The organism is Nonomuraea sp. NPDC003804, from assembly GCF_040610675.1.
Classification (GTDB): Bacteria; Actinomycetota; Actinomycetes; order Streptosporangiales; family Streptosporangiaceae; genus Nonomuraea.
On the sequence record NZ_JBEXMT010000043.1, the window covers coordinates 1 to 56853 of the forward strand.

Sequence of the window (56853 nt, forward strand, 5' to 3'; positions counted from 1 at the left end):
GAGGCGGTGCTGGGGCTGCTCTCCTCGCTCGACCTGCCCAACCCGCTGGTGCTGGGCGACCTCAACGCCTACGGCGAGGAGGACCCGATCGACACGCTGGAAGCCGGCGGGCTGACGAGCGTGACCAAGCGGTTCGTGCCGGCGCCGTTCCGCTACAGCTACCTGTTCAACGGGCTGGCCGGCGAGCTCGACCACGCGCTGGTCGGCAAACAGCTGCTCAAGCGGGTGACGGGCGCGACGATCTGGCACGTCAACTCCGACGAGCCGCGGATCCTCGACTACAACACCGAGTTCAACCCGCCGGGCCTCTACCAGCCCGACGCCTTCCGCTCCTCCGACCACGACCCGCTGGTCATCGGCCTGTCGCTGCCCGGCGGCGGCAGCTAACCGGACATCGTCGAACCGAGCGGCCTCTCCCTCCGGGGAGGGCCGCTCCTTCGTTCACGGGACCGCCCCACCCTCCCGAGGTGAGGGCCACGCTACCGTTTGTGGCGCAATCAGGTTTATGCTGCAAACCAGTTGATGGTTTCGACTGGTTTGGAATGATGTGGACGACGAGGACCTGAGCCCCGCCGAGATGATGCGGCTCATCGAGGAGCAGAGCGCGGCGGCCACGCGCAGGCTGCAGCCCGACCCGCTCCTCCTCTACGCCCCCTGGGGCGTGGCCTGGATGGCCGGCTTCGGCACCTTCTTCCTGGCCCACGGTCTCGACGGCCGCCCGCTCGCCCCGATCTCCTGGCAGCTCGCACTGGCGGTGCTGATGGGCGGGCAACTGCTGGCCGGAGCGTTCCTGTTCTGGTGTGCCCGCGCCTCCGGCCTGAAGACCCGCGGCGTAACCACCCAGCGCGGGATGATGTACGGCTACGCGTGGTTCGTCGCGATGATGGCGATGGGCCTGATCCTCAGCCGTTTCGCCCCGATGATCCCGCGCGACGAGGTCAGCCTGCTCTACGCCGCGGTCTCGATGCTGGTGGTCGCCACCCTCTACATGGCCGGCGGCGCCGTCTGGCGCGAGTGGCCGATGTTCTTCCTGGGCGTCTGGACCGCGGTCGTCGACGCGGCCGGCGCCGCCCTCGGGCCCGGCTGGCACGCCCTGCTGATCTCGCTGCTGGTCGGCGGCGCGTTCCTGGTCACCGGGATCGTGCTCAGGCGGCGCCGGTGACGCTGCCCGAACTCGATCCCGTCATCCACGCGCAGGCCCGGCTACGCGTGGTGGCCACGCTCAACGCCCTTCCCGAAGGCGACCAGATCGCCTTCCCGAGCCTGAAGGACCTGCTCGCGATGACGGCGGGCAACCTGTCGGTGCATCTGACCAAGCTCGAGGACGCGGGCTACGTCGAGATCACCAAGACGCACAAGGGCCGCACGCCCGTCACCTACGTCGCGCTCACCAGACGCGGACGGCTGGCCTTCGAGGAGTACACCGTCGCCATCCGCGCCCTGATCGGAGGAGAAGCATGACCGTCCTGGCCAGAACCATCGGGGTCACCAGACGCTACGGCGAGGTGACCGCGCTCGACGACGTGTCCCTGGAGATCCCCGCGGGCCGGCTCGTCGGCCTGCTCGGCCCGAACGGGGCCGGCAAGTCCACGCTCGTCAACCTCTTCGTCGGCCTGCGCAGACCCACCAAGGGCGTGGTCGAACTGCTCGGCGGCGCCCCTTCCGACCCCCGGGTACGGCAGCGCATGGGCGTGACGCCGCAGGAGACGGGGCTGCCCGAGGCGCTGCGGGTCGGCGAGATCGTCGACTTCGTCTCGGCGCACTTCCCCGAGCGGGCGGGCACGCCGGAGTTATTGGCCAGGTTCGGCCTCGACGACCTCGCCCGGCGGCAGGTCGGCGGCCTGTCCGGCGGCCAGAAGCGCCGCCTCGCGGTGGCGCTCGCCTTCGCCGGCAACCCCCGCATCGTCTTCCTCGACGAGCCCACCACGGGCCTCGACGTCGAGGCCCGCAGGTCGCTGTGGGAGGGGATCAGGGCCTTCCACGCGGAGGGCGGCACCGTCGTGCTCACCAGCCACTACCTGGAGGAGGTGGAGGCACTGGCCGAGCGCGTCGTGGTGATCGGCAAGGGCAGGGTGCTGGCCGACGACACGATGCAGGCCGTGCGCGGCATGGTGGGGGTGCGCAGGGTGTCGCTGTCGGCCCCCGAGCTGCCCGCGCTGCCCGGCGTGGTCGACGCCCAGCGGGTGGGCGACCGGCACGAGCTGCTCACCTCGGACTCCGACCGGCTGGTGCTCGACCTGGTCGCCAGCGGCGTCCCCTTCTCCGGGCTCGAGATCAGCCCGGCCACGCTCGAGGACGCCTTCCTCGCCATCACCTCGAAGGAGGCCGCCGGTGTCTAGCCTGGTCTGGACGCACACCCGCTACCAGTTCCTGGAGCAGCTGAGAGTCCCGATCGCGATCGTGGCGAGCGTCTTCTTCCCCACCATCTCGATGCTGGCCTTCGTCGTGCCGTTCACCGGGGACGACCCGCTGATGGCCACCGTCGGCACGGCGTCGATGACGCTGTTCGCCGTCATGTCGAGCTCGCTGATGGGGCTGGCCATCGGCGTGGCCGACGACCGCGGCAAGCCCTGGGACCCCTACGTGCGCACGCTGCCCGCGGGCCCCTTCCCCCGGTTCGCGGGACGGATGCTGACCTCGCTGGCCATCATGCTGATCGCGGTCGTGCCCGTGGTGCTGGTCGCCGCCTTCCTCACCGCGGCCACGGCCACCCCGCTCCAGCTGCTGTCCGGCCTGGGCGCGTTGATCGTGGGCGCGCTGCCGTTCATGATGCTGGGGCTGCTCGTCGGCTACGCGCTGCCGTCGAAGGCGGCCATCGCGGTCTCGCAGGTGCTGTTCTTCCCGATCGCGATCGGCGGCGGGATGTTCGGCAACCCGCTCGACCCGCCCGCCTTCATCGGGGCGGTCGCGCCGTACCTGCCCAGCAGGGGCGCGATGGAGCTGGTGTGGGCCGCCACGGCGGGTGTGCCGCCCCGGCCGCTGCCGCTGGTCATGCTGGCGGTCTGGACGGTGGCGGGCGCGGCGGCCGCCGTGTGGGCCTACCGCAGGGACGAGGGCCGCAGGTTCCGCTGAACCGCATGGGGGGAGGTGCCGCCGAGTCCGCAGCGATCTCGACGGCACCTCCGTTTCACGAGGGGGGTTCTACTCGCCCGTCTTCTCCGCGAGGGTGACGGTGACCTCCTGGGTCTTTCCGTCCCTCATGTAGCTGATCTTGACCTGCTGGCCCACTTTGAAACCTCTGACCTGTCCCACTACGGTATCTCCCCCGTCAACCGGCGTCTCGCCGATCTTGGTGATCAGGTCGCCCGTCTTCAGCCCGGCCTTGGCGGCGGGGCTTCCCTCCTGCACCTGCCGAATCAGAGCGCCCGGCACGTCACCCGAGGCGTCGGTGACGCTGACGCCGAGGTAGGCGTGGCTCACCTTGCCGTTGTCGATGAGCTGCTGGGCCACCTGCTTGGCGGTGTTGATCGGGATGGCGAAGCCCACGCCGATGTTGCCGGTGCCACCGCCCGTGGCGATCGCCGTGTTGATGCCGATCAGCTGGCCCGACGCGTTGACCAGCGCGCCGCCGGAGTTGCCGGGGTTGATGGCGGCGTCGGTCTGGATGGCGCCGCCGATCGTGGTGGTCGAGGACTGCGACTGCTGGCGCTGGTTTCCCCAGCCGGGCGGCAGCTGCTGCCGGTCCTGGTCGCCGACCGTGAGCGTGCGGTCCAGCGCGCTGACGATGCCCGCGGTGACCGAGCCGTCCAGGCCGAGCGGGCTGCCGATGGCCAGCACCGCGTCGCCGACCCTGAGCGCGTCGCTGTCGCCGAGGGTGGCCTTGGTCAGGCCCGACACGCCCGTGGCCCTGATGACGGCCAGGTCGGTGGCCGGGTCGGTGCCCACGACCGACGCCTTGGCGGTCCTGCCGTCGCTGAACTTCACCGTCATGGACCCGCCGCCCTGGCCGGCGCCGACCACCACGTGGTTGTTGGTGAGGATCAGGCCGTCCTCCGACAGCACCACGCCGGATCCCTCGCCGGTCTGACCCTGGATCATCACGACCGACGGCTGCACGTTCTGGGCGACGTCCGCCACGGTCATGGCGTTCGACGCCGGCTTGAAGGCCGGGCTGGGCGCGGCCGCCACGCTCGTGGTTCCCCCGCCGCCCAGGGCGCTGACGGTCGCGGCCCCCACCACGCCACCGACAAGCGCCGTCGCCGCCAGGGCGAGTCCGGCGACGGCCTTCTGCCCGGCCGTGAACATCGACTGCCGCTTCGGTACCGAAGGCACCGGCATGATCGTGGTGTCGCCACCCGGCGACGGCGCGCCGTGCTGGAACTCGCCGGCGACCGGAGGCTTGGAACCGAACTGGGTCCAACCCCCACCCACAGTGCCTTCGCCGTGCTCACGAGGCTCGTTCGTGTTCATGTCCATCCCCAAGAAGCCGCTCTGGCGCGCCACTGTGGCGTGCCGTCGTACTTCCAGGGTGCCAATGAGGGTGTAAGCACTGCTTAAGCCGTCGAACAGGGCGTGGCGCACCCCCTGACGCACGCCTTATCAGGCGAGGTCGCGACGGGGGTACCGGGCCCGGCTCTCATGGAACTTTAAGGTATTCCGCGCGCAGCAGCCGCTTGTGGAGCTTGCCGGTGGGATGGCGCGGCAACTCGTCGCGGAAGTCGACCGACCTGGGGCACTTGTAGTGCGCCAGCCGTGCCCTGCAGTACTCGATCAGCTCGGCCTCCAGCGCCGGGCCGGCCGCGACGTCGTCGGCGGGCTGGACGACGGCCTTGACCTGCTCGCCCATCTCCTCGTCCGGGATCCCGAACACGGCCACGTCGGCGACCTTGGGGTGGAGGGCCAGTACGTTCTCGGCCTCCTGGGGGTAGATGTTCACCCCACCCGAGATGATCATGTAGGAGCGGCGGTCGGTCAGGTAGAGGAAGCCGTCCGCGTCCAGGTAGCCGATGTCGCCGAGGGTGGTCCAGCCCCTGCCCTGGGGATCCTGCGCGGAGCGGGTCTTGTCGGGGTCGCCGTGGTACTCGAAGCGGGGGCCGTCGGAGAAGTAGACGGTGCCGTGCTCGCCGGGCCCCAGCTCGTTGCCCTCCTCGTCGCAGACGTGCACCACGCCGAGCAGGGCGCGGCCGACCGTGCCCGGGTGGGCCAGCCAGTCGGCGGGTCCGGCGTAGAGGAAGCCGTTGCCCTCGGTGCCCGCGTAGTACTCGTGGATGACCGGCCCCCACCACTCGAGCATCCGCTCCTTGACCGGCACCGGGCACGGCGCCGACGCGTGGATCGCGCACCGGAGCGACGACAGGTCGTACCCGGCCCTGACCTCGTCGGGCAGCTTGAGCATCTTGATGAACATCGTCGGCACGAGCTGGGTGTGCGTGACCCGGTGGCCTTCGACGAGGGCGAGGTACTCGGCGGGGTCGAAGCGCTCCATGACGACCACCGTCGCGCCCAGGCGCTGGAACTGCAGGCAGTAGCGCAGTGGCGCGGCGTGGTAGAGCGGGGCGGGCGACAGGTACACGCTGTCGGCCGACGGTGCGAAGAGGAACTGGATGAGCTGCAGCAGCGGCCCCGGCCTGTCGAGCGGCGCCTGCGAGAGCGTCGGCTTGACGCCCTTGGGCCGGCCCGTGGTGCCCGAGGAGTAGAGCATGTCGGCGCCCTGACACTCGTCGGCGATGGGCGTCGTCGGATGGACCGCGACGGCCTCCTCGTAGGAGACGAAGCCGTCGGCCACTCCGTCGATCATGAGCCTGAGCTCCACGCCGGGAGCCTCGATCGCGCCCGCCACGCCGGCGAGCCGCGCCGAGGAGATGAAGATTCTGGCCCCGCAGTTGTCGACGATGTAGGACAGTTCCTCGCTCTGCAGGCGGGAGCTGACGGCGGTGTAGTAGAGCCCTGAGCGGTGCGCGGCCCAGGCGATGACCAGGGAAAGAGGATGGTTCTCGAGCATGAACGCGATGTGGTCGCCCGGCTTGAGCCCGGCGGAGCGGAACAGGTGCGCGAGCCTGTTCGACTCCTCCTCGAGCCGGCGGTAGGTGACGACCTCCCCGGAGCCCGCCATGATCACAGCGGGCTTGTCGGGGGTGACTGCTGCGATGGCTCCCGGATACATGACCAGAACAGTATTCGGTCACCACTTCCCTCGGAAGGCCCCCGCAAGGCCCCGCGGGCGAGGCCCGGTCTGCCGCTCACGTCCGTTCCGGAAACGCCGAGACCGTGATCCCGCGTGCGGGATCACGGTCTCGCGGTGGAGGTCACGCCGACCGGGGTCGAAGCCGTCCGGAGTCGAAGCCGGCCGGCCCGCCGTGGCGACCGGGGCGCCGGTCAGGACGGTTCAGGCGGGAATGACCGCGCCCTTGTAGGTGTCCTGGATGTACTTCTTGACCTCGGGGCTCTGCAGCAGCTTGGCCAGCTTCTGCACCCGCGGGTCGCTCTGCTTGCCCTCCTGCACGACCAGACCGTTGGCGTACGGGTTGCCCTCGGCCTTCTCCGCGACGAGCGCGTCGGTGGCCGGGTTGAGCTTGGCCTCCAGGGCGTAGTTGCCGTTGATGACCGCGGCGTCGACGTCGGCGAGCGAGCGGGGCAGCTGGGCGGCGTCGAGCGCCTTGAAGGTGATGTTCTTCGGGTTGGCGGTGACGTCGCGCTCGGTGGCCGCGGTGCCGACGCCGTCCTTCAGCGTGATGACGCCGTTGTCGGCCAGCAGCTTCAGCGCGCGGCCGAGGTTGGTGGCGTCGTTGGGCACCGCCACGGTGGCGCCGGAGGGAAGGGCGGCCACGTCCTTCACCTTGCTGGAGTAGAGGCCGAGCGGCTCCAGGTGCACGTTCTGCACCCAGGTGAGCTTGGCGCCCTTCTCCTTGTTGTAGTCGGCGAGGTACGGCTGGTGCTGGAAGTAGTTGGCGTCCAGCTGGCCCTCCTGGAGCTGCGGGTTCAGCGGCACGTAGTCGCTGAACTCGACGATCTCCAGCTTGAGGCCCTCCTTGGCGGCCAGGTTGTCCGAGATGTACTTGAGGATCTCGGCGTGCGGCGTGGGGGTGGCGCCGACCTTGAGGGTGTCGCTGGGCGCGCCGGAGGCCGACGAGCCGGCCGCGGACGACCCGCAGGCGGCCAGCGTCACGGCCAGGACGGCGGCGGTCACGAGACCGAACAACTTGCGCACGGCTGTGCTCCTTGTCTGGGTATGAGGAAGCGTCTGGGTACGAGGAAGCAGGACCCGCTCGTGGCGGACCCGGGCAGAAAAGGGTGGGAGTGTCTAGCGCTTGGCCAGACGGTCGGCGAGCGCGTCGCCGAGGGTCTGGGCCAGCTGGACGAGGACGATGATGACCACACAGGTGGCGATCATGAGCGGCGTCTCGAACCGCTGGTAGCCGTACCTGATGGCCAGGTCACCCAGGCCGCCCGCGCCGATGACGCCCGCCATCGCGGAGTAGGACACGAGCGTGATGACGGTGACCGTGATGCCCGCCACCAGCGCCGACCTGGCCTCCGGCAGCAGCACCTTGGCCACGATCGACGTACGGCTGACGCCCATGGCGTGCGCGGCCTGCACGACGTCGGGGCTGACGCCGCGCAGCGCGATCTCCACCAGCCGGGCGAAGAACGGCACGGCGCCGATGGTCAGCGGCACGATGGCCGCGTACAGGCCGATCGTGGTGCCGACCAGCAGCCGGGTGAAGGGGATCACCGCGATCATCAGGATGATGAACGGCAGCGACCTGCCGATGTTGACGATCAGGCTGAGCAGCTGGTTGGCCACCCGCGAGGGGAACAGGCCGGCACGCGAGGTGCCGACGAGGGCGACGCCGAGCGGCAGCCCGAACACGACGGTGAAGAGCGTGGACCAGAACACCATCTGGACCGTCTCCCACGTCGCCTGCCCGAGGAGCGGGACCATCTCTTCCCAGGTCACGCGGCCACCTCCACGATCAGGCCGCGCTCACGCAGGTACGTGAGGGCGGCCGAGGTGTCGGCCCCGTCCAGCGAGACGCGCAGGCGGCCGACCGAGCCGCCGGCGACCTCCTCCAGCGCGCCGCCGAGAATGCTGACGTCCACGTCGAACTTGCGCACGACCGTCGAGATGACCGGCTCGTCCGCCGCTCCGGTGAACGTGATCGTGACGTTGCCCGCCTCGGGAGCGGGCAGCGGGAACAGCTCGGCCGCCAGCCTGGACCCGGGCGTGGTCAGCAGTTGCCTGATCGGCCCCGACTCCAGGATCGCCCCGCCGGCCATGATGGCCACCGAGTCGCAGATGCTCTTGACGACGTTCATCTCGTGCGTGATGAGCAGGATCGTCAGCCCGAGCTCGGCGTTGAGCCGCTTGAGCAGGGCCAGGATGGAGGAGGTCGTGGCGGGGTCGAGCGCCGAGGTGGCCTCGTCGGCCAGCAGCACCTTGGGGTTGCCGGCCAGCGCCCTGGCGATGCCCACCCGCTGCTTCTGCCCGCCGGACAGCTGCGAGGGGCGCGCGTCGGCCTTGTCGGCGATGCCGACGAGCTCCAGCAGTTCGGCGACCCTGGCCGACCGCTCGGCCCGGCCCACGCCCATGACCTCGAGGGGGAAGGCGACGTTGCCCGCGACCGTGCGCGAGGACAGCAGCGCGAAATGCTGGTGGATCATGCCGATGTGCTGCCGGGCGGCGCGCAGGTCGCGCTCGCCCAGCGTGGTCAGCTCCTGCCCGGCGACCGCGACGGTGCCCCGGTCCGGGCGCTCGAGGAGGTTGACGCAGCGCAGCAGCGTGCTCTTGCCCGCGCCGCTCTGGCCGAGCACGCCGAAGATCTCACCCTGGCGCACGTGCAGGTCGACACCGTCCAGCGCGACGGTGTCACCGTACGTCTTGCGCAGGCCTGAAGCCTGGATCACGAAATTTCCCCACAACGGATTCGGTAACGGAAGGTCAGCGTCGGGGGAGACGTCAGCGGCTGCCGGGGTGGAACGGCAGGTGACTCAGGCGGCGCAGCACGAAGCTGGGTCGGATCATCGGGGCATACCTTTGAACGAGAGGGGGCGGAAGGGTGCGCTCTAGCGGGCCGGACAGCCCATACACATGCGCATTCGCATCTCGTTCACGCTCTGGCCAACGATCGCCCGGTACGGGCCTATTCCCTGCCGCCGATGTGAAGTGGCTCACGGTCGCGCCGCCCGGCCTGGCCCAGCAGTCCCGCGACGAACGCGCTGAGCACGAGATAGCCGGCCGCCACGAGCATCGGGGCGTCGAACCCGCCGGTGCGCTGCAGCAGCCACCCCGTCAGCACCGGGCCGAAGACGGCCGCGACGTGCGCGACCGAGTTGACCATCGCGATGCCCGCGGCGGCCGCCCTGCCCGACAGGAACTCCGTGGGCAGCGCGTAGACCACGGGCACCGAGGCGAACTTGCCGGCCGCCGCCACCGTCAGCGCGGCAAGCACCAGCAGCGGCGGCCCGGCCACCGCCGCCGCCGCGAACCCGGTTGCCGACACCAGGTACGCGATGACCGTGTGCCAGGTCCGCTCCCCCGTCAGGTCCGAGCTGCGGCTCCAGGCGAGCATCGCGATGACGGCCACGCCGTACGGGACGGCGGAGATCAGCCCGATGCCGGTCTCCCCCGCGCCCGTCCACAACCGCTCGATCATCTGCGGGAGGAAGAGGCTCAGCAGGTAGGCGGCGAAGATGCCACCGCTGGACACCAGCGCGATCAGCAGCACCCGCGGATCGGTCAGCGTCGCGCGGACCGACCGTTCGGGCCGCGCCTCCGCCTCGACCTCGGCCTGGACGATCGCCTTCTCCTCACCGGTCAGCCACCTGGCCTGCGCGGGGCCGTCCGGCAGGAACAGCCACACCACGACGCCGAGCAGCACCGCGGGCAGCGCCTCGGCGACGAACATGACACGCCAGCCCGCGTGCTCCACCAGCCAGCCGGACAGCGGGTTGGCGATGAGGAACGACACGGGGATGCCCGCCAGGTAGATCGCGACCATCCTGGCCCGCTCCCGCTGCGGGAACCAGAACGTGAAGTAGAGCATGATCCCCGGGGCGAACCCCGCCTCCGCCACGCCCAGCAGGAACCGCACCAGGAGAAGCGTCTCCGGGCTGGTCACCAGCCCGGTCGCGGCCGACAGCAGGCCCCAGGTGACCATGATGCGGGCGATCCAGAGCCGGGCGCCGACCCGGTGCAGCATGAGGTTGCTCGGCACCTCGAACAGCGCGTAGCCGACGAAGAAGATCCCCGCCGCGAGCCCGAACCCCGCCGCGCCCAGGCCGATCTCCTCGCCCATCCGCAACTGGGCCATGCCGATGTTGGTGCGGTCGACGTAGCAGACGACGTAGGCGGCGACGATCAACGGCAGGATCCTGCGGCGCACCTTGCCCAGCGCCACGTCCAGGGGCGGCCTCACTGTCGGTATCACGGGCAGTGACCGTATCCTGTCAGGCGCCCCCGACACGCCGGTAAGGGTCTTTGAGGGGAGTCATCCGGTCGGCGAAGTCCGCCTTGATACGCGCCATGCGCGGCCCAGGGGCGTAGAACCGTCCCTTCGTCGCCCCGTACGGCTTGAGCCACCCCTTCGCGGCGAGATCGCGCAGGTCACGGGCGGCCTGCCCCTGGCTGAGCTCCTCGTCGAGCTGGTAGCGGGTACGGCGCAGGCGCCGGTTCACGAACACCTCGTAGAGCGCGGAGACGCACCTGGTGTTGAGGCCGTCGGCGTCGACCTGCTCCTCCAGCAGCACCCAGATCTCCCCGGCCTCCGCCAGCCGCCTGCCGACCTGCTGTGCCTGCAGGTGGTGCGCGCGAAGGCAGAACCGCACCCACGGCAGGGTCCCGTCGTGCGGACTCCATCTCTTCCGCCCCACCTCGCCCAGCACGTCGTAGTACTCGATGGTGCTTCTCTGCTTGCCCAGCCACTCTTCGATGGAGCAGAACTCGGGTGTGGTGATCCGGTCACGACCCAGGACCAGCGTCTGCAGGGCGCGCGACATGCGGCCGTTCCCGTCGCGCCAGGGGTGGATCTTGACGAGGTTGAGGTGCGCCATGGCGGCCCGGACATAGCTCGGCGCGTCGAGGTCTCCATGGTCGAGCCAGTCCACGAGGCTGTGCAGCAGGCCAGGCACATGCTCGGCATCGGGGCCTTCGTAGACCACCTCACCGGTGTCCGCGTTGCGAACGTAGATGCCGCCCGGCCGGATGACACCCGCTGTCTTGCCGTGGTGGTGGCCGATCATCATGAAGTTGAGCGCGTTGAGGACACCGACGTCGAAGCGGAAGGCGGGCGCGTTCGACAACAGCTGGATGTAGGTGAGCGCCTGCTGGTAACCGGCGATCTCGCGAGCCACCGAACCCGGCGTCTCCAGCGGCTCCTCCCCCGCCATGATGGACTCGATGTCCTCGACGCTGGCCCGGTATCCCTCGATCGAGTTGGATCCCTGGATCGCGCGAGCCCGGAGCTGCCTGCGCAGCTGGCCGTCCCACCGATGTGAGACGGCGAGGCGGTATTTCAGGTCACGCCGCATGTCCTCGATCTCGGCCAGGACCTTTTCGTCCTGCGCCTCCAGGGCGGGAAGTCCGTAGAGCATGACCTCATGACATCATGCACGAATCATCCGTTCAACCGCTTGAATGATTTGTCCATTAAGTCCCTCGGGAACGGCGAAGCCGCCCCGCCGTACGGACGGTGGGGCGGCTTCGGGTGGGAGGTCAGGCCGCGGCGGTCTGGGCCACCTTGGCCGGGGTGAGGGCGATGTCGAGCACCTCACGCACGTCGCCGACCGCGTGGATGGTCAGCTCGTCGCGCACCTCCTTGGGCAGGTCGTCCAGGTCGGGCTCGTTGCGGGCCGGGATGAGGACGGTGGTGATGCCCGCCCGGTGCGCCGCCAGCAGCTTCTGCTTGACGCCGCCGATGGGCAGCACCCGCCCGGTGAGCGAGATCTCCCCTGTCATCGCCACGTCGTTGCGGACCAGCCGTCCCGACAGCAGCGAGGCCAGCGCGGTGGTGAGCGTGACGCCCGCCGACGGCCCGTCCTTGGGGACCGCGCCCGCGGGGAAGTGCACGTGCACCGAGCGGTCCTTCAGCGCGGTGACCGGCAGCTCCAGCTCCGCGCCGTGCGAGCGCAGGTAGGACAGCGCGATCCGCGCCGACTCCTTCATCACGTCGCCGAGCTGGCCGGTGAGGGTCAGCCCCGTGTCGCCGGTCTCGGGGTCGGCCAGCGACGCCTCGACGTAGAGGACGTCGCCGCCCGCACCGGTGACGGCCAGGCCGGTGGCCACGCCGGGCACCGAGGTGCGCTGCTTGGACTCGGGCAGCGACGCCTCGGGGACGAAGCGCGGCCTGCCCAGGTACTCGACCAGGTCGTCCGCGGTCACCGTGGCGGGCAGCTCGTCCTTGGCCGTGACCTTGCGCAGGATCCTGGCGATCGAGCGCTCGAGGGAGCGGACGCCGGCCTCGCGGGTGTACTCGGCGGCCAGCCTGCGCAGCGCCGCCTCCTCCACCGTGACCTCCTCGGCGGTCAGCCCCGCCAGCTCCAGCTGCTTGGGCAGCAGGTGGTCGCGGGCGATGGCCACCTTCTCGTCCTCGGTGTAGCCGTCGAGGGTGACGACCTCCATCCGGTCGAGCAGCGGCCCGGGGATGGCCTCCAGGACGTTGGCCGTGGCCAGGAAGAGCACGTCCGACAGGTCGAGCTCGACCTCCAGGTAGTGGTCGCGGAAGGTGTGGTTCTGCGCCGGGTCGAGCACCTCGAGCAGGGCGGCGGTCGGGTCGCCCCGGTAGTCGGCGCCGACCTTGTCGATCTCGTCGAGCAGGACGACGGGGTTCATCGAGCCCGCCTCGCGGATGGCGCGGACGATGCGGCCGGGCAGCGCGCCGACGTAGGTGCGCCGGTGGCCGCGGATCTCGGCCTCGTCACGAACGCCGCCGAGGGCGACGCGGACGAACTTCCTGCCCATGGCGCGCGCCACGGACTCGCCCAGCGACGTCTTGCCGACCCCGGGAGGACCGGCGAGGGCGAGAACGGCGCCGCTGCGGCGGCCGCCCACCACGCCGAGGCCCTTGTCCTGGCGGCGCTTGCGCACGGCCAGGTACTCGATGATGCGGTCCTTGACGTCGTCGAGGCCGGTGTGGTCGGCGTCGAGCACGGCTCGGGCACCGGCGATGTCGTAGGTGTCGTCGCTCGTGGTGTTCCACGGGATGTCGAGGACGGTGTCCAGCCAGGTGCGGATCCAGCCGGTCTCGGGCGACTGGTCGGAGGTGCGCTCCAGCTTGTCGACCTCCTTGAGCGCCGCCTCGCGCACCTTCTCGGGCAGGTCTGCCGCCTCCACGCGGGCGCGGTAGTCCTCCTCCTCGGTCTCGGCGGTGTCGCCGTTGAGCTCCTTCAGCTCCTTGCGGACCGCGGCGAGCTGCTGGCGGAGCAGGAACTCGCGCTGCTGCTTCTCCATGCCCTCCTGGACGTCCTTGCGGATCGTCTCGGCCACGTCGAGCTCGGCCAGGTGCTCGCGCGACCACTCGACCAGCTTGGCCAGGCGGTCGGCAGGGTCGGGCGCCTCCAGCAGCTCGACCTTCTGGGCCGTGCTCAGCCAGGGGGTGTAGCCGGAGCTGTCGGCCAGGACGGAGGGGTCGTCGATCTGGTTGACCTGGTCGACCACCTGCCACGCGCCGCGCTTCTGCAGGATGGTCGTGGCCAGCGCCTTGTACTCCTTGGCCAGCTCCTGCGCCCGCTCGCCCGCCGGCACCCGGTCGACGGTGTGGACCTCCACCCACAGGGCCGCGCCGGGGCCGGTCGTGCCCTTGCCGACGCGTGCCCGGTTGACGCCGCGCACGACGGCGGCCGGCTCGCCGCCGGGAAGCCGGCCGACCTGCTCGACCACGGCCTGCACGCCGACGGCCCCGTAACGGCCGTCGATCCTGGGAACGAGGAGGACGCGCGGCTTGTTGAGACCAGAAGCCTGAGCCGCGTCGATCGCAGCCCGGACCTCCGCGGAGGACAGGTCCAGAGGGACCACCATGCCCGGCAGGACCACCTCGTCGTCGAGCGGCAGGACCGGGAGGATCAAGCTCTCACTCATCTGAACTCCAATGGGGTTGAGTTATACACACTCAATTCATCGGAGCCCGCCGATGTTCCCTTCCTTGATGATGTTCGCTCACGGCGATCGTAATTGTGTAAGTAGCTCTTGAGGGCCATCACTCCCAGGGGTGATGCGTGCCTGGTCAGGCCGCACCTAGGCTGGGGCGGTGATCTCGGCCGTCCTCCAGCCGTTCGTGCTCGCGTTCTTCAGCGGCGAGGCCGATCCCCCGCCCGCCCGCTCGCCCCGCCTGCGCCGCCGGGTGCCGCAGGCACTGCGGCCACTGGTGCCCTTCGACCACTACGACCTGGTGCAGCTGGCCGACCTCGTCGTGGCGGGACTGCTGTTCTGGATCACGCTCACGGAGCTCGTCCCGTCCGGACGGCAGCCGATGGCGCAGGTCTACCTGACGGCCGTCGCCTTCTCGCTGCCGGTCGCGATGCGGGCGCGCTGGCCCCTGGCCGCGTGGCGGCTGGCACTGGTGCTGATCCTTCCGTCCCTGCACGTCGTCAGGCAGATCACCGACATGCATCCGCCGTACCTCCAGCCGGCCATCGTGATGTACCTGCTGGTGCTCTACTCCCTGGCCGCCAGGTCGGACCGGCGCGTCACGGCGGTGGGCTGGCTGACCTCGGTGCTGACCGTCTGGATCATCGACTCGAAGTCGATGGCGCTGGCCTCGGTCGCCATGACGGTGATCCTGCTGTTCGGCTACAACGTCCGGGTACGGCGCCGCGCCACCGCGAGCAGGGACGAGGCGATCGGGGAACGGTACGTCATGGCCGAGCGGGCGCGGATCGCCAGGGAACTGCACGACGTCGTCGCCCACCATCTGTCGGTCATCGCGATCCAGGCGGAGGCCGTACCCATGGAGGCCCGAGGGGACGTGGCGCGCCTGGAGGCGGGCCTCGCCGAGATCCGCGGGCTGTCGCTGGAGGCGATCAAGGAGTTGCGGCAGGTCCTCGGCGTGCTGCGCGACCACGAGGGCCGCGCCGACACCACGCCGCCGCCCGCCCTCGACAGGCTCGACGACCTGGTCGGCAACGCCCGTACGGCGGGGCTGACCGTGCGGGTGAAGCGTTCAGGCGAGCTGGAGGAGGTGCCCACGGCCATGGCCGTCTCGGCCTACAGGATCGTGCAAGAATCGCTCAGCAACGCCATGCGGCACGCGCCGGGCTCGGCCGTCGCCGTCGAGGTCGTCTGGAGCGGCGGCCTGCGGGTCCGTGTCGCCAACGGCCCCGGGCGCGGGCCGGGCGACGCGCCCGGCGCCGGTCACGGGCTGATCGGCATGCGCGAGCGGGCCACCCTGCTCGGCGGGTCGCTGGAGGCGGGTCCCACGGAAGGGGGCGGGTTCGAGGTGGAGGCCGTGCTGCCGGTGGAGTCAGGCTCATGATCAGGGTGCTGATCGCCGACGACCAGGGCATGGTCCGCACGGGTTTCACTGTCTTCCTCAGCAGCCAGCCCGACATCGAGGTGGTGGGCGAGGCGGCCAACGGCCAGGAGGCGGTCGAGCGGGTGGCCGAGCTGAAGCCCGACGTCGTGCTGATGGACGTCCGGATGCCGGTCATGGACGGCCTGGAGGCCACGCGCAGGCTCATGGCCGCCGGAGAGGCCAAGGTGCTGATCCTGACCACCTTCGACCTCGACGACTACGTCTACGAGGCGTTACGGGCGGGCGCCAGCGGCTTCCTGCTGAAGGACGCCTCCGCCGCCCAGCTGGCCGAGGCCGTGCGCGTCGTGGCGGCCGGGGAGGCGCTGATCGCGCCCGCGGTCACCAAGCGGCTGATCCACGAGTTCGCGCGGCTGGGCGGGCCGCGGGCGCCGTCGGTGAAGCGGCTGGCGGAGCTGACCGAACGGGAGACCGAGGTGCTGACGCTGATCGCGCAGGGGCTGTCCAACCTCGAGATCGCCGAACGGCTCGTGGTCGCCGAGCAGACGGTGAAGACGCACGTCGGCAGGGTGCTGACCAAGCTCGACCTGCGCGACAGGGCCCAGGCGATCGTCTACGCCTACGAGACGGGGCTGGTCCGTCCTGGTGAATGACCCGAAGTGGCACCTGTCGCCTCGGTGCCCGTCGCGCTGCGCAGGCCGGCGCCCATCCCCGCGTGGGCACTGGCGACCACCACGCTGCTGGTCAACCCCTACCCCGGCATCGGGGTCGTCTCGGTCGGCGGGCTCGCGCTGGTGCTGTGCGCCTACACGATCGCGACGCGGGTCAGGGTGGCGGGCGCCGTCGCGGTGTGGATCGGCACGACGCTGGCCGAGGTCCTGTTCCGGCCGCAGCCGTTCGGCCTGGAACTGCTGCTCCTGCCGGTGGTGCTGGTGCTCGGCCAGGTGGTCGGGGCGCGGCGCCGTACGCAGGTGGAGCTGGCGGCGCAGACCGAGCAGACCATGGCCGCGCAGGCGGTGGCCGAGGAGCGGCTGCGGATCGCGCGCGAGCTGCACGACGTGGTCGCGCACCACATGTCGGCCATCGCCATCCAGTCGGAGGCGGTACGGCTGCGCGCCGGCGGCGACCCCGCCGTCCTCGACACCGGTCTCGCCGAGGTGCGGGAGATGTCGCTGGAGGCGATGTCGCAGATGCGGCAGATCGTCGGCACCCTGCGCCAGGCGCCAGCGCCCGGCCTCGACCGTCTCGACGAGCTGGTCGCGACGGTCCGCGAGGCGGGGCACCCGGTGACTGTGACCGGCGCCGCCGACGCCGCCGTCCCCGCGCCGGTCAGCGAGGCGGCCTACCGGATCCTCCAGGAGTCGCTGTCCAACGCGATGCGGCACGCGCCCGGCGCGGCCGTGCGCGTCGACGTCGACCGGACCGGCGACGAGCTCGTGGTCGCCGTCGCCAACGAGGCGCCGCGCCGTTCCGCGCCCATGAGCGAGGGAGGGCACGGGATCACCGGCATGCGGGAGCGGGCCGACCTGCTCGGCGGGACGCTGGAGGCGCGGCCGGCCCCCGACGGCGGCTTCGAGGTGCGGGCCAGGCTGCCGCTGCGCCGTACCATCGGCTGATGGACCCGGTGGATCTCTTCCGGCGGACGGCGGCGACGGTCCCCGCCTACCGCGCCTTCCTCGCCGCGCACGACATCGATCCGGCGCGCGTCACGAGCCTGCGTGACTTCGCCAGGCTGCCCATGACCACCAAGCAGACCTACACCCGCCGCTACCCGCTGCCCGACCTGTGCCGCGGCGGCACGATCGGCGACATGATCGCCGTTTCCTCCGGATCGACCGGCACGCCGTCCTTCTGGCCCCGGTCGGCCGAGGACGAGCGGGTCATCGCCGCCAGGTTCGAGGAGATCTTCAGGGACGCGTTCGGCGCCCGCGACAAGCGCACGCTCGCCGTCGTGTGCTTCGCGCTCGGCACCTGGGTCGGCGGCCTGTTCACCCTCGCCTGCCTGCGCCACCTGGCCGGACGCGGTTACCCGATCACCTCGATCGCGCCCGGCAGCGACAAGCGCGAGATCGTCCGGGTGATCCCCGAGCTGGCCCCCCACTTCGACCAGGTCGTCCTGCTCGGCTACCCGCCCTTCCTCAAGGACGTCATCGACACCGGCGGCCTGCCGTGGCGCGACTACGCGATCAAGATGGTCACCGCGGGCGAGGTCTTCAGCGAGGAATGGCGGTCGCTGGTGGCCGAGCGCGCGGGCATGACCGACCCGACCCGCGACACCGCCTCCCTGTACGGCACCGCCGACGCGGGCGTCCTCGGCAACGAGACACCGCTGTCGATCGAGATCCGCCGCTTCCTGGCCGCCCACCCCGGCACCGCCAGGGAGATCTTCGGCGAGTCGCGGCTGCCGACGCTCGTGCAGTACGACCCGGAGGTGCGCTTCTTCGAGGAGCACGAGGGCACGCTGCTGTTCTCCGGCGACAACGGGATCCCGCTCGTCCGCTACCACATCGCCGACGAGGGCGGGCTGCTGCCGTACGAGAGGATGCTGGGCCTGCTCGCCGGGCACGGCTTCACCCCGTCGGCCCCCGGCCCCGAGCGGCCGTTCGTCTACGTCTTCGGGCGCAGCCACTTCACCGTGTCCTACTACGGCGCGAACGTCTACCCCGAGAACATCGCCGTCGGGTTGGAGCAGCCGGAGGTGAGCGGGATGGTCAGCGGCAAGTTCGTGCTGGAGGTGGTCGAGGACGAACAGCGCGACCGGCGGCTGACGGTCACGGTCGAGCTGATGCCGGGGCTGCGGCCCGACGAGCGGATCGCGCGGGCCGTCGGAAGCTCGATCCTGGCGCAGCTGCGCAGGCTCAACAGCGAGTTCGCCGCCTACGTCCCCGGGGAGCGGCAGGCGCCGGAGATCAGGCTCCGCGAGACCGGCGACCCCGAGTACTTCCCGCCCGGCGCCAAGCACCGCTACACGCGGGCGCCATCCCGGGGCGATGACCTCTGACCGGTTGATCATGTACACGGGCCTGAACGCCGAGGCTGGAGGCGATAACATCAATTCGATTGTGAGCAGGAGGGGAAATCAATGGCCTATCGCCCCATGTCACTTTCCGATCTTGCCGCACGCCTCATAGCGAACGCGAGTGACACGATCCGTTGGAAGCTCGTATGGGAGTTCCTTGAGGAGTACCGCTGGGAGCCGCCGGACCTGCAGCCGTCGTTGCTGCAGGCCGAGCCGGAGTCTGTCGGCGACGAGCGGTGGGACGCGCTTCTGGCCGCCCTCGCCGAGCACCTCGCCGCCAAGCACGATCTCGCTCCCCCTCCATGGACGGCTCCGCGCGTGCTCCGACGGCCCTGGTTCCCGGCAGAACTGGCCAGCCAGCGGACTGACGCGCTTGTGTGGGCACCGGCGGCCTTTCGCAAGCACGGCGTCTACCTTTCGAACAAGGATCTCGAGGCGGCATGAGCGGCGATGGGCTGCTCGGGCGAGCCGAACTCGAGCACGCGTTCACAGCGCTGGGAGAGCGCTTGATCCGTCGCGGTGTTGTAGCCGATCTCTTCGTGGTGGGCGGGGCCGCGATGGCACTCGCTTACGACGCCGTCAGAGTCACCCGCGACGTCGACGCGCTCTTCGTCCCCCACGGGGTGGTCCTGGAAGAGGCACGCGCGGTCGCCGAGGACCTCGACTTGCCACCCTGGTGGCTGAACGAGCAGGCCAGTGTCTACATCTCCGGTAAGGACGACCCGGGAAAGCGGCGTGTCTTCGATCACCCGGGGCTGCGTGTGATGGCGGCTTCGCCTGAGCACATCTTCGCGATGAAGGCCATGGCCGCACGAACCCGAGATGTGGATGATCTCCGTCATCTGGCGGGTCTCGCTGGTGTCACGACACCGGATGACGCGTTCCTTCTATGTGAACAGTTCTTCCCCGGCGAGGAGATCTCCCCGCGGGCGCGGGCGGTGCTGATCGACCTGTTCGGCTGACATCGGTTCCGCCCGGCGCCAAGCACCGCTACACGCGGGCGTGATCTCAGCGCGGTGGTTCGAAGGGGTTGACTACGGACACGCCCGTCCCCTCGAAGTCCTTGACGTTCCCGCTCACCAGGGTCCACCCGTTCGCTCTGGCCGTCGCGGCGATCAGGCCGTCCGTGGTCGGGGCGGACGGATGGCGTTCAGGCGTCCCCATTCTTCGGCGACCTCCGAGGTGATGGGAATGATGCGGTCGCCGAATACAAGATCACATACAGCCACAGCGCCCGCCACTCCGGGCGGGCGCGGCGGGGACGGCGGCTGTCTAGGCGATGGGGCCGGCCCAGAAATTGGCGGCCTCCCGGTAGACCGCCTTCACCTCACCGTCGAAGTACGGTGAGACGCCGGTGTCGTACCGATTGTCGCCATCGGTGTCGGACACGCTGATCGTGATGCCGTTGAGATAGCCGAGACGGCTGTCGCTCCTGTAATGGGTCAGCCAGGAGGACCCGAGAGCGCCTTCACCGGTGAGCGGGGAGTCCACGCCGATGAGCCGGTCCGCGGGCAGGCCCGTGACCTTCATCGTGAACGTCGAGCCGGTCGACCATTCGAGGGTCTCGCCCGTGTAGGGCCGCCTGCCGTCGGGGTGGGGGCCGGCGGGGTAGCCGAAGACGTCGACCGTGGGCGCGAGCGGCTGGTTGAACGCGAACCCCTGGCCGCCGACGTTGTCGACCAGCCTCCCGACATTGGTCAGCACGTCCGGGGAAGGGGAGACGACGCCGTTGTACACGTTGACGAAGGCGAAGTCCCGGTCGTAGTCCCGGTAGACGTCGAAGTCGTAGTGAGCGCTTGCCTGCTTCCCGACGTACAGGCCGAACGGGGTCGTGCCCTCGGCGTAGCCGGGGACGAAGACCCACTTGGCCAGCGGGCCGTCCGGGGCCTCGGTGTCGAACAGGCAGTGACCTGCCGTGGCGACGAGGTTCTTGAAGTTCGACTGCACAGCCGTGCCGGTGCACCAGTGCGGCTGGAGGTCGCTGCCGATGAAGAACACCTTGCCCGAGGTCGTGGGCGTCTTCCCCTTCGACGAGGGCGGCCCCTCCACCGGTGCGACGGCCCCAGGGAGGCCGTCCGGGACGACGTCCGTGGACAGGCGCTCCCCGCCGACCTCGGTCCGCACGGTGTACGGCGTGGCGTTCTTCAGGTTGGCGGCTCCGTCGGCGAGCCAGAATCTCGCGATCTGCTGAGCCGCTGTCACGTCGGCGGCCAGCGGGACCACCACCCCGCTCGCGGCCTGGGCCGGCTCGGTGACGACAGCGGAACCCAGCACGCTCAAGCCGACGCCTAACGCGATCAGCGCACGCCTCAAGGTCGATCTCCCATCGGGTCGTGGGGCGTCTTCACGCCCCTTCAGCATGGAGAGCCGGCCGATCGGCACGGCCGGCCATCACCAAGATCGTAACCTCGACTTCGAGAGTTTTAGATCACATGTTCGACACAAGCGACGTGGCCGGGCGACCGTCGACCCCGGGTGGCTGAGGTGGGAGCTGACGCGGCCCGTCCGATCGCGAAGTCCCGCCGGACGGTGTCTTGGCGCGCCCGCTGGGACGCCAGGAGCGGCGCGGCCAGGTCGACCTGGATCGACGCGCTGTACCGGAGGGGCCGCCGGCCCATGCGTCAGATGTCGCGGCGCAGGCGCTTGACGTCGGAGCGGTGCTTCTTGGTGGCCAGGCGGCGCTCGATGGAGCCCTTGCTGGGCTTGGTCGGACGGCGTCGCTTGGGCGGCGGCGCGATCGCCTCGCGGACGCGCTGAGCCAGCCGGTGGGCGGCGGCCTCGCGGTTGCGCAACTGGGAGCGGTACTCCGACGCCACCACCGTGATCACCGGCGACGGCAGCCGTTCCAGCGCGCGGGCCTTGAGCGTGGGCGGGAGCGCCGTGCTCGCGGCCACGTCGAACAGCAGCTCCACCCTGCTGTCGGTGGTGTTGACCCCCTGACCGCCCGGGCCCGAGGAACGGGAGAAACGCCAGACGAGCTCGTCGCCGGGAATGGCGATCGAGTCGTTGACGATCAACAGGCCGGCCATCGGGACACCTCCCCTCGTGAAAGCCCCAGCAATTCGTGAGAACCCCTGCAAACCGTATCCGGATGGCCTATGCCCCGAGCAACAAGGTTTTTCCGGTCATCCATCCGCAAGCCCGCCATGGCACCATGTCCCGCACAACGTGGGGAGTGATCATGGCGGTGATCGTCGGTGTGCACGGCATCGGCAAGTACAACTACTACCTCCAGGCCGGCCGGTCGGTGGAAGGCGCGGCCGAGGCGATGCGGGCGAAGTGGAACCGCTATCTCGGCGCCGGACCGGCCGGTTTCGCGGAGGTGGCCTACTACGCCCACCATCTCAACGACCAGGGCAAGGCCAAGCGGGTCGAGACGATGGGCGCCCGGGAGCAGCAGGTCTTCGTCGACTGGGCCAAGCAGTTGGGTGTGGGCGAGACCTTCACGGGCGCGCTGAAGGCGTTCACGGGATGGTTGCTGAACCGGCTGGACACCAGGGCCGCGGCCTTCGCCGCCCTGTTCTGCCCCGAGGTGGCCGCCTATCTCACCGATGAGATACGGCGCGAGCGATGCCAGGACGCGGTGGCCGAGGCACTCAGGCGGCACGCGCCCCGGGTCGTGGTCGCCCACTCGCTCGGCAGCGTCGTCGCCTACGAGACCCTGCACGCCCATCCGGACATCGAGGTGGACCTGCTGGTCACCCTGGGCAGCCCGCTCGGCATGCGCAACGTGGTGTTCGAGCGGCTGCTGCCGGCTCCGGTGGCCGGCCTGGGCGAGCGGCCGAAGGGGGTGCGGCGCTGGGTCAACATCGCCGACAAGGACGACATCGCGGCCATCCCGCCCGCCCTGCGTGACTGCTTCACCGGGGTGGACGTCGAGGCGCTGGTGAATCTGGACTGGCTGGACTTCCACACCGCGGAGAAATACCTCGGCTGTGCCGCGTTACATGAGCATCTGCGGCCATACCTGGCATAGTGTCGGGCGTGGAAAATGCCTTTCAGGTGGATTTGCGGGGTGTCGTCGACCTACTGAGCCGTCACCTGTACTCCAGTCCGCGGGTCTACGTGCGCGAACTGCTGCAGAACGCGGCCGACGCCATCACCGCCCGCGGGGAAGGCGGCGGCCGGGTCGCGATCGAGGTCGCCGAGGGACAGGTGCGCGTCCACGACGACGGCGTCGGCCTGACCGAGGACGAGGTGCACACCCTGCTGGCCACCATCGGCCGCTCGTCCAAGCGCGACGAGCTGGGGTTCGCCAGGCACGAGTTCCTCGGGCAGTTCGGCATCGGGCTGCTGTCGGGCTTCCTGGTGGCCGACGAGATCCACGTCGAGACCAGGTCGGTGACCGGGACGCCCACCGTGAGCTGGACCGGCAGGTCCGACGGCACCTATCGGGTGGCGCCGGCGACCGCCGAGCGGGCCGCGCCCGGCACCACGGTCACCCTGCGGGCCCGCAGGGACGCCGCCGAATGGGTCGACGCCCGCACCGTCACCGAGCTTGCCGCCCTGTACGGCTCGCTGCTGCCGATCACCGTCACGGTCGACGGCGTCGTGACGACCACCGACCCGCCGTGGCTGGCCCGGTACGACAGCCCTGACGCGCGCCGGGCCGCGCTGCTGGAGTACGGCAGGCAGCTGTTCGGTTTCACCCCCTTCGACGTCGTCGACCTGGACGTCCCCGAGGCGGCGCTGACCGGTGTCGCGTTCGTGCTGCCCAGCCCCGCCAACCCGACCGCCCGCGCCGGCCATCGGGTCTACCTCAAACGCATGCTGCTCACCGAGCGCGCCGAGGGTGTGCTGCCCGACTGGGCGTTCTTCGCCCGCTGCGTCGTGGACGCGGGAGAGCTGCGCCCCACCGCCAGCCGCGAGGCCCTCTACGAGGACGACCTCCTGGAGCACACCCGCGAGCAGCTCGGCCGCCAGCTGCGCGAATGGCTCGTCCGGCTGGCCGAGACCGACCCGGCCCGGCTGCGCGCCTTCCTGCGCCTGCACCACCTGGGCGTCAAGGCCCTGGCCCTGCACGACGACGACATGCTGCGCCTGGTCGACAGGTGGCTGGAGTTCGAGACCAGCGACGGCCCGATGACGCTCGCCCAGTTCAGGACCCGCCATCCGCAGGGCCGTTTCACCGCGAGCGTCGACGAGTTCCGCCAGCTGTCGGCCGTGTCGGGCGCCCAGGGCGTCGGCCTGATCAACGGCGGTTACGTCTACGACAGCGACATCCTGCGGCGCCTGCCGAGGATCGACCCGGACGCCCGTCTCGACCGCCTCGACCCGGGCGAGCTGGCCACCCACCTCGGCCCCGTCGACCCCAGCGCGGACCTGGCCGCCAGGCCGTTCGTCGCCGCGGCCGCCCGGGTCCTCGACCCTCTCGGCTGCGAGCTGGTGCTGCGCGACTTCGACCCGGCCTCGCTGCCCGCCCTCTACCTGACCAGCCGCGCCGCCGAGCACCAGGCCGAGCTGCGCGAGGCACGGCAGGCCGCCGACGACCTGTGGGCCGACGTGCTCGGCGCCATGGAGCGGACCGTCGCCGCCGACCGCCCCCGCCTGGTGCTCAACCACCGCAACCCGCTCGTGCGCCGCGTGGTGCTGCTCAAGGACCTGTCGCTGGCCGCCACCGCGGTGGAGGCGCTGTACGGCATGGCGCTGCTGCACGGACACCACCCGCTGCGCGCGGCCGACACCGCCGCGCTGAACCGCTCGTTCCTCGGCCTGCTCGACTGGGCCGTGCTGGGCAAGGAGTGAGGACCGATGGCCGACGTTGAGGAGATGCTGGACCAGGCCAGGCAGATGCCGTACGGCGAGGCCAGGTCCATGCTGCTCGAACAGGCGCTCAAGGCTTGCGCGCACGACCCGGAGCTGGCCTTCGAGGTGCGGCTGGAGCTGACCGAGGCCTACCAGTACGGCGCCGAGCCGGCCAAGTCGTTCGCCACCTTCTCCCGATCCGTCGCCGAGTACGACGCCGATCCCGGGCGCTGGTCGGCCTGGCACACCTACAGCCTGCTGTGGCAGTACAAGTGGATCGTCAGCGACATGCGCCGCTTCCCGGAGATCCCGCTGCAGCGCGCCTACGACGCGCTGGCGGAGATGGAGCGGCGCTACGCCGCGGCGGGCTACGGCCCGCACGCCGTCCACACCCAGCGCACCTATGTCGCCGAGCACATCGGCGACAGGGCCGCGGCCGAGGAGTGGTTCCACCGGTGGCAGACCACGCCGCGCGACGACATGTCCGACTGCGAGGGCTGCGACCCCAGCGGCAAGGTGTGGTACCTGGCCTGGATGGGACGCGACGAGGAGGCCATCGAGCTGGCCGCGCCCGTCGTCGCGGGGCACCTGACCTGCCACGTCCAGCCGCAGGGCATTCTCGGCAACCTGCTGCTTCCGTACGTGCGGACCGGGCGGCTGGAGCAGGCCGCCGCCGCGCACCTGCGCGCCTACCGGATCGTCCAGGGCGACGCCAACTACGTCGACGACTTCGGCGACCACCTGGAGTTCTGCGCCCTCACCGGCAACGAGACCCGCGGCCTGGAGATCCTGCAGCGCGAGCTGCCGCTGCTGGACCGCTCCCCCACGCCGAGCGACCACATGTACTTCGCCGGGTGCGCCGCGCTGCTGCTGCGCCGCCTGGAGGAGCTGGGCCACGGCGGGCTGACCGTACGCAGGAGCGGCGCGGACGTGCCCGTCGGCCGCCTGCGTGAGGAGCTGGAGACGACCGCCAGGGACCTGGCCGCCCGCTTCGACGCCCGCAACGGCACCGGCGAGCAGACCCGCAGGCTGGAGGCGAGACTGGCGGCCGAGCCGCTGGTCGAGCACCTGCCGCTGACGCCGCACGCGCGCAGGGTCACGATCCCGTCCGCCGCGCCCGCCCGGCCGCCCGCCGGCGCGGGTCCCGACGAGCTGCTCGACCTGGCCGAGGACGCGTGGCGGCGCAGCGACCACGACGCGGCCCTGGCCGCGTGGGAGCGTTACGACGAGGTCGGCGGCCCGGCCGGCGGGCGGCGCACCGACGGGCTCGGCTTGACCGCGCTCATGGCCGGCGACGTGGAGCGGGCGCGGGAGCTGTGGGTCCGCGCCGCCGAGCTCCATGCCCAGGCGGGCGACGAGGCGCGCAGGCAGGTCGCGTTCGGCAGGCTCGGGCTGCTCGCGCAGGACGGGCTGCCGCTGGTGGAGGAGTCGTACCGGTGGCTGTCGGCCCACGGCGACGAGCGGCAGCGGGTGGGCGCGCGGTCACGGCTGGCCCAGGCGTACGCGGGCGCCGGCCGGGCCGGCGAGGCGATCACGCTGCTGGAAGGGGCACGGGAGGGCGGGCTGCTGGCGCTGCTGGCCCACCTCCACGCCGACGACGGCGACCCCGGGCGTGCGGCCGAGGCGGCCCGAACGGCACGCCAGGCGCTGCGGGCCGAGGGCGACGTGCTCACCCTGGCCAGGACGGCGCTGTTCCACGGCCGGCTCATCCGGCGGCACGGCGGCGACCTGGAGGAGCTTCTCGGCGCCTTCGGCGAGGCGCTGGCCGTGGCGCCGCGCACGGAGGCGGGGCTGCGCGCGTTCGCGCACGCCTCCAGGGGCGAGGTGCTGGTCATGGTGGACCGCGCCGCGGAGGCGGTCGAGGACCTGATCGAGGCCGTGGCCCTGTTCACCGCGCTCGGCGACGCCCACGCCGCCGCCCTCGCCAGGGTCGACCTGGCCGCCGCCTACCTGGCGACCGACCGGCCCATGGAGGCGGCGATCGCGGCCGAGGAGGCCCTGGCCGTACTCGACGCCGGCGACCCGGCCCCCAGCCGCACGGACGGCAGCGGCACGGACGGCAGCGGCACGGACGACGGGGACGCTCACGATCTCGACAACATCACCGGTCTCAGGTGGACGCGGGCCAACGCCCTGCGCCTGATGGGCGAGCAGGAGGCGGCGCTGGCCGACTTCACCGCCCTCGTCGCGATGTACCCGCATCCGCTGCAGTCGGCCAGGGCGGCGGAGTCCGCGGCGGGCATCCTCGACGAGCTGGACCGCGACGAGGAGGCCGCCGAGAGCTTCGCCGTCGCGGCGGACCATTACCGGGCCGCGGGCGAGAGCGACGACCAGGCCAGGACGACCCGCCGCCACGCCATGTCGCTGCACTGGTCGGGCCGGAGCGCGGACGCCGCCGAGGCGCTGACCGAGGCGCGGTCCCTGACCGGGGACCCGTTCCAGCTGGCCGCCCTCGCCTACGACGAGGCCCGCGTCCTGAACGCCCTCGGCAGGCGGGAGGAGGCGCTGCGGCTCGCCCGCGAGGCGGTCGGCCGCTTCACCGAACTCGGCGACGAGCGCGCGACCGACATGGCGAACGAGCTGCTCACCTGGCTGGAGGAGTGATGTTCACCTCCGCTTGACTCGGCTGTCACGACCGGGTCAGCGGAGGAGGACATACCTGGGGCGTGGAACGCAGAACCTTCCTCGCCGCCACGGCCGCCTCCTTCCTCCTTCCGCCCTCCCAGCCTTTCCTGCCGCCCTCGCGGGCCCTCGCGGGTGACCCGTTCACGCTCGGCGTCGCCTCGGGAGACCCCACCACCGACGGTTTCGTGCTGTGGACCAGGCTCGCGCTCGACCCCCTGAGCGGGGACGGGCGCGGCGGCATGCCCTCGCGCTCCTTCGACGTCGACTGGCAGATCTCCGCCGACGAGCGCTTCTCCAGGATCGTCCGGTCCGGTACGGCGAGCGCCACGCCCGACACCGCGCACAGCGTCCACGTCGAGGCGCAGGGGCTGGAGCCGGGACGGGAGTACTTCTACCGGTTCAGGACCGAGGGCAGGCTGTCGCGGGCCGGCCGTACCAGGACGACGCCGCAGGGCGCCCAGCCGCTCGACTTCGTGGTGGCCGCCTGCGCCCACTACGAGCACGGCTACTACACCGCCTACCGCCGTCTGGCCGAGCAGGAGCCCGACCTGGTCGTGCACCTGGGCGACTACATGTACGAGTACGGCCCGAGCGGCTACACCGCGCTGGCCGGAAGGGTCCGCACCCACACCCCCGGCAAGTGTGAGACCCTGGCCGACTACCGGCTGCGCCACGCGCAGTACAAGAGCGACCGTGACCTGCAGAAGGCGCACGCCGTCGCGCCGTGGCTGGTGGCCTTCGACGACCACGAGGTGGAGAACAACTGGGCGGGGCCCGTCTCCAGCACCGGCGCCCCCGACTTCGCCCGGCGCAGGATGATGGCCTTCCGCGCCTACTACGAGAACATGCCGCTGCGCCGCGCCAGCGTCCAGGGCGCGGTCCTGCGGGTCAACCGGCGGGTCTCGTGGGGCACGCTGGCCCGCTTCCACCTGCTCGACACCCGCCAGTTCAGGGACGATCAGGCCTGCCTCGACGGGGTGCGCGCCTCCTGCGACGAGCGCCTGTCGGCGGGCCGTACCCTCCTGGGCGACGCGCAGCGGCGCTGGCTGGCGGAGGGCCTGCGCACGTCGCCCACCCGGTGGAACCTGCTCGGCCAGCAGATCATCATGGCGCAGCGCGACTACAAGGTCGGGCCGGGCCGCGAGGTCAACCTGGACTCCTGGGACGGCTACGCGCCCGAGCGCGACCGCCTGCTCGGGTGGATGCGGGAGAGCGCCAACCCGGTGGTGCTGACCGGCGACGCCCACATGCACCACGCGGCCGAGCTCAAGCTCGACTTCGACGACCCCTCCTCGCCCGTGGTCGCCCGCGAGCTGGTGACCTCCTCCATCGCCAGCGACGGCGACGGCTACCGCGACAAGGCGTGGATCGCCGAGGCGCTGGCAGAGAACCCGCACATCTCCTACATCGACCAGCGGCGCGGCTACATCGCCGCCAGGCTCACCGCGTCGGAGCTGTCGGTCGACTTCAGGACCCTCGACCACATCTCCCGCAAGGGCGCCCCCGCCAGGACCGCCAGGTCGCTCACCATCCCCGCCACCCCGCCCGGCCGCTGACCCGCCCCGGCGCCCGCCCACGCCTGATCGATCGGTGGGTTAGCGTCTTCGTCATGACCTGGGTGCTCTTCGACTACGGAAACGTCCTGTCCCTCCCCCAGCCGCAGGCGGACGTCGCCGCCATGGCGAGCGCCGCGGGCGCCGACCTGGAGTCCTTCGAGCGCGGCTACTGGGCGCACCGCCTGGACTTCGACCGGGGCACGCTGACCCCGCGCGCCTTCTGGTCCCTCGCGCTCGGCCGCGACGTCGGCGACGAGGAGCTGGCCACCCTCGTCGGGCTGGACGTCGCCAGCTGGTCGTACCCCAACCCCGGCACCGTGGCCGTCATGGAACGGCTGCCGCGCGTCGCGCTGCTGTCCAACGCCCCCGCATGCGTCGCCGAGGGGATCGACGGCCTGCCCTGGCTGGCCGGCATCGGGCCGCGCTTCTACAGCGCCAGGATGGGCCTGGTCAAGCCCGACCCGGAGATCTATCTCGCCGTGCTCGACGGGCTGGACGCCCGCCCGCACGAGGTGACGTTCGTCGACGACCGGCTGGAGAACGTCGAGGCCGCCGCGCGGCTCGGCATCACCGGCGTCCACTTCAGGGGGCCCGGCGACCTGGCGGCCCTGCCACGACAGGTGGGATGAGCCCCCGGTCAGCCGAAGGCGTAGCCGAACAGGCCGTCGCCGCTGGCCAGCGTGCGGGCCCGGCTCGGCCGCAGCCCGTGGTAGGGCCCGGGACGGCGGGAGCCCGGCACGTAGGTCACCACGCCCGTGCCGGGCGCCGCCACCACCAGCCCGTCGACGCCGCCGCTCTTGACGCCGCGTCCCTTGATGCTGCGTCCCTTGACGGTGCGCCCCTTGACGGTGCGTCCCTTCACGGTGCGCCCCTTCACAGTGAGACCCCTGACGCCGCCGGTGGCCGCCGACAGCGTGCGGTAGCGCCCGCCGACGGCGAGCGTGGACAGGGAGGCGCCGAAGTCGCGGCCCCTGCCCTTGATCAGCACGTCGCCGTGCCTGGCCAGGCCGCCCTTCCTGGCGCCGGCCAGGACCTGTACGGAGTTCTCCCCCGGCACGCCGACCGCCAGCTCGGCGTCGCCGTCGCCGTTGAAGTCGCCCGCCGCCAGCGCCGCGCCGAACCTGTCGTAGTACCGCGGCGTCCCCTTCAGCAGGCGCTGCGTCCACGCCTCCCAGCGGCCGGTGCCGTAGCGGACGTGGACCATGCCGTCGCCGTAGTCCATGGCCCGCTGGTTGGCGCTCAGGCCCTCGCCCGGCACGCCGATCGCCAGCTCGTCGCGACCGTCGGCGTCGAAGTCGGCGGCGGCCAGCGCGGCGCCGAAGGCGTCCCACTTCTCCGCGGCGCCCTTCACGCCGGGTGAGGACTGGGTGTACTGCACGGCACGGCGGGCGCGCGGATCGACGACCGTCACCGAGCCCTGGCCGTCCAGGCGGACCGTGTCGGCGGGGGCGCCGATCGCGATCTCGTCCTTGCCGTCGCCGTCGAAGTCGCCGGTGGTCAGCGCGGCGCCGAACTGGTCGGTGACCAGGCCCGTCTGGCGCAGGCCGCGCTGCGTGATCCGGTACCGCGCGCGGCCCTTGAAGCCGTGGACGACGACCGTGCCGCCGGCGCCCATCGCGGGCGCGCCGATGACCAGCTCGTCGGCCCGGTCGCCGTCGAGGTCGCCGGCCGCCAGCGCCGCGCCGTACCGGTCGGAGCCGGGCCGGGAGGACGACAGCTGCCTGCCCGGGACCAGCCCGCGCGGCGAGCCGTGGAAGAGCTGGACGGCGCCGTGGCCGTCGGAGCCGGGGACCGGCGTGCCGAAGAACTCCTCCGACACGCCGACCGCGAGATCGGCGCAGCCGTCGCCGTCGAAGTCGCCGACGGCGAGGGCCGATCCGAAGGAGTCGCCGTTCTCCGGGTCGCCCGGCACGCCGGGGGTGGCCTGGGAGAGCCTGGCCTGCTGCCCGGAGCCGTACATGATCGTGACCGAGCCCGCGCGGGCGTGGCCCGCCACACTCTCGTACGGCGCCGCGACGGCGAGGTCGGGCAGGCCGTCGCCGTCGAAGTCCGACGGGCGCCCGCCGCAGGAGCCCGTGGGGGCGGCGGCAGGCGCGGGGGCGGTCGCGGCGACAGCCGCGGGGATCACCGCGGAGGCGGTCGCGGGGGCGATCGTCGCGGTGGCGGTGCTCGCGGGAAGGAAGGGAGCGCTGAGGCAGGCGCCGACGAGCAGGGCGGTGCGCGAGACGTTCATGCCCGGATGGTCCCCAGGCCCGCCGAACCTGGCCTTAACACCTCGGGAACGTGCCAGGATAGACGGGTGGACATCGACCTCGCGGACCTGGATTTCTGGCGCAAGCCACTCAAGGAACGGCAGGAGGCGTTCACCAGGCTCCGGCAGCTGGAGCATCCGGTCTTCTTCCCGGAGAAGAAGGTCCCGCTGCTACGGTCGGGCACCGGGTTCTACGCCCTGGTCAGGCATGCCGACGTCGTCGAGGCCAGCCGTAACGCGAAGATCTTCTCCAGCGAGCCCGCGGTCACCAACCCCGAGCCGCCCGGCTGGGTCAAGCACGTGTTCGGCGAGTCGATGGTCAACATGGACGACCCCCGGCACGCCAGGCTCCGGCGCATCGTCTCGCGCGCCTTCAGTCCCAAGATGCTGCAGAACCTGCAGGCCGACATCGAGAAGGCGTGCCGGCGGATCGTCGACGACGTGATCGCCGCCGGGCCCCGCGACTTCGTCTCGCAGGTCGCCGCCCGCCTGCCCATCCACGTCATCTGCGACATGATGGGCATTCCCGAGGAGTACCGGGCGAAGGTCCACGAGCACGTCGACGCCTCGACCGCCTACAGCGGCGTGCGGCCGAGCGTGCTGCAGAGCGCCCGCCTGGCCGGCAAGAACGTGGTCGCGCTGCTGGCCCTGCAGCGCATGGTCATCCAGCTCGGCCACCAGCGCGTCGCCGACCCCGGCACCGACCTGGTCTCGGCCCTGGTCACGGCCAACCCCGACGGCGAGAAGCTCACCGACAAGGAGCTCGGCTCGTTCTTCGCGCTGCTGCTGGTGGCCGGCAACGAGACGGCGCGCAACACGATGGCCCACGGCATCAAGCTGCTGACCGACCACCCCGACCAGCGCGAGCTGCTGATGAGCGACTTCGACGGGCACATCAACGGGGCGATCGAGGAGATGGTCAGGCACGTCTCGCCGATCATCCAGTTCCGCAGGACCGTCACCGACGACTACTCCCTGCGCGGCCTGCGGCTCAGGAAGGGCGACCGGGTGGTCCTGTTCTACGGCTCGGCCAACCGCGACGAGGACGTCTTCCCCGACCCTGACGCCTTCGACATCACCCGCGACACCAAGCCGCACGTCGGCTTCGGCGGCCCGGGGCCGCACTTCTGCCTCGGGGCCAACCTGGCCAGGCAGGAGATGCGGACGATGTTCCGCGAGCTGCTGACCAGGTTGCCCGGCGTCAGGTCGGTGGGCGAGCCGGAGCTGCTGGTGTCCAACTTCGACAACAGCGTGCGCAGTCAGTCCTTCACGTTCTGAGAGCGCTGACGGCTGTCCGGCGCCAGCACGTTCGTCCTGATCGTGACGAAGGTGATCAGCGCGGCGACGGCCATCATGCCGGCGCTGATCAGCATCGCCCTGGTGAATCCCGCGGCATACATCCGGGGATCGCTGACCGCGTCGCCCGTCAGGCCGACGAGCGGCGGGATCGCCGCCACCGCCAGCAGGCTGCCGGTCCTGGCGACGGCGTTGTTGATGCCGCTCGCCGTACCGGCGTAGCGGTCGTCGGCCGTGGCGAGCACGGTCGCGGTCAGCGGCGCCACCGCCGCCGACAGGCCGAGGCCGAAGACCGAGACGGCCGGCAGGACGTGCAGCCAGTAGCTGGAGCCCTTGTCGATCGTGCTCATCAGCAGGAACCCGGCACCCGCCACGAGGATGCCCACCGTCATCGGCAGCCGCGGGCCGTACCTCTTGGCCGTCTCGCCGGCCCGCGCCGACAGCAGCAGCATGAGGATCGTCACCGGCAGCAGCGCCGAACCGGCGGCGACGGCGTCGAAGCCCGCGACCGTCATCAGCTGCAGGGTCAGCAGGAAGAAGACCACGCCCATCGCGGCGTACATGATCAGCGTGACCACGTTCACCGCGCTGAAGACGGCGTTCCTGAACAGGCCCACCGGCACCAGCGCGTCGGGCGAGCGGCGGATCTCCAGCACCACGAAGGCGATCCCGGCCACCAGGCCGCCGATCAGCGGCAGCACCTGGCCCTCCTCGGTCAGCCCGTAGGTGATGCCGGCCAGGGCCAGCGCGGCCAGGACCGAGCCGAGGACGTCGAATCTGCCGGCGGCCTGCTCGTCCTTCGTCTCCGGCACGTGCTTGATCGTCATGACGACCACCAGCACGGCGAACGGCAGGTTGACCAGGAACGCCCAGCGCCAGCCCGCGTGCTCCACCAGCCAGCCGCCCACCAGCGGGCCGATCGCGGCCGCCACGCCGGTCATGCCCGACCACGCGCCCACCGCCCGCGGCCGGTCGCCCGGGGCGAAGTTCGACTGGATGATGGCCAGCGAGCCCGGTGTGAGCAGCGCGCCGCCGATGCCTTGCAGGGCGCGGGCCAGGACCAGCAGTTCGATGTTGGGCGCGAGCCCGCACAGCGCGGAGGCCAGCGCGAACCAGACGGTGCCGATGAGGAAGATCTTGCGGCGGCCGTAGCGGTCACCGAGCGAGCCGCCGAGCAGGATCAGGGCCGCCAAGGTGAGGGTGTAGGCGTTGACCGTCCACTGGAGGCCGGCCATGTCGGCGTTCAGCTCGGCGCGCAGCGCCGGTAGGGCGACGTTGACGATCGTGCTGTCGAGGAGGGCCAGGCCGGAACCGAGCACGGTCGCCGCCAGGATCCACCTCCCCCGTGCGGATTTGAGCTGGACGTCCATGACTGCAATCTTGTCGTAGGGCTCTGGTAGGACTGGACTCCCCCCTTCAAGGAGACCCGTTGAACATCTACCAGCACCTGGAGTCCTTCCACGGGCTCGCCGTCCGCGAGCTGGGCGACGATCCTCGGGACGTCGCCGAGGACGCCCCCGGGGACGCGGCCTGGCGCGGCGCCGTGCTGTCCGGCGAGGACCCGGGGAACGTGGCCTGGCGGGTGGCCGCCGCGCCGTTCGACGAGGAGAAGCCCACCTTCGCCGACAGCTTCGAGCGGCTGCTGGCCACCGTCGACCCGGGCTCGATCAGGGCGCTCGTCGTGGGCTGGTGGGGCGCGGGGTGGGAGGGGCAGCGCTCTGACATCCCCATCGCGTCGATCACCGCCGCCGCCGACCGCCTGACCGCGCTCGAGGCCGTCTTCGTCGGCGACATCGTGTCCGAGGAGTGCGAGATCTCCTGGATCGAGCACGGCGACGTCACCCCGCTGCTGACCGCCTTCCCCCGGCTGCGGCGGCTCGACGTGCGCGGCGGCACCGGGCTGAAGCTCGCCCCCGTGGTCCACGAGTCGCTGGAGACGCTCCGCTTCGAGTCGGGCGGGCTGCCCGCCGGCGTGGTGCGCGCGGTCGGCGACAGCTCGCTACCCGCGCTGCGCCATCTGGAGCTGTGGCTGGGCGAGGAGAACTATTCCGGCGACTCGCGCCCCGCCGACTGGGCGCGGATCCTGCGCGGCGAGCGGCTGCCCGCGCTGCGCCACCTCGGGTTGCAGGACAGCGAGCTGCAGGACGAGGTCGCCGCCGCGGTGGCGGCGGCGCCGATCGTGGCCAGGCTGGAGTCGCTCGACCTGTCGATGGGCACGCTGAGCGACACCGGCGCGGAGGCGCTGCTGTCCGGCCAGCCGCTGACCCACCTGCGCTCGCTCGACCTGAGCCACCACTATCTGAGCGACGCCATGCAGCAGCGGGTACGCGCCGCGCTGGCCGGAGTCGAGGTGGACCTGTCCGACCGGCAGGACGAGGACGACGAGTGGCGCTACGTGGCGGTGTCCGAATGACGGTCTTCGCGCACGTCGCGCGGCTGCGGGCCGCGCTGCCCGGCGTCGAGCCGGTGGCCGGCACCACCGGCCGCAGCTACGACTGGTCACCCGGCACCCGCCACGTCGCGGTGCCGGAATGACCTACGTCGTCGTCGGCACCCCCGGGGACCGGCGGGTGACGATGTTCGCCGCCGCCCTCACCCGGTACGGCCTGCGCCCGCCCCAGGTGGTCGCCTGGCCTGACGTGCTGGCGGGTCAGATCGCCATCCCGCCGGGTGCCCGGGTGCGGATCGACTCGCCGGGCGAGGACACCGCCACCGACGCGCTGCTGCGCGGCCCCGGCGCGCCGACCCGGGTGGGCGGCGGCGCGCTGTGGCACTCCCGCCTCGTCGCCGGGCTCGCCAGGATGGCGGACGCGGCGTCGGCCGCGGGGGCGCGGGTGCTGGGCGACGTGGGCGAGATCGCGGAGATGTTCGACAAACGGCGCACGCACGCGCGGCTCGCCGCCGCGGGGGTGCCGGTCCCGGCGGCGCTCGGCCCCGCGCCCGTCGGCGGCTACGCCGACCTGCGGCGGCTCATGGCCGACCGCGGGATGGCCAGGGTGTTCGTCAAACCCGCGCACGGCTCGTCGGCCTCGGGCGTCGTCGCCTTCCAGACGAACGGCTCGCTGGTGAAGGCGACGACGTCGGTCGAGCCGGCCGGGAGAGAGCTACACAACTCGCTGCGGGTGCGCGACTACCACGACGAGACCACCGTCGCCGCGATCGTCGACGCGCTGGCGCCCGACGGGCTGCACGTCGAGGAGTGGTTCCCCAAGGCAGCCGTCGGCGGCCGGGTGTTCGACCTGCGGGTGGTCGTGGTGGCCGGACGGCCCACGCACGCGGTCGTCCGCACCAGCCGGGCGCCGATGACGAACCTGCACCTGGGCGGCGCGCGCGGCTCGCTGGAGACGGTCATGGCGGCGCTCGGCCCCGCAGGGTGGGCCAGGGCGCTGGAGATCTGCGCGCGGGCGGCGGCCTGCTTCCCGCGCAGCCCGGCGGTCGGCGTCGACCTGATGGTGGGCGCGAGCCTGCGGCGCTTCGCGGTGGCGGAGGTCAACGCGTTCGGCGACCTGCTGCCCGGCCTGACCGGGCTGCCGGGCAGCGGCGCCGAGGGGCTCGACACCTACGAGACGCAGGTGCGCGCCTACGAGACGCAGGTGCTTTCCTGCGAGACGCAGGTGCTCCCCTGCGAGGCGCGGACCCTCTCCGGCGAGACTCGGACGCTCCCCAACGAGGCGCGGACGCTCCCCTACGAGGCGCGGACGCTCCCCTGCGAGACTCGGGCGCTCCCCTACGTGGCCGCCGGGCGTGACGACGAGGGCGAGACACACGTGCGCGCCCGCGCGGGTGCCGGGCGTGACGACGAGGTCGAGGCGGGCGCGCGTGCGTGACATGAACGCCGTCATCGGCAGCCATGACCTGCTGCTGGTGACGCTCGACACGCTGCGTTACGACGTGGCGGCCGACCTGCTGGCCGCGGGACGGCTGCCGACGCTCGCCGCCGTCCTGCCCGGCGGGGTGTGGGAGGAGCGCCACACGCCGGGCAGCTTCACCTACGCCGCGCACGCCGCGATCCTGGCCGGGTTCCTGCCGACCCCCGTCGCGCCGGGCCCGCACCCACGGCTGTTCGCCGCCGCCTTCCCCGGCAGCGAGACGACCGCGCCGGGCACGTGGCGGTTCGAGGCGGCCGACCTGCCGACCGGGCTGGCCGCGGCCGGCTATCACACGGTGTGCGTCGGTGGCGTCGGGTTCTTCAACAAGCTCACGCCACTGGGTTCGGCGCTGCCGTCCCTGTTCGCCGAGTCGCACTGGGACCCCTCCTTCGGGGTGACGTCGCCCTCGTCCTTCGAGGCGCAGATCGCGTGCGCGGCGGCGGCGGTCGAGCGGGTGGAGCGGCCCGTCTTCCTGTTCGTCAACGTGTCGGCGCTGCACCAGCCGAACTGGTTCTACTCCGGCGGGCCAGGCGACTCGATCGACAGCCACGCGGCGGCGCTGGAGTACGTCGACCGGCAGCTGGCCAGGCTGTTCGCGGTGATGACGGCGCGGCGGCCGTGCCTGGCGATCGTGTGCTCCGACCACGGCACCGCCTACGGCGAAGACGGACATGTCGGGCACCGCATCGGCCATCCGGTGGTGTGGACCGTCCCCTACGGGGAGTTCGTGCTGGAGAAAGGGGCGTGGGCGTGAGCGCGCCGCACCAGGGTTCGCCATACCAGGGATATGTCTACGCATACCCACACAAGACCGCCTACCGGCCGCTCGATCCGCGGCCGTCGCTGGCGTCGGTGTGGGAGCGGGAGCGCACCGACGCGCTCTTCCTCTACCTGCACATCCCGTTCTGCGAGATGCGCTGCGGCTTCTGCAACCTGTTCACCAGGACCGGCGCGCCCGAGGAGCTCGTCGCCGCCTACCTGTCCGCGCTCGAACGGCAGGCCCACGCCGTACGGCGGGCCGTACCGGACGCGCGATTCGCGACCGCCGCCATCGGCGGCGGCACCCCCACCTACCTGTCGGCCGCCGAGCTCACCAGGCTGTTCGACCTGGCGACTCGGGCCATGGGGGCCGACTTCACCGCCATCCCGCTCGGTGTCGAAACGTCGCCCGCCACCGCCACCCCTGACCGGCTGGCCGTCCTCGCCGAACGCGGCACCACGCGGGTGTCGATCGGCGTGCAGAGCTTCATCGACGCCGAGGCGCGCGCGGCGGTCCGGCCGCAGCGCCGTACCGAGGTCGAGCGGGCGCTGGCGACCATCCGCGCGGCCGGGATCCCAACGCTGAACATCGACCTGATCTACGGCATCGACGGGCAGACCCCGCGGTCGTGGCTCTACTCGCTGAACGCCGCGCTCGACTGGAAACCGGAAGAGATCTACCTGTATCCGCTGTACGTCCGGCCGCTGACCGGCCTCGGGCTGCTCGGCAAGGAATGGGACGACCAGCGGCTCACGCTGTACCGGATCGGACGCGACCACCTGCTGGCCAACGGGTACGAACAGGTGTCGATGCGCATGTTCCGCCTGGCGGGGAGCACGGCGGCGGAGGCTCTCGGATCGGCCCCGGCGGGTCCTCCGGTGCCGGCCGCGCCGACCCCGGTGGGGGCTGCGACCGAGTACTGCTGCCAGACCGACGGGATGATCGGCCTCGGCTGCGGCGCGCGCTCCTACACCTCGCACCTGCACTACTCCTTCGAGTACGCCGTCGGCGTCCGACACGTCCGCGCGATCATCGACGAGTACGTCCGAGCCGGAAGCTTCGACCACGCCAACGTCGGCTTCGTCCTCGACGCCGCCGAGCGCCGCCGCCGCCACCTCATCCAGTCGTTGCTCCAGGTCCCCGGGCTGTCCCTGGCCGGATACCGGGAGGAGTTCGGCACCGAGGTGCTCGACGACTTCGACCTCACGCCGTTCGTCACCCGCGGCTGGATCGAGACCGACACGGCACGCGCCTGGCTGACCGCCGACGGGCTGGCCCACTCCGACACCATCGGGCCGTCGCTGTTCTCCACCGAGGTCCAGGCGCTGATGGAGAGCTATGACCAGCGTTGAGCACCTGACGATCCTCTACCGCGGGCCCCTGGCCAGCTGCGACTACGACTGCCCCTACTGCCCGTTCGCCAAGCGCCGCGACACGCCCGAGCAACTGCGTGCCGACCGGGCCGCCCTCGAACGTTTCACCGCATGGGTCGCCGAGCAGCCCTTCCAGGTGTCGGTGCTGTTCACGCCGTGGGGCGAGGGCGCCGTCCGATCCTGGTACCGTCGCGCGCTCGTCGAGCTCAGCCATCTCCCGCACGTGCCACGCGTCGCCATCCAGACCAACCTCAGCTTCCGGACGTCCTGGCTGCCCACCGCCGACCTCACGGCGCTCGCCCTCTGGACCACCTACCACCCGGGGCAGGTCACCAGGCAGCGGTTCCTGGCCAGATGCGCGGAACTGACCGCACTCGGCGTGCGCTTCAGCGTCGGCGTCGTCGGCCTGCCCGAACACCTCGCCGAGGCGCGTGCCCTGCGGGAGGCACTGCCGCCCTCCGTCTACGTGTGGATCAACGCGGCCGAGGGACACACCTACACCGACGACGAGGCGGCCGCGTGGACCGGCGTCGACCCGCTGTTCCGCCACAGCAGGTTCCCGCACCGGAGCCTGGGGCTTGCCTGCCGTACCGGGGAGAGCGTGGTGTCGGTGGACGGGGAGGGCACCGTGCGCCGCTGCCACTTCGTGCCGGCCGTGCTCGGCAACCTGTACGACGGGACCGCCCTGCGGGCGCTCGCTCCTCGCGGATGCCCGCTGGAGGTGTGCGACTGCCACATCGGCTACGTGCACCTGGAGCCGCTGGGGCTGTACGACACGTTCAGCGGCGGCGTCCTGGAACGCATCCCGGCCATGTGGCCCCCCACTGATCCGGTCACCACCGGACGCGCTTCGGGATCGACGGGTCCGCCCCGCTGAACCGGAAACCGCCGCTCATGAGGCCGGCCCACCCCCAGCTCTTCCCGGGCACGGATGGACTTCCCCCCGATGAGACAGCCGCCAGTCCCTCGGCGAGAAGGCCGCCTGCGTTCCTGGACCGCAGACCACCGGCCCACGTTCCTGTCTCCGCGCCATCTGGCCATCACTTCGGGCCCCGCACTTCTGGAACCCGGCCCGAGCACCCCTCAGGCCGAGAGGGCAGTCGCGGTTGCGATCGGAACAGTTCGTAGCGCGCTCCGGCGGTGAGCTACGTGCGACCGCGCGCCCCGTACCCGGGCAGGTCTTGGGGCGCGAGGCCCGGATGGCTCGCGTCAGGCCTGGTCAGGTCTGCTTCTCGGGCTGATATTCCTGCTCGGACACCCCGAACGTCCACGCCACGCCCTCACGCGCCCGAGTCACCCACGGCGGCACGCGCAGGAAGTACGTGCGGCTGGTGCCGTCCGGTTCGGGAGTGGAGTTGACCACCTCCACCATCACCACCGGCTCGTCGTCCGCCAGGTCGATACGCCACAGCACACCGGTCTCGTCCTCGTGTGTGGGTTTGGCGCCTGACTCCGCCAGATACCGTTCGTAGCCGTAGTGTTCGAGCATCACCCGGCGCAGCTCGGCGTTCTCCTGGGCCTGGATCCGCTTGGCGTCGAGCCCGGCCATGGCCACGCCGAACGAGGCGGGCACCGGCATGCCGTGCCACGCGTGCAGCGCGAACCCGTCAGGGAACCCCATCGCGGGGCCGTCGGCGCGGTGCAACCGTCCCAGGTCGTCAAGGTGCAGGTCGGCCGGACGCTCGCAGACGATCGCCAGCCGCTCGAACGGCCACCACCACCCGGCCGCCTTGGCCACCTGCGCCAGGCCGTCGAGCGCCCCCATCGAGCTGTCCGGCGCCCCTGTCCCGCCGTCCGGCCTGGCCGTCGCGTGGGCAGTGAGACCATCGAACAGGGCGAGCCACGGCGCCTCGTGCTGTCCGAGGACCGCGTCGAGCGTGGCCTGGCGGAGGAGCGACCCGGCCTGCTCACGGAGGAGCGCGGCGGCGTCGTCATCCGTGTCGCGGCCGTCGACCCGAGGGGCGCTGTAGGTGTCGCCGGTGGTGGCGGACTGGGGCAGGTTGCCGATCGCGCGGCGCAGATCGGCGGCGAGAGTGTTCACCTCCGGCCACAGCAGGTCGCCGGTGAGCGCCCAGGCGCGCGGCCACGCCACCGTGCCCAGGGAGGTGGCGGCCGCGGCGCGGGCCCGCTCCCATGGCAGGTTCCGTACGGCGTGGCGCACGGAGGCACCAGCGATGGCGCGGAGATCGTTCAGCTGCGCGACCAGGATGTCCGGGTCGGCAGTGGCTTCCGGAGCGTCAGTGGCTTCGGGAGCCGCAGTGGTTGCAGGAGCGACAGTGCCCGGGGCCGCAGTGGTGTTCGGGGCAGCGACGGCGCCCGGAGCGGCAACAGTGCCCGGAGCGGCAACGGTCTCCAGACCGGCAATGACGCCCGGGGCCGCAATGGGGTCCAGGGCTGCAACAGTGCCCGGAGCGGCAACGGTCTCCAGACCGGCAACGGTGCCTGGGGCCGCAATGGGGTCCAGGGCTGCAACAGCGCCCGGAGCGGCAACGCTCTCCAGACCGGCGATGATGCCTGGGGCGGCAACGGTGTCTGGGGCCGCGATGGGGTCCGGGGCGTTTCCTGGGGACGCCGATGACGAGTGTGGCGGCGTGAGGGTGGAGGGCGGCTCGGATGTGGGATCGCCGGGCGTCCGGGGTGTGAGGGCGGTGAGAACCGGTCCGATGTGGGCGGTGAGGCCGGCCTCGTGGAACGTGCGGACCGTGTTCGCGTCGCCGACGAGGAGTGCAGCGGCGAGCGCGCCCTGCGCGGGGGAGGCGAGCCAGACGATCCGCTCGGGCTCAGGGAGACCGGCATTGCGGTAGGCGCGCCGTACCCCGAGCTCGGCGGCGGTGCGATCAGCGGGGCCTGCGGTGCGGGCGGTGTCGCGCCAGCGGCGGGCGGCTGCGGTCAGGTGGTCGGCCAGCTCAGCCGGCAGGGGCGCGGGTGCTGCGGGGGTCGTCATCAGGGTCGGAGGCTTCCTGGGAGAGGGGGATGTCTCGGGCGTCGGCCGGCCGGTCGGTCAGTCGGCGACCGTGCGGTAGGAGCCGGGGACGTACTCGCGCTGCCGCACCACCCGGAACCAGCCCTTCGGCAGCATGATCGCGTCGTGTTCCTCGTGGACGAGGCGGGTGCCGGCGGGAAGGTGGAGGTAGTCGGCACCGGTGTAGGCGTCGTCGAGCAGGAGGGTGCCAGGGCCGGGGATGGCGTGGGCGTGGCCGGTCGCCTCACCCAGCGCGAGGACCAGGCGGCCACGGGAGTCGCGCGGGGCCGGGGGAGGGTTTTGACCCGTGCGGGCACGGACTCCTCCGCCACCGGCACGATCAGGATGTCTCCCTGACGGAACAACGTGGACCTCCTCGTCGGATCGGTGATCGGAAGCTATCCGACGGGACCGACAGATTCGGAGATGCGGGAGTCCGGCCTTCGACGGGCGCCTATCGGACGGCCGAAGCCACGGACGAGCCGGTACCGGGCGGACGGCCAGAGCCCAGGACCCCAGTACGGAGCGGGTGACCGAAGCCACGGACCAGCCGGTACCTGCCGAACGCGGCCGGAGCCCCGGACAAGCCAGAACTGGGCGGACGGCCGGAGACACGGACCAGCCGGTGCTGGGCGGGTCGGGGCCAGGTCAACGGCTGCTACCTGCTCACCGCGGGCAGCACACCGGCCCTGGGCGCGAAGGCGGAGGACGAGACATAGCCCCGCTGGGCGCGACGGCGGAGGGTGGGGCGGTGCCGCCCGGCGCGCCGCAGGAGCCCGACGCGGCCCACAACGCCGCGTGCAGAGAAGGGCCTGGGGACAGGTGGTCAGAGGGTGCTGTTCAGGGCGCGTAGCACGAACCCGGAGACGATCTCCTCGGCCGCCTCCACGCTCACCCGACCGCTGATCAACGACTCCCGCTCGGCGCCGATCACCGCGAGGATCATGCGGGCCGTCGCCGCCACGTCCTGCATCTGGAAGTCGCCGGAGCTCGCCCCGGAGTCGAGGATCTCGACCAGGATCCGCTGCATCGGCGCCACGTGCTCGGCCAGCCGCTGGTAGGCGTCGGGCCCGAGGGCGGCGCTGAGCCCCGCCGCTCCCGGGTGGGGGTGTGCGAGGAGCCCGGCCAGCTGGAGCCGGATGAAGGCGCGCAGCCGCTCGGCGGGCGTGGCGGAGGCGGGCAGTTCCCTGGTGTAGGACTCGATGAAGTAGTGGGTCACCCGCTCGGTGAACGCCAGCAGCAGCGCCGCCTTGTCGGGGTAGTAGTTGTAGAGCACGGTGCGGGTGATGCCCGCCTCCTGCGCCACGTCCGTCATCGAGATCTCCTGGATGCCCTGGACGCGCGACAGCCGGGAGACCGCCTGCAGGATCCGGTCCTGCGTCTGGGCGCGGTGCTCGCCGATCGTCGCGGCGGAGATCCTGGGCATGAGCCCATGTTAGGCCGCGGGCCTGATGGCGCGCAGCAGCTCGGTCAGGACCTCGGTGTTGAGCTGGTAGGCCAGGCGCACCTCGCGGATGATGCGCTGCTGTTCGGCCTCGTCGGCGGTCAGGGCGTCGAGCCTGGCCCGGTACTCGTTCTTGAACCGGGGCAGCGAACCGACCTCGTCGAAGATGTAGAAGTCGACGCCGCCGCCCTTGCCGTACCCGTAGATCTTCTGCAGTTCCATCCTGATGAACTGGCCGCCGGACAGGTCGCCCATGTAGCGCGTGTAGTGGTGGGCGATGTAGCCGCCCGGCCAGTCGGCGATCTGCTCGATGCGGGCCACCAGTGTCCTGGTCGCCTTGGAGGGGGCGATGCGCTCGCGCCAGGAGGGGCCGTAGATGGCGGCCAGGTCGCGTTCGAGTGCGGCCTGCCGGTACAGGGAAGGAAAGACGAAGGCTCCCGCCACGGGGTGGTCGGCCAGGCGCTCGGCGACGCCGTCGAGGGCGAGATAGGCGAAGTAGTGCTGGGCGACCATCTCGCCGTACTCCTCGGCGCTGAGCCGCCCGGCCATGAGTTCCTTGAGGTAGCTCTCGTCCTCGGCGGACTCGTGGTCGCCCCAGGTGGCGTTGCGCAGCGTCTCGGAGAAGGTCATGACATAGTGTCACCAAAATCGGCGCCTCACGTCAAGCCGTTGGTGACACCATGTCATGAAAAGCAGGACCGCCGCGACGACGGGCAGCCAGGCCAGCCGTTCGAGCAGCCAGGCGGGCGTGTCGGGCCTGCCGTACAGGCCGCCGGCGAGCACGGTCACCACCAGCGCCGTCTGGTGCCACAGGAAGATCGGCATGGCCCCCAGGTTGGCCAGCGCCACCGGCGCCCACAGCCGCGGCCGGCGCATCAGCGCGCCCAGCGGCCCGTGCAGCAGCAGCGCGAGGCCCACCTGGGCGAGGCCGAAGCAGACCGCGGCCAGCGTGGGCGGGCTGAGGTTGGAGAACTGCCGCCCGGTGATCCCGATCATGGCCGCCGGATAGCCGCCCCTGGCCACCAGCGCGAACGCCGCCGCGCCGCCGCCCGCCAGCAGCCAGGCTCCGTCCCTGCGCGGGCGCAGCTCGCCGCGGGCCCACAGGATGCCCAGCAGGTACGGCACCAGCCACGCCGCCCCGAGGTTCACCCACCCGACCGCGGTGGGGGCGCCCAGCCCGAACCGCAGCAGATCCACCAGCGCCACGACCGCGACCGCCACGCCGACCACCACCGCCCGCGTCCTGACCAGCCACGGCGTGAGCGCGCTCAGCCCGGCGAACACGGCGAGGAACCACAGCGGGCCGAGGGCGGACTTGGCCAGCGCGCGGACCGACGTGATCGGCTGGCCGTTCAGCACCGTCACCATGACCGCCAGGGCGGCCCACCCCAGCAGCAGCGGCAGCACGGGCCTGGCCAGGCGGCCCAGCCGCGTCACGATCCACGAACGGTGGGGCGCGCGCAGTCCCCGGGCAGCCGCGTAGCCCCCGACGAAGAAGAACAGGGCGAGCGTCTGGAGCACCCAGGAGACGGGCGCGAGCTCCGGCATGTACGCCAGCGGCGAGGAGATGACCAGGTGCGGGTTGCGCTCCCACGCGCTGACCAGCCAGTGGCCCAGCACGACGCCCACGATGGCCGCCGCCCGCAGGGCGTCGACGCCCCTGTCGCGGCCGACCGGCGTGGCGGCCTCGATCCCGCGGACGTCAAGCACCGCCGACCTCCGCGCCGCGGCCGAGCGCGATGAGGGCGAGGTTGCGCAGGGAGGCGGTGCCGGGGTCGAAGTAGTCGCTGTGCCCGCCGGGGCCCGTGGCGAAGATCCGGGCGCCGAACGCCGGGTCCATCGGGTCGGCGCCGAACCCGAACGGGCCCACCGTGAGATGGGGCACGTCGGCCACCCAGTCGCGAGCACCCCGCCCGGCCCAGACGCGCGGCCCGACGGCGGCCGCCGTACGCGCGCCGCCCATGCCGGGGCTGCCCACGACGACGAGGTCGGCGAGGTCGGCGGCCTGTGGTCCGGGCTGTGGTCGGGCCGCGGCGCGGGAGCAGACGACCGAGCCGTAGCTGTGGCACAGCAGCGACGCGGGCACCTTCGGCAGGCCGCGCATCCACGCGCGCAGTTCCTCCGCGCCGCTCTCGGCCGCCACGCGCGTGATCGCGCCCAGGCTCCACAGGCGCGGGCTGTCGTAGCCGAGCCACGCGACGACCGCCAGCCTCGTGCCGGGGTCGATCGCGCGCGCCTCGGCCAGCAGCGCCCTGGCCGCTCCTCCCGGGCGGTGAGTGCCGTTCTCGAAGGTGGCGGCGGTCGTGTCGGTGCCCGGCACGATGACCGCCACGCGGTCGGCGGTGGCGAGGTCGCCGTAGACCCTGACCAGCCGTTCGCCGGGCGAGGACGGGACGGCGAACGCGGCGGCGCCGAGCAGCAGCGCACCGGCTGCGAGGGATTTCCTGATCATGCGGCGAACGCTAGGAATCGCGGCCGTCGCCGGGCGTCGCCCCTCGGCGTGATCTTCGCGGGTCCCTCTCAGGCGCTACCCGGCCGACCCGCGCACCCCCGCCTCCCCGAACCCCAGGCCCCCGAACTCCCGGGCCCTCGACCCCTTGCCCCCCGAGCCCCGCGCCCCCGAACCCCGCGGACCCGCCCGACTCGACGACCCACGGACCCGCGGAACCCCCGAGCCCCGCGCCCCCGAACGCCGCCCGACTCGACGATCCACGGACCCGCGGAACCCCCGGGACCCGCGCGGGCCGGCGCCGCGGCCGCGCGCGAACCGGTGCCGCGGCGCTACGCGGGTGGTCTGCGGCGGAAGATGAGGATGAGCACCCGCAGCACGAGCACCGAGCTGACCACCAGCAGGTTGTAGCCGATCAGCTGGAACAGCGACATCTGCCCGGCGATCACCACCGGCCCGCCCTCGGTGCCGAGAAGCAGCACCGCCATCAGCCCGGCCGTCGCCCCGAGCACCGTCAGCAGGATCTGGTGCAGCAGGTGCGTGACGAACGCGCGGTCGCGCTCGTCGCCCAGCGGCCGTACGTTCATCGTGAACCTGCCGTGCTCGGCCGCGCTGGCGATCCGCTCGATCCGCCGGGGCAGCCGCCGCAGCATCGGCAGCAGCGCGGTGACCTCCTGCGTCACCGCCTCCTTCACGGTGGCGGGGTTGACCTGCTCGGCCAGGTAGCGCCCGGCGAACGCCCTGGCCTCGCCGATGAGGTTGAAGCCCGGCGAGAGCCGGACGAGGGTGCCCTCCAGCGTGGCCAGCGCGCGGAAGACGGCCGCGACCTCCGGCGGGATCGACAGGCCGTACGCGGAGACGATCTTGAACAGGTCGGTGAACATGGCGACGCTGTCCATGCCGGGGCCCAGGTGCCGGGCCATGAACTGGCCGAGGGCGCGCTCGAGCGCCGCCTCGTCGATGTCCTCCGGCCTGGGCACGACCTCGAGGAGCGCGTCGGTGACCCCGAGGGGGTCCTGCCGGTCCATCGCCAGCAGGAAGCGCTGCAGCGAGGCGCGCAGCGAGGCGTCCAGGCGCCCGACCGAGCCGAAGTCGAGCAGGCCGACCTCGCCGTCGGACAGCAGCATGATGTTGCCGGGGTGCGGGTCGGCGTGGAAGACGCCGTCGAGCAGGATCTGGCGCAGCAGGCACTCGAGCAGCGTGCGGGCCAGCGCCGGGCCTTCGGCCGGGGAGGCGGTCGCCAGCGGCTTGCCCGACAGGCGCTGCATCACCAGCACCCGGTCGGTGCACAGCGGCTCGTAGGGGGTCGGATAGGTGACCGCACCGGTGGCCGTGGCCGCGACGGCGGCCATGTTGCCCGCCTCGATGCGGAAGTCGAGCTCCTCGCGCAGCGCCACGGCGAAGCCCGCGGCCAGCTCCTTGAGGCCGAGCGAGCGGCCCCACCTCGTCCTCGCCTCGAGCGTGGCGGCCAGCCGCGCGACGATGTCGAGGTCCCGGGCGACGAGCGGCGCGATGCCGGGCCGCTGGACCTTGACGACGACCTCCTCGCCGCCGTGCAGCCGGGCCGCGTGGACCTGGGCGATCGAGGCGGCGGCCAGCGGCGTGCGGTCGAAGGAGGCGAAGGCGGCGAGGTCGACGACCTCGGCGATCTCCTCCCACGGGGCTGGTTTGACGTGGTCCTGCAGCTTGCCGAGCTCATCGACGAACTCGGGCGGCAGCAGGTCGCGCCGGGTGGACAGCACCTGCCCGAGCTTGACGAACGTCACGCCGCCCTCGTCGAGGGCCTCGCGCAGCGAGGCGGCCAGCCGTACCCTGCCGCTCCGGTCGCCGGGGTCGTCGCCCCTCCCTCTCAGGTAGGGGCCCAGGCCGTGGCGGAAGGCGATCCTGGTGATCTGAGAGTAGCGGCGGGCGCGGGCCAGGCGCCCGCGCAGCGACCTGATCAGCTCGATCGGCCCCGGTATGGAGCCTGGCGGCACGAGCGCCTCGCCGAGCACCAGGATGACCATGGGGATGAGCACGACGCACATCGACACCAGGATCACGATCCACAGCGGACCGAGGCTGGGGTCGCGGTTGGGGTCGAACTTCTCGAACGACTGGAAGACCGGCGCCAGGAACACCGGGGCGAGCGTCATCCCCAGCAGGACGGCCAGCACCATGCGGACCGGGCCGAACCTGACGTCGAGCAGGCGCTGCGTAGCCGTCGCCAGCAGCAGGACGACGACGGCTAGCGAGGGGGTGATGAGCAGGTGCACCCGCAGATCATCGCATGGCCGCGGCGCGTGCCCTGCGCTCCTCCCTGCGCTCGACGAACCTGGTGGCAGTCGTCTCGGTCCTGTCCAGGAAGGCGGCCAGCTCGTCGCGGGCCTTGGCGCCGTCGCCGTCCAGGTCGGTCTTCTCGAAGACGCCCCACTGGCGCAGCACGGGCATGAGCACGTCGTCGAGGTGGAGGCGCAGGTCGTAGATCCCCTCGTTGGCGATGATCATCGCCTTGCGGGTGAAGCCCTCGATGGTGGTGCCCGGCATCTGGAAGGTCGTCACGACGTCGGTGATGGCGCGCATCGTCTGGTTGGGGTCGAGCTCGAAGGCCGCCTTGAGCAGGTTGCGGTAGAAGAGCATGTGGAGGTTCTCGTCAGCGGCGATCTTGGCGAGCAGGCGGTCGCAGTCGGGGTCGCCCGCGGCCTTGCCGGTGTTGCGGTGCGAGATGCGGGTGGCCAGTTCCTGGAAGGAGACGTAGGCCAGTTGCTCCAGCATGCTGGAGTACTCGGTCTGGAACCCGCCCTCCATGTGGACCATGCGGGCGCGCTCGAGGGCGACGGGGTCGACGGCACGCGTGACGGTCAGGTAGTCGCGGATGGCGACGGCGTGCCTGCCCTCCTCGGCGGTCCACCGGCCCACCCAGGTGCCCCACGCGCCGTCGCGGCCGAAGGTGGTGGCGATCTCGTGGTGGTAGCTGGGGAGGTTGTCCTCGGTGAGGAGGTTGACGATCAGCGAGATGCGGGCCGCCTCCGGGATGGTCGAGTCGCTGGGCTGCCAGGCCTCGCCGCCGAGGACGCCGTCGAAGTCGCGGCCCTGGCTCCACGGCACGTACTCGTGCGGGAACCACTCCTTGGCCACCTTGAGATGGCGGTCCAGCTCGTTCGCCACCACCGGCTCGAGCTCGTGCAGCAGCTCCGTCTGACTCATCACCATAAAGTTCATCTCCTTCAAGCTACGCAACCGTAAGTTAGGCTACCCCAAGAAATTGGAGGGTCTTTATGCGACCTAGTGTCCGAGGTGTCCTGCTCGATGACGACGAACGGCTGATCGTCTTCCGGCGCACGGTCCCCGGGAAGGCGTTGTACTGGTCGGTCCCCGGCGGCCATGTCGAGCCGGAGGATCAGACCCTGGAGCACACGCTCCGCAGGGAGCTGCTGGAGGAGCTGGGCGCGGTCGTCTCCGCGGTCACCCCGCTGACCACGCTCACCTACCCCCACCAGGGCGGGGTCAAGACCCAGCACGTGTACGGCTGCCGCCTGGTCAGCATGGATCCCGCGCTGCGGCACGGCCCCGAGTGCGAGGACCCCTCGAGCGGCGCCTACGACGTCGAGCGGCTGCCCCTCGACCCGGCCGAGATCACCTCGCGGCACCTGGTTCCCGAGGCCCTGGGCGACTACCTGGCCGCGCACATCACCTCGCTGCCCCGCCTCATACATCGATCGAAGTAGCCGGGTGACTCACGACGGAGGACGACCGCCGGACGCCGCCCTCGCTACCGTTCGGGGCATGTCCCGGTCCTTCCTGCGGCTCGACGCCGCGCTCGCCGTCCTGACGGTGGTCTGCGCCCTCACCTCGCTGGCCTCCGTGGGCGCCCCGCTGACCTGGAACGGCACCGTCCCCGTCGCGATCACGCTCGGGCTGCTGCTGCCGGCCAGGCGGTACGCGCCGGTCACCGTGCTGGCGCTGTCGGCCGCGGTGCTGGTCGGCGCCCAGTACGGCGGGCTGTTCGAGGGCGGCGTCATCTGGCCGATGTCGGTCGCGGTCTTCTCCGCGGGGCTGGCGAACCTGACGTGGGCGAGCGTGATCTGCACGCTCACCCTCGCGGCGGGCGTCGCCCCCACGATGGACCTGGCCAGGGGCGGGGCTGAGCTGCTGTGGCTCGCTCTCGTGCTGGCCCTGGCCCACGGCTACCGCCAGCACCTGCGCTGGCGCGCCGAGCACGAGGCCAGGCTGCGCGAGGCCGCCACGACCAGGTTGGCCGAGCAGCGGCTGCAGATCGCCCGCGAGCTGCACGACGTCGTCGCGCACACCCTCACGGTCGTCGGCCTCCACCTGAACGTCGCCGCCGAGGCCGACACGCTGCCGGAGGCGCGGGCGGCCATCGAGGTCGCCGCCGATGTCCGCAAGAAGGCGATGGCCGACCTCAGGTCGCTGATCGGCGTGCTGCGCGACGTGTCGGGCGAGCCGCAGCCCGAGCTCTCCTCGATCGCCGACCTGGTCGCCAGGGCCAGGGAGGCGGGGCTCGACGTCACCCTCGACGAGCGCGGCGACCCCACCGAGGTGCCCGCCGCGCAGGCCATGGCCGCCTTCCGCATCGTGCAGGAGGCGATGACCAACGCGCTGAAGCACTCCGACGCCCGCCGTCTGCTCGTCCACCTGGACTACTCCTCCCGCCAGGTGCGGCTCGAGGTGGTCGACGACGGCACGGGCCCCGTCCCCTACACCGAGGGCCACGGCCTGACCGGCATGCGCGAGCGGGTCGACGCCCTCGGCGGCTGGCTGGAGATCGAGGCCGACGACGGCTTCGCGGTCAGGGCAGGATTGCCGGTATGACGATCAACGTGCTGCTCGCCGACGACCAGGCGCTGGTGCGCGCCGGCTTCCGCGCCCTGCTGGCCAAGGACGAGGAGATCGCCGTGGTCGGCGAGGCCGCCACCGGCGAGGAGGCGGTACGGCAGGCGCGCCACCTCAGACCCGACGTGGTGCTGATGGACATCCGCATGCCCGGCTCGGACGGCATCGCCGCCACCAGGCGCATCCTCGCCGAGCTGCCCGAGTGCCGGATCATCATCCTGACCACCTTCGACACCGACGAGAACGTCTTCGCCGCGCTGCGCGCGGGCGCCAGCGGCTTCCTGACCAAGGAGGTGGAGCCCGCCGAGCTGCGCCGCGCGGTCGCGGTGGTCCACGCCGGCGACTCGCTGCTGTCGCCCGGCGTCACCCGCAAGGTCGTCGAGCGCTTCGCCGGCCGTCCGGGGCCCTCCGGCACGCTGGAGGCGCTGACGGCGCGCGAGCTGGAGGTCGTGGGCCTGATCGCCGCCGGGCTGTCGAACGAGGAGATCGCCCACCACCTGGTGATCAGCCCGCTCACCGTCAAGACGCACATCTCGCGCGCGATCACCAAGCTGGGCGTCAGGGACAGGGTCCAGCTGGTCATCCTCGCCTACGAGAACGATCTGCGGTCCTCCATCTCCCACAGGTGATCGATGACGTGCCAGGCGACGCGGCGGCAGGCGTAGCGGGTGGACCAGGTGCCCGAACCGCCCTCCAGCAGGAGCGCCGCCAGCTCCTCCCGCATGGCGTCGCGGTCGGCGACCGACCTGTACGGCGGGTACCTGACGCCGAGCCGGCGGGCGTAGGCGCGTTCGGCCTCGGTGACGTGCTCGACCATCCTGGTGCGGTCGCGCCCGCCGCCGCGCGGCCCCTTGCGCAGTTCCTCGGGCGTGGCGGCGGCGGTCTGGTCGAACAGCGCCCAGGCCGCGCGCAGCAGCGCGACGTCACGGGCGAGCGTCGCCGGGCCGGCGGGCTCGGCGTCGGCGGACGGCTCGGCGTCGGGCGCGCCGAAGTCGGTGGTGCTGGAGCCCTTGACCCGCTCGACCACGACGGGCTCGCCGGGCGCGAAGTCGAGGCCCGCCCGCTCGGCGATCACGCGGTAGCGCGGGGCGTAGTCGGTCAGCCGGTCGATGGCCGGTTCCTCGCTTCTGTCGACGCGGCACCAGCCGGGCCAGTCGAGCGAGCAGGCGAACACCTTCTTGGGGCCGAGCTCCAGGTAGATGCGGTGCATGAGAGCCAGCCTGCCGGCCATACCTGACAGGGTGCGTCAGGAATCAGATCCGGTCGACGAGATCGGCCACCGAGTCCACGATCAGCGACGGCCGGAAGGGGAAGCGGTCGACCTGCTCGCGCTGCGTCACGCCGCTCAGCACCAGGATCGTGTAGAGACCCGCCTCCATGCCGCAGACGATGTCGGTGTCCATCCGGTCGCCGATCATCGCGGTGGTCTCGCTGTGGCCGTCGATGGCGTTCAGCGCGTGGCGCATCATCATGGGGTTGGGCTTGCCGACGAAGTACGGCTCGACCCCCGTGGCCTTGGTGATCATCGCGGCCACGGCGCCGCAGGCCGGGAGCGAGCCCTCGTTCGACGGACCCACCGGGTCCGGGTTCGTCGCGATGAACCTGGCGCCGGCCTCGACCAGCCTGATGGCCTTGGTGATCTGGGTGAAGCTGTAGGTGCGCGTCTCGCCCAGCACCACGTAGTCCGGGTCGATGTCGGTCAACACGTAGCCGATCTCGTGCAGCTCCGTCGTCAGCCCCGCCTCGCCTATCACGTAGGCGGAGCCGCGGGGACGCTGGTCGTCCAGGAAGCGCGCGGTCGCCATCGCCGAGGTGAAGATGGCCTCCTCCGGCACGTCCAGGCCGCCCGCGCGCAGCCGTACGGCGAGGTCGCGCGGGGTGTAGATGGAGTTGTTCGTGAGCAGCTTGAAGCTCTTGGCCGACTCGCGCAAGCGCTTGACGAACACGTCGGCGCCGGGGACGGGATGCCCCTCGTGCACCAGGACGCCGTCCATGTCGGACAACCAGGTCTGGATGGGCTTACGCTCAGTCACGCGGCCATCCTACAAATGACCACTTGTCCGGCCAGTGGCGGGCGTGTGAAGAATGTGCTCCATGTCGCTTCTTGAATCAGCACAGGACATGCGGGACGAGCTCGTCCGGCTCCGCCACTCGCTGCACACCACGCCCGAGGTCGGGCTCCACCTGCCCGTCACGCAGGAGAAGGTGCTGGCCGCGCTCGACGGCCTGCCGCTGGAGATCAGCACGGGCGAGTCGCTCAGCTCGGTCACCGCAGTGCTGCGCGGCGGCAGGCCGGGCCCCGCCGTCCTGCTCAGAGGCGACATGGACGCGCTGCCCGTCGCCGAGCGCAACGACCTGCCGTACATCTCCACCCACGAGGGCCGGATGCACGCCTGCGGCCACGACCTGCACACCACCATGCTCACCGGGGCCGCCCACCTGCTGGCCGCCCGGCGGGAGCAGCTCGCGGGCGACGTGGTGTTCATGTTCCAGCCGGGCGAGGAAGGCTACGAGGGCGCCAAAGTCATGATCGACGAGGGCGTGCTCGACGCGGCCGGCTCGCGGGCCGTGGCCGCCTACGGCATGCACGTGGTCTCGGCGATGCTGCCGCCCGCGACGTTCTCCTCGCGCGGCGGGCCCATCATGGCCGCGGCCGACACCTTCGACGTGCACGTGATCGGCAGGGGCGGCCACGGGTCCACCCCGCAGCGCGCGCTGGACCCCATCCCGGCCGCCTGCGAGATGGTCACCGCCCTGCAGACTCTGGTGACCAGGGCCTTCGACGTGTTCGACCCGGTCGTGGTGACCGTCGGCAGCTTCCACGCGGGCACCGTCGACAACGTCATCCCCGACGACGCCCGCTTCTCGGCCACGATCAGGACCTTCAACAAGGACACCAGGGCCCGCGTCAAGCAGCGTGCCGTGCAGCTGGTCGAGGGCATCGGCGCGGCGCACGGCCTGCGGGTCGAGGCGTCCTTCGGCATGGGCTATCCGGTCACGGTCAACACCCCGGACGAGGCGTCCTTCGCGGGCGAGACCATCGACGGGCTCTTCGGTCCCGGCCGCTTCTTCGTGGCCCCGCAGCCGGTCATGGGCTCGGAGGACTTCTCCTACGTGCTCGAGGACGTGCCCGGGGCCTTCGTCTTCCTCGGCGCGTGCCCGCCCGACCGGGACCCGGCGAGCGCGCCGTACAACCACTCCCCCGAGGCGCGGTTCGACGACGCCGTCCTGCCGGACGGCGCGGCGCTCTACGCCTCGCTCGCGCTGTCGCGCCTGTCACCCGCGACGTCCTGACCCGTCGGCTCGCTCCCCGGCCCGTCCGGCGAGGAGTCCCGCGTCCGGCAGCCCCCCTCGTACGGCAAGCCCCCGAGAGGCCACCGCGGTCACGGGGCGGGGCCCGTCCATCACGCCGCTCCGGCGTGCGGGGCGGGCCGCCGCGACGGGGTCAGCTGGACGGGGTCAGCTGATCGTGCGCCAGGTCTGCTCCTCCACCAGTTCCCTGCTGCGCCATCCGGCGGCGGTGCGGACCATGCGGTGGTGATACCAGCCGCCGCCCTGACACACCCCCTTGGCCCCGGCGGCCAGCATCGTCCTCGAGGGCGCCAGCGTGTCGGTGAACGGCGCCAGCACCACGGCCTCGGTGCCCGCCGCCGTACCAGCCGCGGCATCGGCGTCCCCGTCCGCGGCGGTGAAGTCGATGACCGGCGCCCCGACCAGGTGCAGCCGTCCGGGCCACGGCGCCAGCGCCGCGGCCAGCCAGGCGCTGACCTCCTCCAACCCGCCCGCGATCCCGCCCGCCGACCGGTAGTCGATCACGGCGTCGGCGGTGAACACCTCCACGAGCCGGTCCCACTCCCCGGCGTCGACGGCCCTGGCGTAGCGGGCGAGCAGCCCGGCGATCTCCAGCCGGTCGGCGACCTCACGTTCGTCCATGCCCGGATCTAACCAAACGCTTGCTACACACGACAGTCCCGGCCGCCCGTAAGCTGGTCGGGTGATCACCGTCATCGACGGCCGGGTCGCCGGGCCCGAGTCCGCCCTGCCGCTCCTGGCCCGCTACGGCCACTTCACCGCCATGCAGGTGCGCGACCGGCGCACCCGCGGCCTCGACCTGCACCTGGCCCGCCTGACGGCGGCCAACCGCGAGCTGTTCGGCCTCGACCTCGACACCGCGCTCGTCATCGACTCGATCAGGACCGCGCTCGGCGACGACCTCACCGACGCCAGCGTCCGCGTCTACGTCCAGGCGGCCGACGCCGACGACCGCCCGCACGTGTTCGTCACCGCCCGCCCGCCCATCGCGGTCGCCACCACGCCGCGCAGCGTCCGACCCGTCGGCTACCAGCGTTTCCTTCCGCACATCAAGCACCTGGGCGGCTTCCCCCAGGCGTACTACGGAAGCCTGCTCCACGCCGAGGGCTACGACGAGGGCCTGCTCACCGGTCCCGGCGGCCTGATCTCCGAAGGCCTGATCACCAACCTCGGCTGCTTCGACGGGACCGCGGTCATCTGGCCCGACGCGCCGATGCTGCACGGCATCACCATGCAGCTGATGGAGCGCGCGCTGGAGCCGGCCGGCATCCCGCAGGAGCGCCGCCCCGTCAGGGTCGCCGACCTGCCCGCCTACGAGGCGGTCTTCCTCACCAACTCCCACGGCGTGGTCATGGTCGGCCGGCTCGAGGAGGCCGCCCTCAAGCTCGACGAGGCGTTCGCCGCCCGGCTGCTCGCCCTGTACGAGGACGTCGCCTGGGACGCGATCTGACCATGACCCGCCGGGGCAGGGCTCAGTAGGAGCGGCCGAAGACGACCCGCTTGCCGTAGGCGGAGGGTTCCCCGCAGCGCACGCAGGTCCCGGTCTCGGCCGCGCCGTCGAGCGGAACGCAGCGCGGGGTGGCGGCGGCGCGCGCCTTGATGTCGTCCTCGCACGAGGGTTTGCCACAGTGCAGCGCCAGCGCCCACCCCGAGCCGACGGCGGCGGTGAAGGACTCCCACGTGCCGACCGGCGTGGTGCGCTCGTCGCGGAACGCGGTGGCCCGGCGCAGCAGGAACTCCTGGAACTCCGCGAGGATCCCCGGCATGCTCGCGGGCACGGCGGCCAGCGGGAGCGACTGCTTGCCCTCCTCGCCCAGCCTCCTGGCCATGACCACGGTGTCCGACTCCAGGTCGCGGGGGCCCAGTTCGAGGCGGATCGGCACCCCGCGCAGCTCCCAGTCGTTGAACCGGAAGCCCGGCGAGAGCTGGGCGCGGTCGTCGACGTGGGCGCGCACACCGGCCGCCGTCAGCCGCGCCGCGAGGTCACGGGCGGCCGCCAGCGTCCGCTCCCCCTGCTCCCCGCGGCCGATCGGGACGATGACGACCTGGTACGGCGCGAGCCTGGGCGGCAGCACCAGCCCCTTGTCGTCGCCGTGCGTCATGATGACGCCGCCGATCATCCGGGTGGACATGCCCCACGACGTCGTGTGGCACAGTTCGAGGCGGCCGGCCGCGGAGGTGTAGTGGATGTCGAAGGCCGCGGCGAAGTTGGTGCCCATGTAGTGGGAGGTGCCGGCCTGCAGCGCCTTGCCGTCGCGCATCATGCCCTCGATGGTGAAGGTGCGCACCGCTCCGGCGAACCTTTCGCCCGCGGTCTTCTCGCCCGCCACCACGGGAATGGCGGCGATGTCCCGCGCCACCTCGGTGTAGAGGTCGAGGGCGAGCATCGTCTCCCGCATCGCGTCGGCCGCGTCGGCGTGCGCGGTGTGGCCCTCCTGCCACAGGAACTCGGTGGTGCGCAGGAACATGCGGGGCCGCAGCTCCCAGCGCACGACGTTCGCCCACTGGTTCAGCAGCAGCGGAAGGTCACGGTGTGAGGAGATCCACCTGGCCATCATCTCGCCGATGACGGTCTCCGAGGTGGGGCGCACGACCAGCGGCTCCTCGAGCTCCTTGCCACCGGCGTGGGTGACGACGGCGAGCTCCGGCGAGAAGCCCTCGACGTGCTGGGCCTCGCGCCGCAGGTAGCTCTCGGGGATCAGCAGCGGGAAGTAGGCGTTCTCGTGGCCGGTGTCCTTGATCCGCCGGTCGAGCTCGCCCTGGAGCAGCTCCCACAGGCGGTAGCCGTACGGTCGGATGACCATGGTGCCCTTCGCCGGGCCCCGGTCGACGAGCTGCGCCTTGGCGACCAGCTCGTTGTACCAGGCCGAGAAGTCCTCACTCTGCGGGGTCACCCCATGGTCGTCTGCCATGCCGGAAGGATAGCGACGCGTGTCGGTCCGCTCACCCGGTTTCTCGGCCGAGGGGCGGCCCTCGATCGCCCCCGGCCAGTGCGCGCCTCAGCGGCAGGCCACCCGGTACGCGTCCAGCTCGTCCTTCTTGCGCAGGGAGTTGAAGTTCCGCGCGTTCGACCTGGCGCAGGGCCGTCCACGGCTACGTCCCGGAGCTGCGCGACGGCGCGCTCGGCCAGAACGGCTGGGGCGACCTGGCCGTCTCCAACGGCTTCGGCTTCATCGACAAGAACCCGTTCGGCACCAGGTACTTCTACGACGACCCGAAGCTCGCCGAGACCGTCGAGTGGTTCAAGCGCCTGGCCGACAAGGGCTACACCGCCTCCTACGACAAGACCGGCTCGCTGGGCCCGGACGCCGTTCTCGCTTCGGGCAAGGCCGCGCTGGGCATCACCGGCTCCTAGATGATCAACACCTATCTGGCGGACGGGAAGTTCGCCTTCGCCCCGCTGCCAAAGGGCCCCCAGGGTCGGAAGTCGTCCTTCAACGGCCTGGCCGACGTCATCTACGCCGGCACCCGGCACCAGGAGGCGGCCTGGAAGTGGGTGAAGTTCCTGGGCTCGACCGGCTGCCAGGACCTGGTGGGCGACAGCGCCGTGGTCTTCCCCGCCATCTCGTCCTCGGCCGAGCGGGCGATGAAGGCGCACGAGAAGGCGGGGCGTGACGTGTCGGCCTTCACCTCCGTCGCCGACGCCGAGGACGGCACCTTCCTGCTGCCGGTCAGCGACCACGGCGACGAGATCGGGCAGATCGTGCAGACGGCGCTGGAGGAGGTCTGGCTGGGGCAGAAGGATGCCGCCACCGCGCTGACCGCCGCCAACGCGCGCGTCAACGAACTCTTTGGAAGCCGCTGACCAGCGGATACACTACGGGGGTCCCGGCGCGTGCCCTGCGCGTCGCGCGGCCCCCACCCCCCCTTGTGACGCCCTTTTTCCAGCATGGCGGGTGATGAAGGAAAGTTACATTCACCTCACAACTGCTGGAGATTATTGACGCATCCGCGGGCT

General features: G+C 71.7%; 52 protein-coding genes and 1 pseudogene. 30 read left to right on the forward strand and 23 right to left on the reverse strand.

All coding sequences use genetic code 11. The features are described 5' to 3' along the window. The 5 genes and pseudogenes from ABZX22_RS40145 to ABZX22_RS40165 all read left to right on the forward strand — a co-directional run. Nucleotides 1-387: pseudogene (locus ABZX22_RS40145) on the forward strand (nuclease); the annotation flags it as partial. 160 nt (nt 388-547) lie between these two features. Then, a complete protein-coding gene (locus ABZX22_RS40150; RefSeq protein WP_354920770.1) occupies nt 548-1162 on the forward strand; it encodes a hypothetical protein in 615 nt (204 codons plus the stop codon). Beyond that, a complete protein-coding gene (locus ABZX22_RS40155; RefSeq protein ID WP_354920773.1) occupies nt 1159-1461 on the forward strand; it encodes a transcriptional regulator in 303 nt (100 codons plus the stop codon). Before ABZX22_RS40150 ends, ABZX22_RS40155 begins: the two co-directional genes overlap by 4 nt. Continuing rightward, a complete protein-coding gene (locus ABZX22_RS40160; protein WP_354920776.1) occupies nt 1458-2339 on the forward strand; it encodes an ABC transporter ATP-binding protein in 882 nt (293 codons plus the stop codon). Before ABZX22_RS40155 ends, ABZX22_RS40160 begins: the two co-directional genes overlap by 4 nt. Beyond that, nucleotides 2332-3072, forward strand: a complete 741-nt coding sequence (locus ABZX22_RS40165) for an ABC transporter permease (protein ID WP_354920779.1) — start codon at nt 2332-2334, stop codon at nt 3070-3072. The genes ABZX22_RS40160 and ABZX22_RS40165 overlap by 8 nt, the downstream gene beginning before the upstream one ends. Nucleotides 3073-3141: 69 nt before the next feature. Here ABZX22_RS40165 and ABZX22_RS40170 read toward each other — a convergent pair whose 3' ends face one another. The 8 genes from ABZX22_RS40170 to lon form a co-directional block, all read right to left on the reverse strand. Beyond that, nucleotides 3142-4521, reverse strand: a complete 1380-nt coding sequence (locus ABZX22_RS40170) for a trypsin-like peptidase domain-containing protein (RefSeq protein WP_354920782.1) — start codon at nt 4519-4521, stop codon at nt 3142-3144. Nucleotides 4522-4576: 55 nt separating this feature from the next. Next, the gene (locus ABZX22_RS40175) at nt 4577-6103 is read right to left on the reverse strand and encodes an acyl-CoA synthetase (protein ID WP_354920785.1); all 1527 of its coding nucleotides are present in this window, start codon (nt 6101-6103) and stop codon (nt 4577-4579) included. Between the two features lie 222 nt (nt 6104-6325). Beyond that, on the reverse strand, nt 6326-7147 hold the full coding sequence (locus ABZX22_RS40180) for a MetQ/NlpA family ABC transporter substrate-binding protein (protein WP_354920787.1): 822 nt from the start codon (nt 7145-7147) through the stop codon (nt 6326-6328). Nucleotides 7148-7240: 93 nt separating this feature from the next. Next, nucleotides 7241-7897 (reverse strand): methionine ABC transporter permease, encoded by a 657-nt coding sequence (locus tag ABZX22_RS40185; RefSeq protein ID WP_354920790.1) that lies wholly within the window; start codon nt 7895-7897, stop codon nt 7241-7243. Continuing rightward, the gene (locus tag ABZX22_RS40190; protein ID WP_354920793.1) at nt 7894-8844 is read right to left on the reverse strand and encodes an ATP-binding cassette domain-containing protein; all 951 of its coding nucleotides are present in this window, start codon (nt 8842-8844) and stop codon (nt 7894-7896) included. Before ABZX22_RS40190 ends, ABZX22_RS40185 begins: the two co-directional genes overlap by 4 nt. Nucleotides 8845-9080: 236 nt before the next feature. Next, nucleotides 9081-10367: an MFS transporter gene (locus ABZX22_RS40195; RefSeq protein ID WP_354920795.1), complete on the reverse strand. Its 1287-nt coding sequence runs from the start codon at nt 10365-10367 to the stop codon at nt 9081-9083. A 19-nt stretch (nt 10368-10386) separates the two neighbouring features. Further along, nucleotides 10387-11529 carry a Fic family protein gene (locus tag ABZX22_RS40200; protein WP_354920798.1) on the reverse strand — a complete coding sequence of 381 codons (1143 nt, stop codon included), beginning with the start codon at nt 11527-11529 and terminating at the stop codon, nt 10387-10389. Between the two features lie 121 nt (nt 11530-11650). Then, complete coding sequence (lon, locus tag ABZX22_RS40205) at nt 11651-14011, reverse strand: endopeptidase La (RefSeq protein WP_354920801.1); 2361 nt, start codon at nt 14009-14011, stop codon at nt 11651-11653. A gap of 169 nt (nt 14012-14180) precedes the next feature. Here lon and ABZX22_RS40210 point away from each other — a divergent pair, with 169 nt between their 5' ends. The 6 genes from ABZX22_RS40210 (at nt 14181) to ABZX22_RS40235 (ending at nt 19382) form a co-directional block, all read left to right on the forward strand. Beyond that, nucleotides 14181-15404, forward strand: a complete 1224-nt coding sequence (locus ABZX22_RS40210) for a sensor histidine kinase (RefSeq protein ID WP_354920804.1) — start codon at nt 14181-14183, stop codon at nt 15402-15404. Continuing rightward, complete coding sequence (locus tag ABZX22_RS40215; protein ID WP_354920807.1) at nt 15401-16054, forward strand: response regulator transcription factor; 654 nt, start codon at nt 15401-15403, stop codon at nt 16052-16054. Before ABZX22_RS40210 ends, ABZX22_RS40215 begins: the two co-directional genes overlap by 4 nt. A 6-nt stretch (nt 16055-16060) precedes the next feature. Then, on the forward strand, nt 16061-17017 hold the full coding sequence (locus ABZX22_RS40220) for a sensor histidine kinase (protein WP_354920810.1): 957 nt from the start codon (nt 16061-16063) through the stop codon (nt 17015-17017). Further along, nucleotides 17017-18402, forward strand: coding sequence for a phenylacetate--CoA ligase family protein (locus ABZX22_RS40225; RefSeq protein WP_354920813.1), 1386 nt, complete (start codon nt 17017-17019; stop codon nt 18400-18402). The genes ABZX22_RS40220 and ABZX22_RS40225 overlap by 1 nt, the downstream gene beginning before the upstream one ends. A gap of 81 nt (nt 18403-18483) precedes the next feature. Then, nucleotides 18484-18864 (forward strand): hypothetical protein, encoded by a 381-nt coding sequence (locus ABZX22_RS40230; RefSeq protein WP_354920816.1) that lies wholly within the window; start codon nt 18484-18486, stop codon nt 18862-18864. After that, entirely contained in the window at nt 18861-19382 is a 522-nt protein-coding gene (locus ABZX22_RS40235) for a DUF6036 family nucleotidyltransferase (protein WP_354920819.1), read from the forward strand. The genes ABZX22_RS40230 and ABZX22_RS40235 overlap by 4 nt, the downstream gene beginning before the upstream one ends. Nucleotides 19383-19692: 310 nt before the next feature. Here the strand turns inward: ABZX22_RS40235 and ABZX22_RS40240 are convergent, their stop codons facing one another. Together ABZX22_RS40240 and arfB are read right to left on the reverse strand one after the other, a co-directional pair. Next, nucleotides 19693-20733: a hypothetical protein gene (locus ABZX22_RS40240; RefSeq protein ID WP_354920822.1), complete on the reverse strand. Its 1041-nt coding sequence runs from the start codon at nt 20731-20733 to the stop codon at nt 19693-19695. A 308-nt stretch (nt 20734-21041) separates the two neighbouring features. After that, a complete protein-coding gene (gene arfB, locus ABZX22_RS40245) occupies nt 21042-21449 on the reverse strand; it encodes an alternative ribosome rescue aminoacyl-tRNA hydrolase ArfB (RefSeq protein ID WP_354920825.1) in 408 nt (135 codons plus the stop codon). 152 nt (nt 21450-21601) lie between these two features. On the opposite strand from arfB, the gene ABZX22_RS40250 reads away from it, so the two are divergent. The 5 genes from ABZX22_RS40250 (at nt 21602) to ABZX22_RS40270 (ending at nt 28975) form a co-directional block, all read left to right on the forward strand. Continuing rightward, entirely contained in the window at nt 21602-22396 is a 795-nt protein-coding gene (locus tag ABZX22_RS40250; RefSeq protein WP_354920828.1) for a hypothetical protein, read from the forward strand. Nucleotides 22397-22404: 8 nt separating this feature from the next. Then, nucleotides 22405-24165 (forward strand): HSP90 family protein, encoded by a 1761-nt coding sequence (locus ABZX22_RS40255; RefSeq protein ID WP_354920830.1) that lies wholly within the window; start codon nt 22405-22407, stop codon nt 24163-24165. Nucleotides 24166-24171: 6 nt separating this feature from the next. Then, nucleotides 24172-26769, forward strand: a complete 2598-nt coding sequence (locus ABZX22_RS40260) for a hypothetical protein (protein WP_354920833.1) — start codon at nt 24172-24174, stop codon at nt 26767-26769. A 62-nt stretch (nt 26770-26831) separates the two neighbouring features. Continuing rightward, on the forward strand, nt 26832-28346 hold the full coding sequence (locus ABZX22_RS40265; RefSeq protein ID WP_354920836.1) for an alkaline phosphatase D family protein: 1515 nt from the start codon (nt 26832-26834) through the stop codon (nt 28344-28346). 53 nt (nt 28347-28399) lie between these two features. Then, nucleotides 28400-28975 (forward strand): HAD family phosphatase, encoded by a 576-nt coding sequence (locus tag ABZX22_RS40270; protein ID WP_354920839.1) that lies wholly within the window; start codon nt 28400-28402, stop codon nt 28973-28975. Between the two features lie 8 nt (nt 28976-28983). Here the strand turns inward: ABZX22_RS40270 and ABZX22_RS40275 are convergent, their stop codons facing one another. Next, a complete protein-coding gene (locus ABZX22_RS40275) occupies nt 28984-30579 on the reverse strand; it encodes an FG-GAP and VCBS repeat-containing protein (RefSeq protein ID WP_354920842.1) in 1596 nt (531 codons plus the stop codon). Between the two features lie 66 nt (nt 30580-30645). Here ABZX22_RS40275 and ABZX22_RS40280 point away from each other — a divergent pair, with 66 nt between their 5' ends. Beyond that, nucleotides 30646-31875, forward strand: coding sequence for a cytochrome P450 (locus tag ABZX22_RS40280; protein WP_354920845.1), 1230 nt, complete (start codon nt 30646-30648; stop codon nt 31873-31875). On the opposite strand, the gene ABZX22_RS40285 is transcribed toward ABZX22_RS40280, so the two are convergent. Beyond that, nucleotides 31857-33263, reverse strand: a complete 1407-nt coding sequence (locus ABZX22_RS40285; protein WP_354920848.1) for an MFS transporter — start codon at nt 33261-33263, stop codon at nt 31857-31859. The two genes, ABZX22_RS40280 and ABZX22_RS40285, sit on opposite strands and share 19 nt — an antisense overlap. Nucleotides 33264-33322: 59 nt before the next feature. Between ABZX22_RS40285 and ABZX22_RS40290 the strand changes: the two genes are divergently transcribed. Genes ABZX22_RS40290 through ABZX22_RS40315 form a run of 6 tightly spaced genes read left to right on the forward strand, consistent with a single transcriptional unit; the run spans nt 33323 to nt 38772 of the window. Next, nucleotides 33323-34306, forward strand: coding sequence for an STM4015 family protein (locus ABZX22_RS40290; RefSeq protein ID WP_354920851.1), 984 nt, complete (start codon nt 33323-33325; stop codon nt 34304-34306). Beyond that, a complete protein-coding gene (locus ABZX22_RS40295) occupies nt 34303-34428 on the forward strand; it encodes a hypothetical protein (protein ID WP_354920854.1) in 126 nt (41 codons plus the stop codon). The genes ABZX22_RS40290 and ABZX22_RS40295 overlap by 4 nt, the downstream gene beginning before the upstream one ends. Next, complete coding sequence (locus ABZX22_RS40300) at nt 34425-35720, forward strand: STM4014 family protein (RefSeq protein ID WP_354920857.1); 1296 nt, start codon at nt 34425-34427, stop codon at nt 35718-35720. The genes ABZX22_RS40295 and ABZX22_RS40300 overlap by 4 nt, the downstream gene beginning before the upstream one ends. A gap of 1 nt (nt 35721) precedes the next feature. Then, entirely contained in the window at nt 35722-36516 is a 795-nt protein-coding gene (locus ABZX22_RS40305; protein ID WP_354920964.1) for an STM4013/SEN3800 family hydrolase, read from the forward strand. Continuing rightward, nucleotides 36513-37874, forward strand: coding sequence for an STM4012 family radical SAM protein (locus ABZX22_RS40310; RefSeq protein WP_354920860.1), 1362 nt, complete (start codon nt 36513-36515; stop codon nt 37872-37874). Before ABZX22_RS40305 ends, ABZX22_RS40310 begins: the two co-directional genes overlap by 4 nt. Next, entirely contained in the window at nt 37861-38772 is a 912-nt protein-coding gene (locus ABZX22_RS40315; RefSeq protein ID WP_354920863.1) for an STM4011 family radical SAM protein, read from the forward strand. The genes ABZX22_RS40310 and ABZX22_RS40315 overlap by 14 nt, the downstream gene beginning before the upstream one ends. A 342-nt stretch (nt 38773-39114) precedes the next feature. On the opposite strand, the gene ABZX22_RS40320 is transcribed toward ABZX22_RS40315, so the two are convergent. Next, complete coding sequence (locus ABZX22_RS40320) at nt 39115-40839, reverse strand: DUF6745 domain-containing protein (RefSeq protein ID WP_354920866.1); 1725 nt, start codon at nt 40837-40839, stop codon at nt 39115-39117. 144 nt (nt 40840-40983) lie between these two features. Between ABZX22_RS40320 and ABZX22_RS40325 the strand changes: the two genes are divergently transcribed. Beyond that, on the forward strand, nt 40984-41214 hold the full coding sequence (locus ABZX22_RS40325; protein ID WP_354920869.1) for a hypothetical protein: 231 nt from the start codon (nt 40984-40986) through the stop codon (nt 41212-41214). Nucleotides 41215-41683: 469 nt separating this feature from the next. Here the strand turns inward: ABZX22_RS40325 and ABZX22_RS40330 are convergent, their stop codons facing one another. The 6 genes from ABZX22_RS40330 to ABZX22_RS40355 all read right to left on the reverse strand — a co-directional run bounded on the left by ABZX22_RS40330 (nt 41684) and on the right by ABZX22_RS40355 (nt 47936). Beyond that, nucleotides 41684-42283: a TetR/AcrR family transcriptional regulator gene (locus tag ABZX22_RS40330; RefSeq protein ID WP_354920872.1), complete on the reverse strand. Its 600-nt coding sequence runs from the start codon at nt 42281-42283 to the stop codon at nt 41684-41686. 9 nt (nt 42284-42292) lie between these two features. Beyond that, nucleotides 42293-42931: a biliverdin-producing heme oxygenase gene (locus ABZX22_RS40335; RefSeq protein ID WP_354920875.1), complete on the reverse strand. Its 639-nt coding sequence runs from the start codon at nt 42929-42931 to the stop codon at nt 42293-42295. 9 nt (nt 42932-42940) lie between these two features. Next, nucleotides 42941-44011, reverse strand: a complete 1071-nt coding sequence (locus ABZX22_RS40340) for an acyltransferase (protein ID WP_354920877.1) — start codon at nt 44009-44011, stop codon at nt 42941-42943. After that, entirely contained in the window at nt 44004-44753 is a 750-nt protein-coding gene (locus tag ABZX22_RS40345; protein WP_354920880.1) for an alpha/beta hydrolase, read from the reverse strand. Before ABZX22_RS40345 ends, ABZX22_RS40340 begins: the two co-directional genes overlap by 8 nt. 329 nt (nt 44754-45082) lie before the next feature. Beyond that, nucleotides 45083-47005, reverse strand: a complete 1923-nt coding sequence (locus ABZX22_RS40350; protein WP_354920883.1) for an AarF/UbiB family protein — start codon at nt 47003-47005, stop codon at nt 45083-45085. 7 nt (nt 47006-47012) lie between these two features. After that, the gene (locus tag ABZX22_RS40355; protein ID WP_354920886.1) at nt 47013-47936 is read right to left on the reverse strand and encodes an acyl-ACP desaturase; all 924 of its coding nucleotides are present in this window, start codon (nt 47934-47936) and stop codon (nt 47013-47015) included. Nucleotides 47937-48007: 71 nt separating this feature from the next. Between ABZX22_RS40355 and ABZX22_RS40360 the strand changes: the two genes are divergently transcribed. From ABZX22_RS40360 to ABZX22_RS40370, 3 genes are read left to right on the forward strand one after another with little or no spacing between them, the layout of a single operon-like run. Beyond that, complete coding sequence (locus ABZX22_RS40360) at nt 48008-48457, forward strand: NUDIX hydrolase (RefSeq protein WP_354920889.1); 450 nt, start codon at nt 48008-48010, stop codon at nt 48455-48457. Between the two features lie 58 nt (nt 48458-48515). Continuing rightward, nucleotides 48516-49562, forward strand: coding sequence for a sensor histidine kinase (locus tag ABZX22_RS40365; RefSeq protein ID WP_354920892.1), 1047 nt, complete (start codon nt 48516-48518; stop codon nt 49560-49562). Then, complete coding sequence (locus ABZX22_RS40370; RefSeq protein WP_354920895.1) at nt 49559-50212, forward strand: response regulator transcription factor; 654 nt, start codon at nt 49559-49561, stop codon at nt 50210-50212. Before ABZX22_RS40365 ends, ABZX22_RS40370 begins: the two co-directional genes overlap by 4 nt. On the opposite strand, the gene ABZX22_RS40375 is transcribed toward ABZX22_RS40370, so the two are convergent. After that, nucleotides 50173-50814, reverse strand: a complete 642-nt coding sequence (locus tag ABZX22_RS40375) for a hypothetical protein (RefSeq protein WP_354920898.1) — start codon at nt 50812-50814, stop codon at nt 50173-50175. The genes ABZX22_RS40370 and ABZX22_RS40375 overlap by 40 nt on opposite strands. A 22-nt stretch (nt 50815-50836) precedes the next feature. Continuing rightward, the gene (locus tag ABZX22_RS40380) at nt 50837-51616 is read right to left on the reverse strand and encodes an HAD-IIA family hydrolase (protein ID WP_354920901.1); all 780 of its coding nucleotides are present in this window, start codon (nt 51614-51616) and stop codon (nt 50837-50839) included. A 61-nt stretch (nt 51617-51677) separates the two neighbouring features. Here ABZX22_RS40380 and ABZX22_RS40385 point away from each other — a divergent pair, with 61 nt between their 5' ends. Then, nucleotides 51678-52877, forward strand: coding sequence for a M20 family metallopeptidase (locus ABZX22_RS40385; protein ID WP_354920904.1), 1200 nt, complete (start codon nt 51678-51680; stop codon nt 52875-52877). Between the two features lie 165 nt (nt 52878-53042). Here ABZX22_RS40385 and ABZX22_RS40390 read toward each other — a convergent pair whose 3' ends face one another. After that, nucleotides 53043-53516, reverse strand: a complete 474-nt coding sequence (locus ABZX22_RS40390; protein WP_354920907.1) for a nuclear transport factor 2 family protein — start codon at nt 53514-53516, stop codon at nt 53043-53045. Between the two features lie 61 nt (nt 53517-53577). Here ABZX22_RS40390 and ABZX22_RS40395 point away from each other — a divergent pair, with 61 nt between their 5' ends. Next, nucleotides 53578-54345, forward strand: coding sequence for an aminotransferase class IV (locus ABZX22_RS40395; protein WP_354920910.1), 768 nt, complete (start codon nt 53578-53580; stop codon nt 54343-54345). 22 nt (nt 54346-54367) lie between these two features. On the opposite strand, the gene proS is transcribed toward ABZX22_RS40395, so the two are convergent. Then, nucleotides 54368-55807: a proline--tRNA ligase gene (gene proS, locus ABZX22_RS40400; protein ID WP_354920913.1), complete on the reverse strand. Its 1440-nt coding sequence runs from the start codon at nt 55805-55807 to the stop codon at nt 54368-54370. A 443-nt stretch (nt 55808-56250) separates the two neighbouring features. On the opposite strand from proS, the gene ABZX22_RS40405 reads away from it, so the two are divergent. Beyond that, nucleotides 56251-56700, forward strand: a complete 450-nt coding sequence (locus ABZX22_RS40405; RefSeq protein WP_354920916.1) for a hypothetical protein — start codon at nt 56251-56253, stop codon at nt 56698-56700. Nucleotides 56701-56853: the final 153 nt, after the last annotated feature.

Excerpts from the sequence above, each read along its gene's own strand:
- ABZX22_RS40320 (WP_354920866.1), bottom strand. The coding sequence starts at position 40,839 with ATGACGACCCCCGCAGCACCCGCGCCCCTGCCGGCTGAGCTGGCCGAC.
- ABZX22_RS40335 (WP_354920875.1), bottom strand. The coding sequence starts at position 42,931 with ATGACCTTCTCCGAGACGCTGCGCAACGCCACCTGGGGCGACCACGAG.
- ABZX22_RS40305 (WP_354920964.1), top strand. The coding sequence starts at position 35,722 with ATGAACGCCGTCATCGGCAGCCATGACCTGCTGCTGGTGACGCTCGAC.
- ABZX22_RS40225 (WP_354920813.1), top strand. The coding sequence starts at position 17,017 with ATGGACCCGGTGGATCTCTTCCGGCGGACGGCGGCGACGGTCCCCGCC.
- ABZX22_RS40270 (WP_354920839.1), top strand. The coding sequence starts at position 28,400 with ATGACCTGGGTGCTCTTCGACTACGGAAACGTCCTGTCCCTCCCCCAG.
- arfB (WP_354920825.1), bottom strand. The coding sequence starts at position 21,449 with ATGGCCGGCCTGTTGATCGTCAACGACTCGATCGCCATTCCCGGCGAC.
- ABZX22_RS40370 (WP_354920895.1), top strand. The coding sequence starts at position 49,559 with ATGACGATCAACGTGCTGCTCGCCGACGACCAGGCGCTGGTGCGCGCC.
- ABZX22_RS40160 (WP_354920776.1), top strand. The coding sequence starts at position 1,458 with ATGACCGTCCTGGCCAGAACCATCGGGGTCACCAGACGCTACGGCGAG.
- ABZX22_RS40405 (WP_354920916.1), top strand. The coding sequence starts at position 56,251 with ATGATCAACACCTATCTGGCGGACGGGAAGTTCGCCTTCGCCCCGCTG.
- ABZX22_RS40295 (WP_354920854.1), top strand. The coding sequence starts at position 34,303 with ATGACGGTCTTCGCGCACGTCGCGCGGCTGCGGGCCGCGCTGCCCGGC.
- ABZX22_RS40355 (WP_354920886.1), bottom strand. The coding sequence starts at position 47,936 with ATGAGTCAGACGGAGCTGCTGCACGAGCTCGAGCCGGTGGTGGCGAAC.
- ABZX22_RS40285 (WP_354920848.1), bottom strand. The coding sequence starts at position 33,263 with ATGGACGTCCAGCTCAAATCCGCACGGGGGAGGTGGATCCTGGCGGCG.
- ABZX22_RS40345 (WP_354920880.1), bottom strand. The coding sequence starts at position 44,753 with ATGATCAGGAAATCCCTCGCAGCCGGTGCGCTGCTGCTCGGCGCCGCC.
- ABZX22_RS40390 (WP_354920907.1), bottom strand. The coding sequence starts at position 53,516 with ATGGACGAACGTGAGGTCGCCGACCGGCTGGAGATCGCCGGGCTGCTC.
- ABZX22_RS40385 (WP_354920904.1), top strand. The coding sequence starts at position 51,678 with ATGTCGCTTCTTGAATCAGCACAGGACATGCGGGACGAGCTCGTCCGG.
- ABZX22_RS40375 (WP_354920898.1), bottom strand. The coding sequence starts at position 50,814 with ATGGCCGGCAGGCTGGCTCTCATGCACCGCATCTACCTGGAGCTCGGC.
- ABZX22_RS40235 (WP_354920819.1), top strand. The coding sequence starts at position 18,861 with ATGAGCGGCGATGGGCTGCTCGGGCGAGCCGAACTCGAGCACGCGTTC.
- ABZX22_RS40175 (WP_354920785.1), bottom strand. The coding sequence starts at position 6,103 with ATGTATCCGGGAGCCATCGCAGCAGTCACCCCCGACAAGCCCGCTGTG.
- ABZX22_RS40365 (WP_354920892.1), top strand. The coding sequence starts at position 48,516 with ATGTCCCGGTCCTTCCTGCGGCTCGACGCCGCGCTCGCCGTCCTGACG.
- ABZX22_RS40300 (WP_354920857.1), top strand. The coding sequence starts at position 34,425 with ATGACCTACGTCGTCGTCGGCACCCCCGGGGACCGGCGGGTGACGATG.
- ABZX22_RS40330 (WP_354920872.1), bottom strand. The coding sequence starts at position 42,283 with ATGCCCAGGATCTCCGCCGCGACGATCGGCGAGCACCGCGCCCAGACG.
- ABZX22_RS40215 (WP_354920807.1), top strand. The coding sequence starts at position 15,401 with ATGATCAGGGTGCTGATCGCCGACGACCAGGGCATGGTCCGCACGGGT.
- ABZX22_RS40200 (WP_354920798.1), bottom strand. The coding sequence starts at position 11,529 with ATGCTCTACGGACTTCCCGCCCTGGAGGCGCAGGACGAAAAGGTCCTG.
- ABZX22_RS40315 (WP_354920863.1), top strand. The coding sequence starts at position 37,861 with ATGACCAGCGTTGAGCACCTGACGATCCTCTACCGCGGGCCCCTGGCC.
- ABZX22_RS40230 (WP_354920816.1), top strand. The coding sequence starts at position 18,484 with ATGGCCTATCGCCCCATGTCACTTTCCGATCTTGCCGCACGCCTCATA.
- ABZX22_RS40360 (WP_354920889.1), top strand. The coding sequence starts at position 48,008 with ATGCGACCTAGTGTCCGAGGTGTCCTGCTCGATGACGACGAACGGCTG.
- lon (WP_354920801.1), bottom strand. The coding sequence starts at position 14,011 with ATGAGTGAGAGCTTGATCCTCCCGGTCCTGCCGCTCGACGACGAGGTG.
- ABZX22_RS40275 (WP_354920842.1), bottom strand. The coding sequence starts at position 30,579 with ATGAACGTCTCGCGCACCGCCCTGCTCGTCGGCGCCTGCCTCAGCGCT.
- ABZX22_RS40260 (WP_354920833.1), top strand. The coding sequence starts at position 24,172 with ATGGCCGACGTTGAGGAGATGCTGGACCAGGCCAGGCAGATGCCGTAC.
- ABZX22_RS40250 (WP_354920828.1), top strand. The coding sequence starts at position 21,602 with ATGGCGGTGATCGTCGGTGTGCACGGCATCGGCAAGTACAACTACTAC.
- proS (WP_354920913.1), bottom strand. The coding sequence starts at position 55,807 with ATGGCAGACGACCATGGGGTGACCCCGCAGAGTGAGGACTTCTCGGCC.